Annotated in this window: 36 protein-coding genes and 1 riboswitch (1 of these 37 running past the window's edge); of the genes, 21 read left to right on the forward strand and 15 right to left on the reverse strand. The window is 70.3% G+C overall.

The window, feature by feature from the left end:
* Nucleotides 1-78: 78 nt before the first annotated feature.
* Together ACTOWY_RS41495 and ACTOWY_RS41500 are read right to left on the reverse strand one after the other, a co-directional pair.
* Nucleotides 79-570 carry an extracellular solute-binding protein gene (locus ACTOWY_RS41495; RefSeq protein ID WP_441315079.1) on the reverse strand — a complete coding sequence of 164 codons (492 nt, stop codon included), beginning with the start codon at nucleotides 568-570 and terminating at the stop codon, nucleotides 79-81.
* Between the two features lie 22 nt (nucleotides 571-592).
* Nucleotides 593-1630 (reverse strand): carbohydrate kinase family protein, encoded by a 1038-nt coding sequence (locus ACTOWY_RS41500; protein WP_247763969.1) that lies wholly within the window; start codon nucleotides 1628-1630, stop codon nucleotides 593-595.
* A 616-nt stretch (nucleotides 1631-2246) separates the two neighbouring features.
* On the opposite strand from ACTOWY_RS41500, the gene ACTOWY_RS41505 reads away from it, so the two are divergent.
* The 3 genes from ACTOWY_RS41505 (at nucleotide 2247) to ACTOWY_RS41515 (ending at nucleotide 6353) form a co-directional block, all read left to right on the forward strand.
* A complete protein-coding gene (locus ACTOWY_RS41505) occupies nucleotides 2247-3557 on the forward strand; it encodes a 6-phospho-beta-glucosidase (RefSeq protein WP_441315080.1) in 1311 nt (436 codons plus the stop codon).
* A 1509-nt stretch (nucleotides 3558-5066) separates the two neighbouring features.
* On the forward strand, nucleotides 5067-5411 hold the full coding sequence (locus ACTOWY_RS41510; protein ID WP_441315081.1) for a hypothetical protein: 345 nt from the start codon (nucleotides 5067-5069) through the stop codon (nucleotides 5409-5411).
* 33 nt (nucleotides 5412-5444) lie between these two features.
* Nucleotides 5445-6353 (forward strand): Gfo/Idh/MocA family protein, encoded by a 909-nt coding sequence (locus ACTOWY_RS41515; RefSeq protein WP_441315082.1) that lies wholly within the window; start codon nucleotides 5445-5447, stop codon nucleotides 6351-6353.
* A 25-nt stretch (nucleotides 6354-6378) separates the two neighbouring features.
* Here ACTOWY_RS41515 and ACTOWY_RS41520 read toward each other — a convergent pair whose 3' ends face one another.
* On the reverse strand, nucleotides 6379-7065 hold the full coding sequence (locus ACTOWY_RS41520; RefSeq protein ID WP_441315083.1) for an MBL fold metallo-hydrolase: 687 nt from the start codon (nucleotides 7063-7065) through the stop codon (nucleotides 6379-6381).
* A gap of 48 nt (nucleotides 7066-7113) precedes the next feature.
* Here ACTOWY_RS41520 and ACTOWY_RS41525 point away from each other — a divergent pair, with 48 nt between their 5' ends.
* Nucleotides 7114-7512, forward strand: a complete 399-nt coding sequence (locus tag ACTOWY_RS41525; RefSeq protein WP_441315084.1) for an MmcQ/YjbR family DNA-binding protein — start codon at nucleotides 7114-7116, stop codon at nucleotides 7510-7512.
* Here the strand turns inward: ACTOWY_RS41525 and ACTOWY_RS41530 are convergent.
* From ACTOWY_RS41530 to ACTOWY_RS41540, 3 genes are all read right to left on the reverse strand, one after another.
* The gene (locus ACTOWY_RS41530; protein ID WP_441315085.1) at nucleotides 7487-8305 is read right to left on the reverse strand and encodes a M55 family metallopeptidase; all 819 of its coding nucleotides are present in this window, start codon (nucleotides 8303-8305) and stop codon (nucleotides 7487-7489) included. The genes ACTOWY_RS41525 and ACTOWY_RS41530 overlap by 26 nt on opposite strands.
* Before the next feature lie 72 nt (nucleotides 8306-8377).
* Nucleotides 8378-10417: a S8 family serine peptidase gene (locus ACTOWY_RS41535; RefSeq protein WP_441315086.1), complete on the reverse strand. Its 2040-nt coding sequence runs from the start codon at nucleotides 10415-10417 to the stop codon at nucleotides 8378-8380.
* Between the two features lie 272 nt (nucleotides 10418-10689).
* Nucleotides 10690-12774: a transglycosylase domain-containing protein gene (locus tag ACTOWY_RS41540; protein ID WP_441315087.1), complete on the reverse strand. Its 2085-nt coding sequence runs from the start codon at nucleotides 12772-12774 to the stop codon at nucleotides 10690-10692.
* Nucleotides 12775-13131: 357 nt separating this feature from the next.
* On the opposite strand from ACTOWY_RS41540, the gene ACTOWY_RS41545 reads away from it, so the two are divergent.
* The 3 genes from ACTOWY_RS41545 to ACTOWY_RS41555 are packed head-to-tail and all read left to right on the forward strand — an operon-like array spanning nucleotide 13132 to nucleotide 17992.
* On the forward strand, nucleotides 13132-15609 hold the full coding sequence (locus ACTOWY_RS41545; RefSeq protein ID WP_441315088.1) for a glycoside hydrolase family 31 protein: 2478 nt from the start codon (nucleotides 13132-13134) through the stop codon (nucleotides 15607-15609).
* A gap of 14 nt (nucleotides 15610-15623) precedes the next feature.
* Nucleotides 15624-16805 (forward strand): glycoside hydrolase family 88/105 protein, encoded by a 1182-nt coding sequence (locus tag ACTOWY_RS41550; protein ID WP_441315089.1) that lies wholly within the window; start codon nucleotides 15624-15626, stop codon nucleotides 16803-16805.
* An 8-nt stretch (nucleotides 16806-16813) separates the two neighbouring features.
* Nucleotides 16814-17992, forward strand: coding sequence for a glycoside hydrolase family 88/105 protein (locus ACTOWY_RS41555; protein WP_441315090.1), 1179 nt, complete (start codon nucleotides 16814-16816; stop codon nucleotides 17990-17992).
* Between the two features lie 145 nt (nucleotides 17993-18137).
* On the opposite strand, the gene idi is transcribed toward ACTOWY_RS41555, so the two are convergent.
* Together idi and metE are read right to left on the reverse strand one after the other, a co-directional pair.
* On the reverse strand, nucleotides 18138-18674 hold the full coding sequence (gene idi / locus ACTOWY_RS41560) for an isopentenyl-diphosphate Delta-isomerase (protein ID WP_247763991.1): 537 nt from the start codon (nucleotides 18672-18674) through the stop codon (nucleotides 18138-18140).
* 146 nt (nucleotides 18675-18820) lie between these two features.
* The gene (gene metE / locus ACTOWY_RS41565) at nucleotides 18821-21109 is read right to left on the reverse strand and encodes a 5-methyltetrahydropteroyltriglutamate--homocysteine S-methyltransferase (RefSeq protein WP_441315091.1); all 2289 of its coding nucleotides are present in this window, start codon (nucleotides 21107-21109) and stop codon (nucleotides 18821-18823) included.
* A gap of 151 nt (nucleotides 21110-21260) precedes the next feature.
* Nucleotides 21261-21456: riboswitch (cobalamin riboswitch) on the reverse strand.
* A gap of 55 nt (nucleotides 21457-21511) precedes the next feature.
* Here metE and ACTOWY_RS41570 point away from each other — a divergent pair.
* From ACTOWY_RS41570 to ACTOWY_RS41580, 3 genes are read left to right on the forward strand one after another with little or no spacing between them, the layout of a single operon-like run.
* Nucleotides 21512-25147: an NACHT domain-containing protein gene (locus tag ACTOWY_RS41570; protein ID WP_441315092.1), complete on the forward strand. Its 3636-nt coding sequence runs from the start codon at nucleotides 21512-21514 to the stop codon at nucleotides 25145-25147.
* A gap of 31 nt (nucleotides 25148-25178) precedes the next feature.
* Entirely contained in the window at nucleotides 25179-28865 is a 3687-nt protein-coding gene (locus ACTOWY_RS41575; RefSeq protein ID WP_441315093.1) for an NACHT domain-containing protein, read from the forward strand.
* 13 nt (nucleotides 28866-28878) lie between these two features.
* Complete coding sequence (locus ACTOWY_RS41580) at nucleotides 28879-29262, forward strand: RidA family protein (protein WP_441315094.1); 384 nt, start codon at nucleotides 28879-28881, stop codon at nucleotides 29260-29262.
* On the opposite strand, the gene ACTOWY_RS41585 is transcribed toward ACTOWY_RS41580, so the two are convergent.
* A complete protein-coding gene (locus ACTOWY_RS41585; protein ID WP_441315095.1) occupies nucleotides 29234-30202 on the reverse strand; it encodes a helix-turn-helix transcriptional regulator in 969 nt (322 codons plus the stop codon). The genes ACTOWY_RS41580 and ACTOWY_RS41585 overlap by 29 nt on opposite strands.
* 106 nt (nucleotides 30203-30308) lie before the next feature.
* Here ACTOWY_RS41585 and ilvD point away from each other — a divergent pair, with 106 nt between their 5' ends.
* On the forward strand, nucleotides 30309-31997 hold the full coding sequence (gene ilvD, locus ACTOWY_RS41590) for a dihydroxy-acid dehydratase (RefSeq protein ID WP_441315096.1): 1689 nt from the start codon (nucleotides 30309-30311) through the stop codon (nucleotides 31995-31997).
* Nucleotides 31998-32512: 515 nt separating this feature from the next.
* On the opposite strand, the gene ACTOWY_RS41595 is transcribed toward ilvD, so the two are convergent.
* On the reverse strand, nucleotides 32513-33889 hold the full coding sequence (locus ACTOWY_RS41595) for a dihydrolipoyl dehydrogenase family protein (protein ID WP_441315097.1): 1377 nt from the start codon (nucleotides 33887-33889) through the stop codon (nucleotides 32513-32515).
* Between the two features lie 856 nt (nucleotides 33890-34745).
* Here ACTOWY_RS41595 and ACTOWY_RS41600 point away from each other — a divergent pair.
* The 6 genes from ACTOWY_RS41600 to ACTOWY_RS41625 are packed head-to-tail and all read left to right on the forward strand — an operon-like array spanning nucleotide 34746 to nucleotide 50273.
* Nucleotides 34746-41846, forward strand: coding sequence for an SDR family NAD(P)-dependent oxidoreductase (locus tag ACTOWY_RS41600; RefSeq protein ID WP_441315098.1), 7101 nt, complete (start codon nucleotides 34746-34748; stop codon nucleotides 41844-41846).
* Nucleotides 41847-41848: 2 nt separating this feature from the next.
* Nucleotides 41849-46120: a beta-ketoacyl synthase N-terminal-like domain-containing protein gene (locus ACTOWY_RS41605; protein ID WP_441315099.1), complete on the forward strand. Its 4272-nt coding sequence runs from the start codon at nucleotides 41849-41851 to the stop codon at nucleotides 46118-46120.
* A gap of 34 nt (nucleotides 46121-46154) precedes the next feature.
* A complete protein-coding gene (locus tag ACTOWY_RS41610) occupies nucleotides 46155-46454 on the forward strand; it encodes a phosphopantetheine-binding protein (protein ID WP_441315116.1) in 300 nt (99 codons plus the stop codon).
* A gap of 11 nt (nucleotides 46455-46465) precedes the next feature.
* The gene (locus ACTOWY_RS41615; protein ID WP_441315117.1) at nucleotides 46466-47260 is read left to right on the forward strand and encodes an alpha/beta fold hydrolase; all 795 of its coding nucleotides are present in this window, start codon (nucleotides 46466-46468) and stop codon (nucleotides 47258-47260) included.
* Nucleotides 47261-47271: 11 nt separating this feature from the next.
* Nucleotides 47272-48429: a glycosyltransferase gene (locus tag ACTOWY_RS41620; protein ID WP_441315100.1), complete on the forward strand. Its 1158-nt coding sequence runs from the start codon at nucleotides 47272-47274 to the stop codon at nucleotides 48427-48429.
* Entirely contained in the window at nucleotides 48426-50273 is a 1848-nt protein-coding gene (locus tag ACTOWY_RS41625) for a methyltransferase domain-containing protein (protein ID WP_441315101.1), read from the forward strand. The genes ACTOWY_RS41620 and ACTOWY_RS41625 overlap by 4 nt, the downstream gene beginning before the upstream one ends.
* 16 nt (nucleotides 50274-50289) lie before the next feature.
* Here ACTOWY_RS41625 and ACTOWY_RS41630 read toward each other — a convergent pair whose 3' ends face one another.
* The gene (locus ACTOWY_RS41630; RefSeq protein WP_441315102.1) at nucleotides 50290-50709 is read right to left on the reverse strand and encodes an ASCH domain-containing protein; all 420 of its coding nucleotides are present in this window, start codon (nucleotides 50707-50709) and stop codon (nucleotides 50290-50292) included.
* A gap of 125 nt (nucleotides 50710-50834) precedes the next feature.
* On the opposite strand from ACTOWY_RS41630, the gene ACTOWY_RS41635 reads away from it, so the two are divergent.
* The 4 genes from ACTOWY_RS41635 to ACTOWY_RS41650 are packed head-to-tail and all read left to right on the forward strand — an operon-like array spanning nucleotide 50835 to nucleotide 54306.
* On the forward strand, nucleotides 50835-51683 hold the full coding sequence (locus tag ACTOWY_RS41635) for an ABC transporter ATP-binding protein (protein WP_441315103.1): 849 nt from the start codon (nucleotides 50835-50837) through the stop codon (nucleotides 51681-51683).
* Nucleotides 51680-52507: an ABC transporter permease gene (locus ACTOWY_RS41640; RefSeq protein ID WP_441315104.1), complete on the forward strand. Its 828-nt coding sequence runs from the start codon at nucleotides 51680-51682 to the stop codon at nucleotides 52505-52507. The genes ACTOWY_RS41635 and ACTOWY_RS41640 overlap by 4 nt, the downstream gene beginning before the upstream one ends.
* 24 nt (nucleotides 52508-52531) lie before the next feature.
* Complete coding sequence (locus ACTOWY_RS41645; RefSeq protein WP_441315105.1) at nucleotides 52532-53680, forward strand: sensor histidine kinase; 1149 nt, start codon at nucleotides 52532-52534, stop codon at nucleotides 53678-53680.
* The gene (locus tag ACTOWY_RS41650; RefSeq protein WP_247764008.1) at nucleotides 53677-54306 is read left to right on the forward strand and encodes a response regulator; all 630 of its coding nucleotides are present in this window, start codon (nucleotides 53677-53679) and stop codon (nucleotides 54304-54306) included. Before ACTOWY_RS41645 ends, ACTOWY_RS41650 begins: the two co-directional genes overlap by 4 nt.
* Before the next feature lie 161 nt (nucleotides 54307-54467).
* Here ACTOWY_RS41650 and ACTOWY_RS41655 read toward each other — a convergent pair whose 3' ends face one another.
* The 4 genes from ACTOWY_RS41655 to ACTOWY_RS41670 all read right to left on the reverse strand — a co-directional run.
* On the reverse strand, nucleotides 54468-55607 hold the full coding sequence (locus tag ACTOWY_RS41655; RefSeq protein WP_441315106.1) for a serine hydrolase domain-containing protein: 1140 nt from the start codon (nucleotides 55605-55607) through the stop codon (nucleotides 54468-54470).
* A gap of 77 nt (nucleotides 55608-55684) precedes the next feature.
* Nucleotides 55685-56641 (reverse strand): hypothetical protein, encoded by a 957-nt coding sequence (locus ACTOWY_RS41660; RefSeq protein WP_441315107.1) that lies wholly within the window; start codon nucleotides 56639-56641, stop codon nucleotides 55685-55687.
* Between the two features lie 13 nt (nucleotides 56642-56654).
* Complete coding sequence (locus ACTOWY_RS41665) at nucleotides 56655-57260, reverse strand: CPBP family glutamic-type intramembrane protease (RefSeq protein ID WP_441315108.1); 606 nt, start codon at nucleotides 57258-57260, stop codon at nucleotides 56655-56657.
* A 2-nt stretch (nucleotides 57261-57262) separates the two neighbouring features.
* Nucleotides 57263-57671 carry the end of a SagB/ThcOx family dehydrogenase gene (locus ACTOWY_RS41670; RefSeq protein WP_441315109.1) on the reverse strand. Its footprint extends 416 nt past the window's final position, so only the last 409 of its 825 coding nucleotides appear in the window; its start codon lies off the right edge, out of view — the gene reads right to left on this strand; the stop codon is at nucleotides 57263-57265.

The raw sequence follows: 57671 nt of genomic DNA on the forward strand, positions 1-57671 counted from the left end.
CTGAAGGAGGCCTCGTCGGGTCGGTTGTGTGTGGTAACTCAATCCAACCCGACGGGGCTCTTCACGTTCGAGGGAAGGTCAACTCCCGCGAGTTACGGACACAACTTCTGGCAACCCGCTTAGCAGCAGCACGGTGGCGGGGAAACGCTGGTGCCAGCGGTAGACCTCGGCGTAGCCGTCCATCGGCAGCAGCAGCCCGGCCTTGACGTAGGCGCCCATGTCCTGCCTGCCGTTGTTGACCTGCACCACGTCGGGCGCCTGCACGCTGGTCAGGCCGAGCCTGGTGGTGTTGCGCAGGTCGTCGAAGGACCGCGGCACCCGGTTGATCCTGATGTTCGGGTACTTGCGCTGGAACTCCTCGTTCAGCGCGGTGATCTGCTTGTCCTGGCCGCCCCGCACCTCCTGGTCCCAGACGGTGAGGGTCACCTCGCCCATGGCCGCGACATCGGTCCTGATGTCCTTGGCCTGACGGTCGGTGGGCCGGGTGTCCGGCAGGTTGGAGCCGGGCACGCACGCGGCCAGCAGCGTCAGCGCGGTGAGCGTGACGGCCAGCCACCGGGAACGGATCATGCTCGTCCTCCCTCCGCCGCGCCTACGGCCTGCCTCGCAGTCCGATCGTGGCACTTGCCCGGCGCACCGTGGCACAGCCATGAGTGGGAAGAAGTTCGTCCAGGAAGTCGTATCCGCGCAATGATTCGTCCTCCCGGCGCCCCAGGTGCCGCCACCAGGCGGCGATATCGCACCAGCCGGGCGCGGACAGCGAGCCGCCGAAGTGCTGCACGGACAGCGCCGCACACAGGTTGGCGAAGCGCACCCGGTCGACCAGGGGCCAGCCGGCCAGGGTGCCGTAGGTGAACCCGGCGCCGAAGACATCGCCCGCGCCGGTGGGGTCCATGGCGGCCACGTTGATGCCGCACACGTCGGCCTCCTCGCCGGTGGCCGAGTCGATCGCGTACGCACCGCCGCCTGCCCTGGTGACCACCACGGTCGGCACCACCTCGGCCAGCGCCCTGGCCGCGGTCTTCACGTCATCCTTGCGGGTGTAGCGGACGGCCTCGACCGAGTTGGGCAGGAAGACGTCGTAGCCCTCCAGCTGCTGGATCAGTTCCGGTCGCCACTGGTCGGTGGGGTCCCAGCCGACGTCGGCGAACAGCAGCGCGCCATTGTCCTTGGCGGTGCGCACCCACTTGTCGCTCTCGTGGTCGACATGCACGAAACAGGCCCGCACCCGGGGTGGGTCGGTGAGCAGCTCGTCCGCGGTGACCGGGGAGGGGTGTCCGTGGGTGACCATGCTGCGGTCCCGGTTGATGGCCAGTGAGACGGTGACCGGGGAGTGCCAGCCGTAGAAGCGGCGCGAGTGGCTGAGGTCGACCTGCTCCTGGTTGGCCAGGGTGTCCCAGCAGAAATCGCCGTACATGTCCTCGCCGAAGGCCGAGGCCAGGGTGGTGCGCAGTTGCAGGCGGGCCAGCGCGACCGCGAGGTTGGCGATGCCGCCAGGGCTGGAGCCCAGGCCGGTGGCCCACACCTCGGTGCCGTTCTCCGGCAGCTGCGGCAGTCCGGTGAAGATCAGGTCGAGGAACACCGGACCGGACAAGAGGACGTCGAACTCGGTAGGCGGCTGGCTCGACACCGTGTTTCCTTCCCGCTGCGCGCCGGCAGTGCTGCGACCGGCCTGTTGCTCGCGCTGGCTTGTGTTCACGCTGGCTCATGTTTCGCGCTGACCAGTTCCGGCCAGGCGCAGAGTCTCCCTCTCCCAGCCGACAGTGACAACCACTCCCGAGCACGGCGTGTTCCAGACTGTCGATTTCCCTGCCCCCACCGACCACCCGGTCGGCAACCGCGCCCCCACCAACCGCCCGGTCGGCAACCGCGCCCCCACCAACCGCCCGGTCGGCAACCGCACGCCCACCTACCACTCGGTCGGCAACCGCGCCTCCACCAACCACTCGGTCGGGAACCGCGCCTCCACCGACCGCACAGTCGGGAACCGCGCCTCTGCCAACCGCCCGGTCGGGAACCGCACACCACCTACCGCTCGGTCGGGAACTGCGCCTCCGCCTACCGCCCGGTCGGGAACCGCACGCCCACCTACCACTCGGTCGAGAACCGCCCCTCCACCAACCGCTCGGTCGGGAGCGGCACGCCCCACCCCACCTCGCCCCCTCCCACTCCCCGCCTCGATCCGCCCCTCCCTGCCCCGGCGAGCCCGTGCCAGATCCACCACCCACGGCCTAGAGTCGGTCCGCGTGAGACTGGTGATCCTCGGCGGCGGCGGTTTCCGCGTTCCCCTGGTGCACGGCCGGTTGCTGGCCGACCCCGACCGATTGGTAGACGAGCTGGTCCTGCACGACGTGGACCAGGACCGCCTTACCGCGGTCACCGCGGTCCTGGACGCCCAGGCAGCCAACGCCCCCTGGCGCCCCAAGCTGAGCAGCACGTCAAACCTGGACGAGGCCCTGCGCGGCGCCGACGTGATCTTCTCCGCCATCCGGGTCGGCGGCCTCACCGGCAGGAGCGCCGACGAGCGCCATGCCATCAACGCGGGCCTGCTCGGCCAGGAAACAGTCGGCGCGGGCGGCATCAGCTACGCCCTGCGCACCGTCCCCGTCGCGGTCGACATCGCCGAACGCATCGCCCGCTACGCCCCCGACGCCTGGACCATCAACTTCACCAACCCGGCGGGCACCGTCACCGAAGCGATGTCCGCCGTCCTGGGCGACCGCGTGATCGGCATCTGCGACTCTCCCATCGGCCTCTGCCGACGGGTAGCCGCCGCCCTGGAAATCCCGGTCGAAACGGCCTGGTTCGACTACGCGGGCCTCAACCACCTGGGCTGGCTCCGAGCGGTCCTGGTCAACGGCCGAGACCGCCTCCCCGAACTCCTGGCCAACGAACAAAAACTCCAATCCTTCGAAGAAGGCCGCCTCTTCGAACCAGACTGGCTCCGAGCCCTGGGCGCCATCCCCAACGAATACCTCCACTACTACTATTACACCCGCGAAACCACCCAGGAAATAGCCGCCAACCCCGCCCCCCGCGGCCAATTCCTACACACCCAACAATCCACCTTCTACCAACAAGCCCTAGCCACCCCCGAATCAGCCCTGACCCTCTGGCAAGAAACCCGATCCGAACGCGAACGCACCTACCTGGCCGAAGCTCGCCAGATCGCGGACGCGGGCGAACGCACAACCTGCGACACAGACGGCGGCGGCTACGAGCAGGTAGCACTGGACCTGATGGCGGCGATCACCGCCAACCGAGCCGCGACAATGATCCTGAACGTCCGGAACCGGGGCGCGCTGCCCGGGTTGGACGCGGACGCGGTGGTGGAGCTGCCGTGTCTGGTGGATGCGAACGGGGCACGGCCGATAGCGGTGGATCCGCTGGACGGCCCGGCGTTGAGTCTGGTGCAGCAGGTGAAGGCGGTGGAACGGGAAACGATCGCGGCCGCGCGCACGGGCAGCCGGGAGAAGGCGTTGCGAGCGCTTGCCGGGCATCCGCTGGTGGACTCGGTTCGGGCTGCTCGGGCAGTTTTGGGGGTCACGGAGTGGTGAAAACTGGAGGTCGGGGTTACTGGGGGTGATTGGTTCTGGGGTTCGAGGCTGGGTTGCGAGAGGCAGGCCACGGGGGTTGGGTTGCCAGGGTCGGGTTGCTGGGTTTAAGTGGGGGCTTGGAAGAGAGGGCCCGGCTCACCAGGATTGAGCGGGACTTGGCGGGACTCACGGATGGGTGATGTCCGGACGGGTGACGGGCTGAATCAACCAAAACAGGATGGCAACCTAAACCGGGGTTTCTGCGTTCCGCAGAGGAAGGCGGCGGCGCGGGCGGGGCGTTGAACGCGGCGGGCTCACCAACGGCCCCGAGGACAAGAGGAGAGGCCAAGCCCGGCCCCCAGCGCCTCCCTCGAAGACAGCTGATGATCGTGCCGGCCGGCGTGATGTCGGCGACCGTGGTGATGTCGGCGACCGGGGGTTCCGCGGTGATGACGGTGTTCCCGAGACTGCGCGGCCGAGCCGACGTTGCCGGGGTTGCGGCGGTGTCACGTCTGCGGGAGTTGCGGCCGGGCCAACCGGCGGCCGGATTGCGGCCATGCCACGTCCGCCGGATTGCGGCCGTGTCGCTTCTGCGGGATTGCGGCGGCGTTGGGGCCCGCGGGGAGTTGCGGTGGAGTTGGTTCGGGCCTCGCCGCCGAGCCGAGCCGGGTCGGGTCGGGTCGGGTCTTCTGGCTACCGTCTTTCGGATGATCAGATGTGGCTGATGAACCAGTCAGGCTTGGGCATCGTCGTGAGGGCATGTCTTTGTTCGCGGTGAGTGGTCGGCTGGGTGGGTTGCGGGCTCGGGTGGGGCTGCAGGTGGGGCAGTTGCTCGGCGGGTTGCTGGCTCGGGGGACGGCGGAGCTGGTTCGGGACTTCGCGGAGCCGGTGGCGGCGGCCGTGGTCATGGAGCTGGCGCGGGTGCCGGGGCAGGATCGGGCGGATTTCCAGCGGTGGGTGCGGGACGCCAGTGGGATCGAGGGGGCGGTGACGCCGCGGGTCTGGGCGGAACTGGACGGGTATCTGGCTGAGTTGTCCGCGCATCGGGACCCGCCTGCCCACCAAGAGCTGCCCACGCATCTCGAGCCGCCTGCGCTCCGGGACCTGCCAGCGCATCGGGAGCTGCCCATGCACAGCGACCTGCCAGCGCACCGGGACCTGCCAGCGCACCGGGACATGTCCACACATCGGGACACGTTGTCCACCGAGCGGGAGGACCTGGGCGGGGACCGGGACGAGTCGGATTCTCGCCAGGACGAGACGACTCGACGGCAGAGCGAGACGGTGTCAGACCGGGGCGGAGCGGCTGCGGGCCGAGGTAGGGCAGCGGCGGACCGGGGAACAGCGGCGGACCGGGGAACAGCGACGGGCCGAGGTGGGGCTGCGGCGGACCGGGGTGGGGCTGCGGCGGATCGAGGTGAGGCTGCGGACCGAGGTGAGACAGCGTCAGATCGAGGTGGGGCTGCGGCGGACCGGGGCGGGAGGATTGCGGGCTGGGGTGGAGCGGTGGCGGGGCGCGAGGGTGGTCGGGTGTCGGCGGTGGAGGTGGTGGCGGGGCATGTGCGGATCGTGGACCTCATCTCCGACGCGCTACTGACCCTGCTGGGCTGTCCGGAGCAGTTGGCCGTGTTGCGGCGGGACTCCCAGGTCCTCGCCGCGGTGATCCGGGAGGTGTTGCGGGGCGATGCGGATGCCAGGGATCTGGGGCTCGCGGGAGTTGTCGCGGAGGCGGCGGTCCGGGCGGTGCTGGGGTGTGATGTGCTGTTGGCCGGGGATGAGGAGGAGTTGCGCTGGCGGGCCCGGTTGGGGATCCGGGAGTTGCGCAGCATTCCGGTCACCCTGGAACGGCGTCCGGTGGTGGGCGGCGGTCGTTAGGTGGCGAACGAGTGGCGAACGAGTGGAGGTCGGGTGGCGGACCGGGTGGCGGTGATCGGGTTGGGGGACATCGCGCGGAAGGCGTATCTGCCGACGATCACCGCTCGGGCGGGGCTGGATCTGCACCTGCTGACGCGGAACGCGGAGCGGTTGGCGGAGATCGCGGATCAGTACCGGGTTCCGGCGCGGCGGCGGTTCACCGGGCTGGATGAGTTGCTGGAGCACGGGATCGACGCCGCGTTCGTGCATGTGCCGACCAGTGCGCACGCGGCGACCGTGGGCCGGTTGCTGGATGCCGGGGTACCGACCTATGTGGACAAACCCCTCGATGACAGCCTTGCGGGGGCTCGGGAACTGGTGGAGCGGGCCGAGCGGCTCGGGGTGCCGTTGATGGTGGGGTTTAACCGCCGGTACGTGCCCGCCTACGTCGAGGCGGGCCGGGGTGCGCGGGATCTGGTGGTGTTGCAGAAGAACCAGGACAGTGGCGGCGGTGGGGTGCGGGAGGTGGTGTTCGACGACTTCATCCATGTCGTGGACACGGTGCGGTTCCTGGCTCCTGGGCCGGTGGAGCGGGTGCTGGTGTCGGGGGTGGTGACCGGCGGGGTGCTGGAGCAGGTGGGGTTGACGTTGGCGGGCAACGGGTTCACCGCGATCGGGTTGATGCACCGGCGGGCCGGGGCGAAGCAGGAGCGGCTGGAGGTGTCCGGGGGTGGGGTGAAGGTCGAGGTGGCGGATCTTGGGCGGGTCACTCGGCATGAGGGTGGCCGGGTGACGCTGATGCCGGAGGACGGGTGGGCGCCGGTGGCCTGGCGGCGGGGGATCGAGCAGGTGTGCGACGCGTTCCTGGACGGGGTGCGGGGCGGCGGTGGGCTGCCTGATCTTCGGGACGCGTTGCGAACGCACGAGTTGTGTGAACAGGTGGTCGCGGAGCTGACGGGGTAGCCGGTGGCGCCGGGGTCGCGGCGGGCTAGACGGACAGGGTGGACGCCAGTTCGCGGAAGCGGGTGGACGCACCGGTGCGCAGCGCCGGGCCGTGGCCGAAGCACGCGGTCTCGAAGTCGAGTTCGCTCAACCGCGCGAACGACTTCCTGGCCAGCCCACTGTCCACATTGAACACTCCCACGCTCAGCCCCGTCACGTTCACCACCGCGTCCCCCAGGAACAGCACCCCCGACGGCAGCCACACCGCGATGCTGCCCGGCGTGTGACCCGGCGCCCCGACCACCCGGGCCCCGCCGCCGAAGGCCAGCACCTCGCCGTCCCCGACCTCCCGGTCCACCCGGCACGGCGGGTGCTCAGGCACCCCGGGAGAGATCTGCCCGTGCAGCTCCCGTTCCCAGTCCGCCTCGAACACCGGGGGCAGTCCGACCGCCTCGCCGCGGATCATCGGGGCGTCCGCGTGGTGGGCGATCACCTCCGCGTCGCTCCAGGCCACGATTTCCGCGGCGGCGCCGGTGTGGTCGGCGTGCCAGTGGGTCAGCACGATCCGGCGCAGCGGGACGCCGAGACCGGCCACCGCCTCGCGTACTTGGTCCCCGTACCCGGGCAGGCCGGTGTCGATCAGCGTTGCCTCGGTGGCGTCGCGCCACAGGTAGGCCTGGCCCACCGGGAAGGTGAGCTGGGTCAGGTTCGGCAGCAGGGGCGTGGTGTCCATGGTTGTCAGCCTGGCAGTGGCGGGGAGGTCCGGATACCGTGTTCGCCCATGGCCGAGCAGGGTTCTCCCAGGGCGGACGACGAGCTGCGGGCACGCCTGGAGCGGCTCGCGGGCGGGCTGCCGGAGGTGATGGTCGAGGCGGGGCAGCACAGTGCGTTCCGGGTGCGGAACAAGACGTTCGGGTACTACCTGGACGATCATCACGGGGATGGGATCGTCGCGTTGTGCGTCAAGGCCGCGCCGGGAGCGCAGCAGGCGCTGGTCGGCGCGCAACCCGAGCGGTACCTGGTGCCCGCCTACCTCGGCGCCAAGGGCTGGGTGTCGTTGCGGCTGGACCTGGGCGAACCGGACTGGGCCGAGATCGAGGAGCTGCTGCTGGAGGGCTACCGGCTGGTCGCGCCCAAGACCCTCGCCGCCAAGATCACTGGCGGCCCAGCAGGGCGATGAGCTGGATGACGCGGTAGGCGGTCGGGAAGTCCTCGGCCTCATAGGACAGGGTGCGTTCGCCGATCAACTCCATGCCGGGCACCAGCAGGGCGTTCTCCGCCATCGCGGGGCTCAGCACGTCCACCTCGACGTCGACCTCGCCCGCGAAGCGCAGCGGGCGGACCCGGCTGCTGCGGCGCAACGCCTGGGGCACCGCGGCCCGGATCCGGGCGCAGGCCTCCTCCGGGTGCAGGTTCTCCGCCGCGCGCATGCCGAGGGCCCGTTTGACCACCACCGACCAGATCCCGCGGGCCACCCCGGTCGCCTCGGTGGCCACTGTCTCGTCCCCGGCGACCAGGATCGGCACCGCGCCGTGCGCCGCGGCCAGGGCGGCGTTGAGGCCGAGTTCGCCCAGGCTGCGGTCGTTGCAGCGGACGTCGGCGATCACCGCGCCGCTGATGGTGTGCGAGAGCACCGAATGGGCAAGGCCTGCCCGGCCGTGGTAGCCGACGAAGATCACCGCGTGCACGTCCTCGGCGATGCCGGCCATCATGCCGAAGGGCTTGGGTTTGCCGCGCAACAGCGTGGCGCGGCGGTCCAGCTGCTCCGGTAACAGGTTGCGGAACTGGGCGTGCGCGTCGGAGACCAGCACCTCCGCGTCCGGTTCGGCGTCATAGACCCCGCGCACCGCGGCGTTGGCCTCGGCGGTCATCAGCGCCCGGTTGCGCTCGTACTCCCGTTCCCCCGGACGGACGTCCTCGCCGTCGACGATCCCGGCGATCCCCTCCATGTCCACCGACACGAGCACCCGCATACACGCCCCTTAACCCCGAAAGCAAAGCTGGCGGCGACCCCGCAGGGTCACCGCCAGCTTTCCCCATCCGGGTTACTTCGTCACAACCAGGGCGTAGTCAGCATCGGTCTCCGGGGTTTCCGGGTGACCGTCCGCGTTGACCTGGTCGGCCACGACCTCCACCTTCCAGGTGCCCTTGGCCGCCTTCTCCAAGATCACGTTCTCCACGGTGTCGACGCTGTTCGCGGCGCCACCGGGGGTGGAGAAGTTGCCGACGTTGAGGCCGTTGTTGCCCCAGTACACGGTGCCGTCGGGCGCGGTGACCTTCAGCGTCAGGTCGTTGACCCGCGACAGCGCCGCGGTCGGCGAACCGGCCGGGTCGGTGTAGGCCAGGGTCGCCTTGAACGGCGTGCTGCCGTCCGCCTCGACCGTGTAAGCCTTGGCCTGACCGGCCTTGAGCAGGTCGGTCTCGTTCACCAGCACCGGCAGCTTCCAGGCGTTGCCCTTGGCCTGGTTGTACAGGTTGCCCACACTCGCGGTGCCCCAGCCCTGGTGCGTCCGGGTCAGGTCGTGGGTGGCGCCGGAGAAGGTGTACTGGTTCGCGGTGTTGACCAGCAGCGCCTTCACCGTGGCGGCGTGCGGCCGGGAGGCGAAGACGTCCCGCTTCTTGCCGGGCGCGCCGTCGAAGACCCCGTCCGCCCACATCTGGAACACCAGGCCGGCGTTGCCGCAGGTGATCGGGGTGGCACCGCTGGTGCCGCCGAAGCTGGGCGTGTACGCGGTGTCGTTGGTCGAGGTGGTGGTGTCGATGCCGTCGTAGTAGTTGGAGATCTCCGGCTTGATCCGGCCGTCGGCGGCCGGGCCGATGCTCGCGCCGCGGTTCCACTGGTCATCGGTGCGGGCCAGCGTGTTCTTGTGGTACTGGGCGCCCACCGAGAGCACGTTCTTCGCCCACGCCTCCGGCCGCGACTGCTGCGAACCGGCGTTGCTCTGGGACTGGCAGATGAACAGGTCCAGATCGAAGACGATCTTGTCCATGGCCGCGGAGATCGTGGTGTAGGAGGTGGTCAGCGCGTTGCCCCAGCTGTTGGTCTGGAACACCGCCTTGTACTTGCCGTTGGGGTCGACCAGCTCCTTGGAGTGGGCGTACCGGTCGGGCACGTTGTAGCCGGAGTGGATGCCCTGGCCCTCGGGCAGCAGCCCGCGGTGCTTGGGGCTGACGCCGGTGGCGAAGATCTGGCCGTAGGTGGAGGTGCCGTGGCTGGGGCTGGTGCCCGCGGCGCCGTGCTGGATCGGCGGCTTGGCCCGGAACTCCTGGTGGGTGGTGCGCAGGCCGGAGTCCATGACCTCGCCGACCACGCCCTGGCCCTTGTAGCCGCCGGCGGACTCGATGACGTTGGCGCCGCCGTCGATGCGCGCGTTGTCCATGTCGGTCTCCGGCCCGGAGGCCGCGTCCACCGCGAGGACCTGGTCCAGGTGCGCGGTGGCGCGCAGCTGGGCCGGGCTGAGGGTGACCTCCAGGTGCTGGGTGCTGGCCGAGGCCACGTGCACCTGCCCGCCCGCGCGGGTGATCGCCTGGGCGGCGGTCTGCTGCTCGGCGGCGTTCGCCTCGACCAGGGTCACCACGTAGCGGGCGGTCTTGGTCTCCTTGAGCGCGGCCGGGGCCAGCTTGTCGCCGGGCTGGTAGGCGCCGACCCAGCGGACGAAGCCGAGCTTGGCGACCCGCTCCTTGGTGGCCGGGCTCATCCGCACCACGTAGGCGTAGTCGGGGATGAACGCGCCCAGGCGGGCGCCGAGCCGGGCCAGCTCACGGCGCTGGGCGTCCAGCGGCGCGGCCTTGAACTGCACCAGGTAGGCCCCGCCCTCGCGGACCCGCAGTTCCTCGGGGGTGGCGCCCTCGGCCTGCGCGGAGGTGGGGTCGAAGCTGCGGTTGGCCAGCCGGATCTGGCTGGCCTGGGGCAGCTCGCGGCTCCAGGTGTGGCCGCCGTCGAGGCTGATGGTGAACTTGTCCGCGCCGACCAGTCGGATCTGTTCGGCGTCCGTGCCCGCGCCGCTGGCGCTTGTCGCGCCGGCGCTGAACACGAGCGAACTGGCGGTGATCGCCACCAGGAAAACGCGACTCCTTCGCCGCATCGACTACCTCCAGCGCAATTACAGGGGTGGCCCGGACAGGCGTGATCCGGCCGTAATCCGGACAGTAACGACGGTTTACCAACCCATCACCCGACAGAAGTTGGTTTACGTCCATACCTTCGTCGTATCCGGTCTGATCAGCGAGGATGGCGCGAAAGCGCAGACAGGGAAAGTCGCCGCGACCCAGCGTACTCCAGCGAATACGGGCCGCGACGACTTATTTGGATAATTTACCTGTTTGACCTAATACGGCGAGAAGTACGGCCGTTTGGTCACTGGTACTGCGATCCGGCCACTGGTAGGGACTTGGTTTCCGCGCCCTGGTGAATGGACTTCATCGCCTCGAACCAGGTCCGGGCCGGCACCTTGCCGCCGTAGATGTTGCCGTTGCCGCACAGCCGGGGCTGGGCGCCGTCGCAGATCGGCTTGGGGGTCGGGCTGTCGGAGAAGGTCAGCACCGCGCCGGAGAAGTTCGGGGTGGCGCCGACGAACCCGGCGGACTGGTGGTTCTGGGTGGTGCCGGTCTTGCCGATCATCGGCCGGGTCCAGTTCGCCTGGCGGGCGGCCTGCGCCGCGGTGCCCTCGGTGGTGTCCTTGCTCAGCCCCTGGGCCAGCGCGCCGGCCAGACCGGCGTCGATGGCCTGCTCACAGGCGGCTTCCTTGAGTTCGACCGGCTTGCCGTTGCGGTCGGTCATCTGCTCGATCGGGGTGGGCGGGCACCAGGTGCCGCCGCTGGTGATGGTGGCCCCGACGTTGGCCAGTTCGAGCACGCTGACCACGGTCACGCCCAGGGTGAACGAGCCGACCTTGTTGTCCTTGACCCACTTGTCCTGGGCGATGCGCAGCGAGGCGTCCTTGGCATCCGGGTTGATCTTGGAGCCGCCGCGGTTGACCGACTGCATGCTGTCCCGCAGCCCCATCCGCACCGACATGTCGACCACGTTGTTCAGCCCGGCCTGCTCCTCCAGGATGACGAACCCGGTGTTGGGCGAGTGCGCCAGTGCGCTCTGCAGGGACATCGTGGTGTCGCCGCCCTCGCCGGCGTTCTTCACCGTGTAGGCCTTGCCGCCGTTCTTGTAGACCGGGGAGGTGTAGGTGTTGGGCACGTTGACCGAGCGGTTGACGCCGGTCTTGCCCTCCTCCATGGCCGCGGCCGCGGTGAAGATCTTGAAGATCGACCCGGCGCCGAACCGGCTGACGTCGGCTGGCAGGTTGAACGAGGTCTGGTTCTTGTTCTTGTCGTTGCCGTAGTCCCGGTTGGCGCCCAGCGCGCGCACCCGGTGCTTGTCCTTGCCCGGCTCGACCACGGCCATCGCGTTGGCGACGCCGTCGGTGTTCTTGCTGACCTCGCCCTCGGCCGCGGCCTTGACCGCGTCGTTGGCGCCCTGGTCCAGGGTGGTCTTGATGGTGTAGCCGCCGCGCTTGAGCTTGTCCTTGGAAAAGCCCAGTTTGGCCAGGTAGTCCACCACGTAGTCGCAGAAGTAGCCGTTGGTCTGGCCGTTCTCCGCGCTCACGCAGTCATTGGGGCGGCGCTTGGCGTTGGCGAAGTTGAGCGGCTCCTCCTGGAACTGCTTGTACAGCGCCTGCGCCTGGGTGGGGTCCTTGGCCAGCGCGCCGGTGTCGGCCATCCGCCGGAGCACGTGGTCGCGCCGCTTCTTGGCCTCCTCCGGGTTCTCCGTGCCCAGCCGGGAGGGCTTGTTGACCAGACCGGCCAGGTAGGCGGCCTCCGGGACGCTGAGGTCCTTGGGCAGCTTGTCGAAGAAGTGCCGGGCGGCGGACTTGATGCCGTAGATCTGGCCGCCGAAGGGCACCACGTTGAGGTAGCGGGTGAGGATCTCGTCCTTGCTCAGCGTGCGTTCCAGCTGCAGCGCGATGCGCACCTCGCGCAGCTTGCGGGCCGCGGTGACCTCGCTGGCCTTCTCCCGCTCCACGTCGGTCTTGGCCACGACGTAGGCGAGGTAGTTCTTCACGTACTGCTGGGTGATGGAGGAGCCGCCCTCGACCCGCTGGCCGAGCACGCCCTTGACCACCGCGCGCAGGGTGCCCTTCCAGTCCACGCCGTTGTGTTCCTCGAAGCGGTGGTCCTCGATGGCGACCATGGCCGCCTTCATGTTCTGCGAGATCCCCGCGCTGTCGACCAGTTCCCGGTCCTGGTCGTAGAGGTAGGCGATGGGCTTGCCCTTGCTGTCGGTGATCGTGGTGAGCAGCGGCGGGTCGGCCTGGGCCAGTTCGGCGGAGAACTGGTCGACCGTCTCACTGGCCCGGTTCGACAGCAGCCCCGCCCCGCCCACGACGGGGAAGGCGATCGCGGCGACCACCAGACCGGCCACCACGCACAGCCCTATGAGTTTCAACATCCCCGTCGCTCGTGCGACCAACACGGTCCGCACTCCCCTCTCCACACCACAGTCACCCGTTCAGTGCACTGTCTACCCGTAAGGGCGCATGAACCCGCACCGAGGTTGCATCCGATTCACCGTGATCTTCGACAGTTTGTCGGAGCAAGCGACCGGTCCCGGTTCAGCCATGTGAAAACATCGGGTCACCCGGCCGCCGAACAGCCCACATCACTGGCATGGAGTCTACTTCTGGCCGTCTTGACCGGCAGACATCGGAGGATAGAGTGTGTCCGCCCCCACACCGCCCCGGACCGCCATTCGGAGGGAAAACGCTTTCCAACTGAGGTGCACCGTGTGGTGCGTTGAGGAGCTTCGATGGCATCGAGACGGCGGGGTTTCCGACGACTGACCGTGTTCGGCGCGGCGCTGGCGGTCACGCTGGCCAGTACCGGCGCGGCGGGCGCGGAGTCGCCTCCCAGCCTGCCCGTCCCCGACTCCCCCGGCCCCGAAGCGCAGGCGGCGCCGAGCTGGCGGGCCGAGCCGAGCCCGTTCCGGCTGAGCTTCCGGCAGGGCCACCGGCAGCTGACCGCCCAGCTCGCTGACCCGACCGCTCGGATGGTTTACCAGCTGGCCGACGGCAGCACGCACCACCTCACCGACCTCCGCGGCCGGCAGGACACCCCGGGCGGCACGAGCTACGTGGTGGCCACCACCGAACCCGGCCGCACCGCCACGGTGGCCGTCGCGCGCACTCCGCGCGGGCTGCGGGTGGACTGGACCTTCAGCCCGGCCACCGGGGTGACCAGGGTGTCCGAGACGCTCACCGGGTCGACGGCGGAGCACTTCCTCGGTGGCGGCGCGCACACCATGTTCACCGATCTGCGCGGCAAGGTGCTGCTGAACAAGGCGGTCTTCGTCGGGGCGAGCAACTTCGGCAAGTGCAACAAGAACGGCGCGCCGACTCCGTTCTTCCTCAGCTCGCACGGCTACGCGGTCTACCCGGACACCGTCGCGATCGGCCGGATCGCCTTCCCCGGCGCGCAGGCGGACACCCACTGCGAGGACAAGCCCGCGCCCTGCCCGGTCGCCTATGGCCAGCAGGACCGGATCCAGTTGTGCTTCAAGGACGACCACCTCTCCTACGAGGTCTACGGCGGCTCGCCCGAGCGGGTCACCCGCTCCTACTTCCAGCGTGTCGGGCTGCCCACGCTGCCGCCGCCGCGGCAGTTCGCGCTGATGAAGTGGCGGGACAAGTACAACACCCAGGCCGAGGTGATCGAGGACGCCGTCCAGTTCCAGGCGCACGACCTGCCCCTGGACACGGTGTGGATCGACAACCCGTGGGAGCAGGGCCCCGAGGGCGCGCGGCCGACCTACGCCTGCATCGGCGCGCTCAGCTTCGACAAGCAGGTCTTCCCGGACGCCCAGGGCATGATCGACGATCTGAAGCGGCGCGGGGTGAACCTGGGCGTGTGGGTGGCGCCGTTCCTGGCCAAGCAGTCCGACGGCAAACCGTGCCCGCACGACTACCCGCCGAACTCCTTCGTGCAGTCCGATCGCACCAACGTGCTCGACCTGGACCTGACCAACCCGGCCACCCGCGCGCACTACGAGGCCAAGCTGGAGAAGGTCTTCCGGATGGGCGTGAACATGGTCAAGGGCGACCGCGGCGAGGAGCACAACTTCGAGGAGTCCACCTTCGCCGGCGGGCCCGGCCGGCTGCTGCACAACAGGTATCCGTTGCTCTACGCCGAATCCGTGGCCCGCGCGCTGCGCAAGGCGCACGGGGACAACTACACGATGCTGTTCCGGGCAGGCTACGACGGCATGCCGGCCATCCTGCGCGGGGCCTGGATGGCCGATGCGGACATGAGTTTCGACGGGTTGCGGCTGACCCTGCGACGCGGGGTCAACAACGGGATGACCGGGCATCCGGTGTGGGGTTCGGACACCGGCGGCTACCGCCGGATCGCACCCGATTCGCCCTCGCCGAGCCTGTTCACCCGGTGGGCGCAGCTGTCCGCGGTCTCGCCGGTGTTCCAGGTCGGCGGGCCGGGCCGCAACGGCACCCCGTGGGTTTATGACGCGGACACCCTGCGCCGGTTCCGGGACGCGGCGAAGCTGCACTACGAGCTGTTCCCCTACCTGTTCGAGCAGGCCCGGCTGGCCGCGGCGACCGGTGTGCCGATCACCCGGCCGATGCCCTTCGAGCACCCCAGGGAGGAGGCGGCCTGGACGGCGGATCAGCAGTTCATGGTCGGTCCGGACCTGCTGGCCGCGCCGGTGACCGAGGACCGCGCCGAGGCCGACGGGGCGGCCGGGAAGCCCACGCCGGTGCGGGTGTGGCTGCCCAAGGGCGACTGGATCGACCTGCACAGCGGACAGACCGTGGCCGGTGACCGGACCATCGTCCGGGAGTCCACTGTGGACGAGTTCCCGCTGTACCTGCGGGCGGGCGCGGCGATCGGGTTCAACCAGCGCGGGCCGCAGGTGTGGGCCAAGGCGTGGGGCACCAACGATCTGGACCGCAAGGACCGCGCGGGCTGGCTGGTCTCCGCCGACGGCGGCGCGCGTGCGGAGAACCCCTACGGCGGCAAGCTGACCAGTCACCGGGTCGGCAAGCACCTGGTGATCACCCTGCGCGACGCGCCTGCCGAGACCCAGCTGACCCTGCCCGGCCTCAGCGGTCTGCGCGCCGCCTACCTCGACGGCCGCCCCGCCGGTAAGTCCACTGTGGACGAACTGCGCGGCAGGGCCAGCGGCTGGACCACGACCACCGGCGCCTTCGGCGGCACCGTGGTGAAACTCCGGCCGCACAACGGGATCAGCCAGGTCGTGCTGACCCTCCCCTGAGCGAAAGGCCCACCATGTCCACCCGAGCAGTCCGCGCCGCCAGGCGACTGGTCACCACCTTCGCCGTCGTCGGCGCCCTCCTGGCCGGCGGCGTGAGCGCCGCGACGCCCGCACCAGCCGCCGCTGATTCCACAGTGGACTGGTCGCGGGCCGTCGTGGACGCCACCCTGACCCGCTTCCCCACGCCCGCCTCCTTCGGCGAGTGGAGCCACACCCGCGGGTTGTTCCTCTACGGCGTGTACCAGGTGTACCGCCGCACCGGGGAAAAACGGTACCTGGACTACGTGCGCGGCTGGGCCGACCTGACCGTAGACGCCGAGGGCAGGCTCAACACCCCACTGGTACAACAGAATCCGATGCTGCCGGGCAGCCTGCTGATCGCCCTGCACGCCGAGACCGGCGACCTCCGCTACCGCAAGGCCGCGGACGTGATCCGGGCCCGGATCGCCGAGTACCCCAGGACCTCCGACGGCGGCATGTGGTACTCCAGCCTCACCCCCGGCGAGCTGTGGGCGGACAGTGTCTACATGGCGCAGCCCTTCCTGGCCCGCTACGGAAAAGCCTACGGCGACGGGAAGTACGCCTACGACGAGGCGGCCCGCAACCTCCTCGTCACGTTCAAGCACCTGGTGGCGCCCAACGGTTTGCTCTTCCACGCCTACGATGAGAACGGCGACGCGAGCTGGGGTCCGGACCCGGTCACGCGCACCTCCGCGGTGCACTGGGTGCGCACCATCGGCTGGCATTCGATGGCCCTGGTCGAGGTGCTGGAAGTGTTGCCGCGCAACCATCCTGACCGGCCGAAGCTGATCGCCAACCTGAACGTCCTGGCCCGCGCCTTCGCCCGGTTCCAGGAACCCCGCACCGGCCGCTGGTTCCAGGTGGTCGACCGCGGTGACGATCCGGACAACTGGACCGAGACCTCCGGCTCGGCCATGTACACCTACACCCTCGGCAAGGCCGTCCGGCTCGGCCTGCTGCCGCGGTACTACGACACCGTTGCCCGCACAGGACATCGCGGGGTGCTGGCCAAGGTGGTCAAGGGCGCCGACGGCCTGGCCAACGTGCTCGACACCTCCGAGGGCACCCACCCCAGCGACTACCAGACCTACCTGTCCCGCCGCCGGATGACCAACGACCTCCACGGACTCGCCGCGTTCGTGGTGATGAACGAGCAGTTGACCCAACGGATGTAGGAGGATCGGTGAACAGAGGCAGGACCCTCCGCTCGCGTGTGTTCCGGGTGGCCACCGCCGTGGCCGCCGCGGCCGCGCTCGCGCTGTCGGTGACCGCGCCGGTGGCCACGGCGGCCCCGCCGGCCACCGACTGGTCCAAGGCGGTGATCGACTCGACCATCGCGCGCAACCCTGATCCGCAGACCATCGGCGGCTGGGGCTACACCCGCGGGTTGTTCCTCTACGGGGTGTACAAGGTCTACCAGCGGTTGAAGGACCCGAAGTACCTGGCCTACATCAAGAAGTGGGCCGACTACCACGTCGACGCCGCCGGGCACGTCAACCACAGCTTCAACAACCTGGACGCGATGCAGCCCGGCAACGTGCTGATCTTCCTGCACAAGGAGACCGGCGACCCCAGGTACAAGGCCGCCGCCGACCAGATCCGCACCCGGATCACCACCTATCCGCGCACGCCCGACGGCGGGATGTGGCACGCCACCAGCAAGACCAACGAGCTGTGGGCGGACGGGGTGTTCATGGCCCAGCCGTTCCTGATGCGCTATGGCCAGGCCTACGGCGACGAGCAGTACGCCACCGACGAGGTGCTGCGGAACCTGGAGACCTACTTCAACCGGCTCAAGGCCGACAACGGCCTGATGTGGCACGCCTACGACGGCGACCGGGACGCCCCGTGGGACCCCAAACCCAAGCCGGACACCGGAACCACCAGTTTCTTCTGGGCCCGCGCCTTCGGCTGGTCCGCGATCACCTACATCGAGATCCTGGACATGCTGCCCAAGAATCACCCGAAGCGGCAGCAGCTCATCGGCTACGTGCAACACCTGGCCAAGGGCCTGGCCCGCTACCAGGACCGGCAGACCGGGCGCTGGTTCCAGGTGGTCGACCGCGGTGACGACCCGGACAACTGGACCGAGACCTCGGCCTCCTCCATGTACACCACGATGCTCGACGCGGCGGTGCAACGCGGCTACATCCCACGCTCGTACCAGCGGGTGGCCGACCGGGGTTACCGCGGCGTGCTGGCCAAGGTCCGCAACGGCGCCGACGGCCTGACCAACATCTACGACATCTCCGAGGGCACCAACGTCGGCGACCTCAACTACTACTACGCCCGCAAACGCAACACCAACGACCTACACGGCCTCGGCGCCTTCCTCCTCATGCAAGAACAACTCCGCCGCTGACCACAACGGCCAACACACCGTCCCATTCCGGCCAACACACCGTCCACAACGGCCAACACTCCGGGGAGGTTGCCCATCCCCGGAGTGTTGGCCGTTCTCGTACGGTGTGTTTGCCGTTGTGGTACGGCGGGTTGGCCGTGCCGGGTCAGCTGGTGGCGCGGGCCGCTTCGATCAGGCGGACCACGCCGGGGACCCACGGCGCGTAGTTCTGCGGGTTGGCGGCGTGGTCGGCCACCAGTTCGCTGTACTGAACCCACTTGAGCTGCTCGATCTCGCCCGGCTCCGGCTTGGCCGTGAGGTGGGCGTCCGCGCCGATCTTGCCGATCAGCACGTGGTCGAACTCGTGCTCGGCCGCCCCGTGCCCGTCCAGCGCCTGGTAGGTGAAGGCGCCGACCTCGCGCAGCTCCTCGATCTTGAGGTGCAGTTCCTCGTCGACCCGCTTGATCGCCGAGAGCGCGATGTCCTCACCGGCCAGCGGGTGCGAGCAGCAGGTGTTCGCCCACAGCTCCGGGAACCGGTTCTTGACCTTCGCCCGCTGCTGCAGCAGCACCCGGTCGTCCTCGTCGAAAAGCATCACCGAGAACGCGCGGTGCAACCGGCCGGGCGGCGTGTGCGCCTCTTCGACCGAGGTCTCCCCGATCGTGTTCCCGTCCGGATCGACGAGTTCGACGATCCTGCGCACGACAGCCATCCTGACCCCTTTGTATCCCGTGTGGCCTGGTCGGGAGCCACCGTAATGAGGCAAGCCCGCCGGGGTCCATGCACCGGCAGAGTGGACCCGGACCGCATCACGGTACTTCTTCCAGTGCGGGTCCACTCCGGACGGACTCAGCCGGTGATCTCCGCGCGGACCGTGCGCGCGGCCTCGACCATCACCCGCAGCGCCGGCCTGACCTCGGCGTAGCCGCGGGTCTTGAGCCCGCAGTCCGGGTTCACCCAGACCCGCTCGGCGGGCAGCCAGCGCAGGGCGCGGCGCAGCTGGGCGGCCTGTTCGGCGACCTCGGGCACCACCGGCGAGTGCACGTCGAACACGCCGGGACCGACGCCGCTGGTGAGTGCGCCGACGGCCGCGGCCGCCCCGCCGGAGCGGGCTGATTCGATGCTGATCACGTCCACGTCCAGTGCGCGGACGGCCTCGACCACGGTGGCCAGTTCGGCGTAGCAGACGTGCGTGTGCACCTGGGTCGCCGCCTGCGCGCCCGCGGTGGCCAGCCGGAACGCCCGCACCGACCACTGGAGGTAGTCGGCGCGGTGCTCGGCCCGCAGTGGCACGCCTTCCAGCAGACCGGGTTCGTCCACCTGGATCACCCGCAGGCCGGCGGCCTCCAGGTCGGCGACCTCGTCCCGCAGGGCCAGCGCGACCTGGTCAGCGGTGTCCGCGCGCGGCTGGTCGGTCCGCACGAAAGCCCACTGCAGCAGGGTGACCGGGCCGGTGAGCATGCCCTTGACCGGGCGGGTGGTGCGGGACTGGGCGTAGGCGGCGTACTCCACCGTCATCGGCGCGGGCCGGGTGACGTCACTGTGCACGATCGGCGGGCGGGCGCAGCGGGTGCCGTAGGACTGCACCCAGCCGAGCTTGGTGACGGCGAACCCGTCCAGTCTCTCGGCGAAGTACTCGACCATGTCGGTGCGCTCGGGCTCGCCGTGCACGAGCACGTCCAGGTCGAGTTCCTCCTGCAGCGCAACGACTTTGTCCACTTCGGCGCGCAGCACCGCGTGGTAGTCGTGCTCGCTCAGCTCGCCCTTGCGGTGCCCGGCACGGGCCTTGCGTAGTTCGGCGGTCTGCGGGAACGAGCCGATCGTGGTGGTGGGCAACTGTGGCAGCCCGAGTTCCTTGCGCTGCAACGCGAATCGCTCCTCGGCGGGCGCGGGTCGCAGTTCGTCCTGTTCGGACAGTCCGGCGATCCGGGCGCGCAACGCGGCGTCCTGGCGCACCGGGGTGCGGTGCAGCAGATCGCTGGCGGAGAGCTGTTCGGCGATCGCCGGGGTGCCTTCGCGCAGACCGCGGGCGATGGCCACCACCTCGGCCACCTTCTGCTTGGCGAAGGCCAGCCGCCGCACCAGTTCCGCGGGGAGTTCGTCCTCCACGGCCAGGTCGACCGGCACGTGCAGCAGCGGACTGCCCGCGGTCACCACGACCTCGGCGGCCATCCCGGCGAGCACGGTCGCGGTGGCCAGCGCCCGGCGCAGGTCGGTGCGCCACACGTTGCGCCCGTCGACCAGCCCCGCGGCCAGCCGCTTGCCGCGCAGACCGGCCTCGCCGACCGCCGCGGGCAGGTCCTCGGCGGCCGCGCCGGAGAAGTCCAGGCCCACGGTGTGCACCGGCAGCCCGGCCAGGGTGGTCAGCGCGGCGGGCGCGGGGAACCCGTAGTAGGTCTGCACCCACAGCTCAGGCCGCGCGGGCGATTCGGCCAGGTAGGCGTAAGCACTGGTGAACGCGTCGAGCTGGGCCTGGGTGAGGTCGGTGACCAGTGACGGCTCGTCGAGCTGGACGTGCCCGGCCCCGGCCGCTGCCAGCTGACCGAGCAGCTCGCGGTAGGCCGCCAGCACGTCATCGAGCCGGTCCAGTGGGTCGAACCCGGCGGGCGCGTCCGCGGCCGCGGCGGACAGCAGCAGGAAGGTCACCGGTCCGAGCAGCACCGGCCGACCCGGAATGCCCAGGTCCACGGCCTCCCGATACTGCCGCACCGGCTTGTCGCCACGCAGCGCGATGGGTGTGTCCGGCCCGATCTCGGGCACCAGGTAGTGGTAGTTGGTGCCGAACCACTTGGTCATCTCCAGCGCCGGGGCCTCGGGCCGCCCGCGCGCCATCGCGAAGTAGGTGTCCAGGGGGTCCTCGCCTGCGCGCAGGTGCCGCGGCGGCACCGCGCCGAGCAGCACGGCGGTGTCCAGCACGTGGTCGTAGCGGGATTGGGTGCCGGTGGGCACCTCGTCCAGCCCGGCCCGGTGCAGTTCGGTGAGCGTGTCCAGCCGCAGCCTGGTGGTGGTCTCGTCCAGGTCGGCGGCGCTGACCCGACCGGCCCAGTAGCCCTCGATGACCCGCTTCAACTCGCGGTTCGGCCCGATCCGCGGGTAGTCCAGGATGGTCGCGGACACGGTCGCTCGATCAGTGGTCATGCTGAGACGTCCTTCTTCCCTCGAGAACGACATTCCGGTCCGGGAAAGGGATTCGAACGCGCGGCAACCAGTCCGTGCGCGACGGCTGGGCGCCCCACGGCCATCCCTCGTGGCCGAACCGGGAACGTGCCTGCCCAGGTGGCTGGCACGGCCGATGGCAGGTCTTCGGACTCGCGGGCAGGCCTGGGCTCAGGCTCCTACTGGCCGTCGCTTCCCAGACGCGGTGTGCGTCCAGTGCGATGACGGCGGTCGTTCCCGCTAACCGCTGCGGGGCAGTCCCGGACTTCCACCGGGTTCCCTCTTACGACGCCACAAACCCCGTTTCGGGACCCGTGGCGAACCATCAGCGCTTCCGACCCTACCCGCGGTAACTCTTCGGCGGCAGCCCGCGACACTGTTCGCATGGGGCAGGACATCGTGACCGCGATCACCTTCCAGCAGGTCCAGAAGGTGGTGAAACAGGGCCGCGTCCAGGACAGCAAACTCATTGAGGCGGTGGACAAACTGGCCGGGGTGATCCTGCTGGTCTCCGGCGTCACCATCGCCAGGGAGACCCTGTCCTTGCTGGGCGCAAAAAACGAAATCACCAAACTCGGCCAGGCAGCTGCCAAGAAACTCCTCAACCGCGACGCTGGCGATTTCCTGGACCGCTCCCGCCGCATGGCCGCCGCCCACTGCCTCCTCACCTACACCGCCTTCTTCACTGCCCTGGACCGCCACGCGCCGGACCTCATGGCCGCGTTCGCGCTGACCGACGCGGAAAAGATCCACATGCTCCCCGACCGGGCGTTGATCGACAGCCCGGTCGTGCTGCCCCATCCGGTGCACAGCGAGACCACGCACCGGCGGACCCTCTACCTCGCCCTGGCCAGTCGATTCCAGCTCTTCGCCGCGGGCCTCAACTACCAGTTCCGGGAACGCGATCTGACCGAGGCCGTCGAGTCCGCAGGCAGGGCGGCCGAGGAGGTCTACCAGGCTCAATATCTCGAACTGCTGCGCGACAGCCCCGATTTCACCGCCTGGGTAGGCCGCCAGGACCAGCACCGCATCGACCGCGGCCTCCAGGACCTCGCGGACCGGATCGCCGAACTGCACCCCGGCGCACAGAGCGACGCCACCGCCGCTGATCTGTCCACTGTGTACGGTCACCGCCTCGCCGACCCGGTCTTCGGCGACCACGCCCAGGCCGACGGCCTGGTGTTCCCGGCCAAGCAGGACGCCTTCATCCCCCAGGCGTTCAAGGTGATCCGCAACCTGTCCGCGGAGGCCAACCTCGAACACGAGCCCCGCTGGACCGACCTCCCGATCAGGGAAGACCTCGGCGATTTCCTGCTGGAGTTCCTGCATTCCCCCTACAGCACCCAAACCCCACTGCTCGTACTTGGTCACCCCGGCTCAGGCAAGTCCCTACTGACCGAGGTGCTCGCCGCCCGACTGGCCGCCCCCGCCTTCACCGCCGTCCGGATCGAACTCCGGGACATCAACCCGGAAACCGACTTCCAGGACCAACTCGAAACCCAGATCAAACGAGACACCGGCCGCGTTGTCAACTGGTCGGAGTTCGCCAAGTCCCGCGCGGACAGTCCACCCCTGATCATCCTGGACGGCTACGATGAACTGTTGCAGGCCAACGGGAAAGTCTTCGCCGACTACCTGATGCGGGCCGCCAACTTCCAATCCCGCGAGGCCATGCTCGGCCGCCCGGTCCGCATCCTGATCACCAGCCGCATCACCCTGATCGACAAGGCCACCCTCCCCGCCGACACCACGGTCATCCGCCTCCTGGAATTCGACCGCCCCCGCCAAGAACTCTGGGCCGACACCTGGAACACGCACAACGCCCGCCCTTTCACCGTTCCGGAGTCGCATGCCCTGCTGGAACTGGCTGAGCAACCCCTGCTGCTACTCATGCTCGCCATCTACGACGCCACGGTGAAACCCTTGGCAGACGCGGAAAATCTGGAACGCACCGAGCTGTACCACAGCCTGCTCACCGAGTTCATCCGCCGCGAACGCCGCAAAGATGCCACCGACCCTGCCCCCAATGTCACCGCCGAGCTGAATCGCCTTGGCGTGGCAGCGATCGGCATGTTCAACCGCCAGGCCGTGCACATCCTGAGCACCGAACTGGACGCCGATCTCGCCTACTTCACCAAGGCCCGCGCTCCGGAAGGCCCCGGTCGCCGACTGACCCAGGCCGAGCTGCTGGTGGGCAGCTTCTTCTTCATCCACGAATCCCGCGGCCAGGTCAACGACGCCAAGGCATACGAGTTCCTGCACAACACCTTCGGCGAGTTCCTGGTCGCGGACTTCCTGCTCCGCCAAGTGATCCGCGAGACCACCACGGTTGCCAAGCTCTCCGGCGACGAAGCCCTGCGCGGTGCCCTGGACGCACACCTGGCAACCCTGTCCCCGCAGTGGTTCGCCTGCCTGAAACACGTCCCCCTGCACAGCCGCCCGCAAATGGTCCGCCTGCTACGGGAATGGGCCCGCGGCCGCGTAGACGCCGAAGCCCTGGACCGCATCCTGCACCACCAGCTGCGCGCGATCGTCTACAGCCCGGACGCCCTCGCCTACACCGCCCGGCACGACGGCGATCCCTATCCCCGCAACGCCCTGCTGGCCCAGCAGGCCACCTACAGCCTGAACCTGGTGGTTCTCCGCGCCGCGCTCGCGGACGACCACTATGAACTGCACGAGCAGCGGATCGGGCCGCCCGACCTCTACCACGGCACCTGGGATCGCCTGACCCACCTGTGGCGTGCCTGGTTCTCCCTGGAAGCCCTGGGCATGCTCGCCTCGCTGCTCACCGCCATCCGGTTCGACTCGACGGTGACCCTGTCCCTGTGGCCGGTGGCAGGCAACGACATCGCCGACCATCGACTGGACCTGGTGCTCCGGAGCGCGGAGGCGCTGGCCGACCACCTGACCATCGGCCTGGCCGGAAAGGCGATCCTGGGGCCAACCGGCCTGGAGTACGCGGAGTCGAATCTCGCCGTGGCCGGAGTCGCCCTGCCACAGGAGTTCGCCGTGCTGCGTGGCCGCCGCGATCCGGCCGAACTGCACAACGCCGACTGGCTCCCGGATCGAATCGGTTTGCCTTCGGAACACGTTTATGCGGCCATCGATATCCTGCAACGCACTCCGGGCCTGTTTATCACCCCACGCCACCAGATCCACCCTGAGCAGCTCACCAACATGTCCCGTGCCCAGGCGGCGACGATCATCGATTTCCTGGTCCGCTTCGACCCCAGCTGGCTGGCCGTCATCACCGACTCCGCCGTCGGGCTGGACCCGCTGGTGCTCGAAGCCAGCCCGATGGTCGCGCCACTGCTCAACGCCTACGCCCGCCACGGCGACCAGGAAGTCAGCTTCCTGGCCGAGCAGGTGGCAGCCGGATTCGGCAACGTCGGCGACCTCGATGCCGAAACCGCGGTGGCCTTCGCGGCCTTCGCCGACGCGGGCGGGCAACCAGACCTCCGCCGATCCGCGCTGACCACGCTGGTGGACGACCGTGCCTCGGACGAACCACTACTGGCCCTCCCCCAGTCCGCACTCGACGAGCTGGTCCGCCTGCTCGTCACCGGCGGCCACGCCGATCTGGCCGAACTCCGGCCCGCGATCACCGACCGGCTCGCCCGCGAAACCGCCTACCTCGACAAGCTCACCAAGGCCAACCCACCCGAGATCCTGCTCCGGCTCAGTCAGGCCGCCCGCATCGCCGACCCCCATCATGGGTTCACCGGGATCCTGTTCCAGAAGATCACCGCTCGGGTGCACTGGCGTCAGCCTTGGCCGGGCAGCCGGTACCTGCTGCGCGCCGTCCGGGAGCAGCACCAGCACGAGGACATCCTGCGACAGCTGTGCTCGCGGGACACCCCGGTCCTGCTGGGCGTCGGGCTCTCACCCTTGCACCGGTACCGGGACGAGCTGACCTTCCAGGACATCGACGACCTGCTCTGGGCCGCGCCCAGGATCGGCGGCAAGGTCGCGCACGAGCAGTTGCTGGCCGAACTCCGGAAGCATGGCCTGAAGTAACCATTCGACCACGTTCCGCGACACCCCTGCCATGGGGCAGGACAGTGCTACCGCGATCACCTTCGCCCAGGTCCAGAAGCTGGTGAAACGGGGTGGGGACAGCAAGCTGGTGGCGGCGGTCGATCGGCTGGCCGGGGTAGGGTTGCTGGTGTTCGGGGTGGCGGTCGACCCGGGCGCGTTGTCGCTGCTCGGGGCGAAGAACGAGGTCAGCAAGCTTGGACAGGGTGTGGCGCGCAAGCTGCTCGGCCGGGGTGACGGGGGCTTCCTGGAGCGGGCCCGGCGGATGGCCGCGGCGAACTACCTGATCACCTTCACCGCCTTCTTCGACGCACTGGAAGCCCAGCTCCCCGGCTTTCTCGCCGAGGTCGCGCTCACCGACGCGGAGAAGATCGTGCTGGTCAACACGGCCGCGACGGAGCGGTTCGCGGTGCCGTTGCCGCATCCGGCCGATCCGGCGCCGTCCTGGAACGAGCGGTGCATCTTCCACAACCTGCTGGGCGGGCAGTTCCGGTTGTTCGCCCAGGCCCTGCTGGTGGACTCGCGGGTGCCCGGGGCGCGGGAGCGGGAACTGGCCGCGGGCATCCAGCGGGCCACGGTGGCGGCCGAGGAGGTGTACCAGGCGCAGTTGCTGCACTTGATGGTGGACAGTCCGGAGTTCTGCGCGTGGACGGTGCGGCGGGATCAGGCGCGCACCGAGTTGATCGACCTGGGGTTGCGGGCGCTGGCGGCCACCGTCGAGGCGATGACGCCGGTGGCGCGCGGGCACCGGGTGGCGGCGGCGTTGTCCGCGGAGTACGCCGACAAGCTCAGCGCACCGGTCTTCGGCGACGGCGCGCGGGACGGGCTGACCTACCCGGCGAAGGCGGATTCCTTTGTGCCGCAGGCATTCAAGGTGCTGTGCGGCGGGAACGGGACCCGGCTGGAACACGAACCGTCCTGGGCGTCGGCGCCGGCGCGGCAGGACCTCGGCGAGTTCCTGTTGCGCTACCTGGCCGCCCCGCACTCCACGGAACGGCCGCTGCTGGTGCTCGGGCACCCGGGTTCCGGCAAGTCCCTGCTGACCGAGGTGCTCGCCGCCCGGCTGGCCGCGCCCGCGTTCACCGTGGTCCGGGTGGAACTGCGCGACATAGACCCGGAACGCGATCTCCAGGACCAGTTGGAGATCCAGCTCAAACGGGACACCGGACTGACTCAGCCGTGGGCGGAGTTCGCCGAGTCCAGAGTGGACAGTCCGCCGCTGGTGATCCTGGACGGTTACGACGAACTGTTGCAGGCCAACGGGAAGGTCTTCGCCGACTACCTTTCCCGGGTACACCGGTTCCAGGAACGCGAGGCGCGGCACGGCCGCCCGGTGCGGGTGCTGGTGACCAGCCGGATCACCCTGATCGACAAGGCCGCGGTGCCGCCGGAGGCCACCGTGCTGCGCCTGCTGGAGTTCGACGCGCCACGCCGGGCGGCCTGGACCCGGGTGTGGAACGAGCACAACGCCCGCCCGTTCACCCTGCCCGACTCCCCCGCGCTGCTCGAACTCGCCGAACAGCCACTGCTGCTGCTCATGCTCGCCATCTACGACGCCACCGTGCAACCCCTGGCCGACGCGACGGGGCTGGACCGAACGCAGCTGTACCACAGCATCATCACCGAGTTCGTCCGCCGGGAACGCGCCAAGGACCCGGCCGACCGGTGCGCCGAGGATCTGTCCACAATGGTCGATGACGATGTGCGCTGCCTGGGCGTGGCGGCGATCGGCATGGCCAACCGGCACGCGGTGCACATCGCGGCCGGCGACCTGGACGCGGATCTGGCCTACTTCAAGCGATCCAGGACTATTCCCGGCGGCCCAGGCCGTCGATTGTCCCAGTCGGAGTTGCTGGTGGGCAGCTTCTTCTTCATCCACGAGTCGCGCGGCCGGGTCGAGGATGCCAAGGCGTATGAGTTCCTGCACAACACCTTCGGCGAGTTCCTGGCCGCGGACTTCCTGCTGGACCAGGTGATCCGGGAGACCGCCACGGTCCGCTCGCTGGGCGGCGACCTCAACCGGGTGCGCCTGTCCGCCGACTGGTTCACCTGTCTCAGCCACGCGCCTCTGCACACCCGCCCGATGTTGTTGCAGCTACTCAGGGAATGGGCCCGCCACCGGATCACCCCGGCCGAGATCGAGGCCCTGGACGCGATCGTGCACCACCAGCTGCACGGAGTCCTGTTCAGCCCGGACCCGTTCCTGCCCACACCGGACGGCTCCCCGCTGCCCCGCAAACCGCTGATGGAACACCTCGCGCTGTACAGCCTCAACCTGGTGCTGCTGCGCGCGGTGCTCTCCGACGGCGAATACACCTTGCGCGAGAACGAGATCGGCCCACCCGACTCCTGCTACCGCTCCTGGGACCGGCTGACCGGCCTGTGGCGTTCGTGGTTCTCCTGGGAGACGCTGAGCGCGATCGCGGGGATCCAGATCGCCACCAGGGATGGTGCGACGATCACGTTGCGGTTGCAGGAGGAGTTCCGCACGCCGCCGAGCCTGGACCGCCTGCACACGGTGTACAACGCCGCCAGCGCCCTGGCAGACCACGTGACCGTTGGCCTGGCTGGGATTCCCATCGTCGAGGCCGACCCGGAACGCCGCCTGCTGGACTACACCGAGGAGAGCCTGAAGAAGGAGGGCATCGACCTCAGCGGGCGGTTCACGGTGATGCGCGCCCGCAGCGAGCCGGATCTGCTGACCGCATCGGACTGGTTCGGCAACGAGATCAGCTACGGGATCCGGCGCCCGCCCGAGCACGTCTACGCCGCATTGCCGCTGCTGCGCGAAACCCACGAGGCATTCCCCAGCAGCAGCGTGCACATCCTGACCGAGTCCATCCTCTCGGTCAGTCGCCCCGAAGCGGCGGCCATCATCGACTTCTGCACCTGGGCGGATCCGGCCTCGCTGGACTGGCTGGTCGAACACTACGGCGCCGACAGCATCGCCAGATCAATCCTCGCTGGAAAGCCCTACGCGGCACCATTGCTGCACGCCTATGCCGCGCGGGCCACCACGCGCAAGTACATCGAGGTGCTCAAGCGCCTCGCCACCCTGTCCGGACAGGTTCCTCGAACACTGGACACCAAAACCGCCGTGGCGCTGGCCCGGTTCGCCGACGCGGGACAGGCGACGGAATTGTGCCACTGGGCGTTGACGGATCTGCCCGGACCACTGTTCACCTTGCCCCTGGACGACATCAGTGAACTCGCGCGACTACTGGTCGATCGTGTTCTTCGCTCGATGACCGGGATCCGGGCGACGATCGCGAACCGCTTCGCCGCCGAGTGGACCGACCTCCACGCGCTGTCCGGATACAATCCGGAAACGCTGCCGAGGCTGGCCCAGATCGCTCGGATCACCGGCCCCGGCCACGGTTGCACCGAGCAGCTGCTCCAGCAGGTCGCCGCACTGCTGCGCGGGCACCAGCGCGGCCGACGCCCGTGGCAGCTCAACCTGCTGGTGCTGCGGGCGGTACGCGAGAACACCAGGGTGCCCGGTGCCCGCCAGGTACTGACCTCGCTGCTGCCGGACAGTGGTGAACTGTTCGCCCAACTCGGCCTACTACCCTTCCACCTGCACCAGGACGAACTGAGCCTGCGCGAGATCCGCGATCTGGTGTGGGTCGCCACTGCCCGTGATGACCAGGCCGCGCAGGAGATCCTGGTGAAATCGCTGCAAGGATACGGGTTGCGGTGACAGGCTGGTCGGTATGAGGAATGCCGTCAACGCTCCCGGGGCCGTGGCTGTCGGGCCGTACTCGCACGCCGTGGACGCCGATCCGTTCGTCCACCTCTCCGGCCAGACCCCGGTCGGACCGGACGGGAAGCTCGTCCAGGGTTCGGTCGGCGACCAGACTCGGCAGTGTTTCGCCAACCTGTTCGCCGTGCTCGAAGCCGCCGGGCTGACCCCGGACGACGTGGTGAAGTGCACCGTGTTCCTGACCGACATGGCCGATTTCGCGGCGATGAACGCGGTCTACGCCGAGCAGTTCGCCCAGCCGTTCCCGGCGCGCACCACGATCGGTGTGGCCGGGTTGCCGTTGGGGGCCAACGTGGAGATCGAACTCATCGCTCGCCGCCCCGGTACATCCTGATCATCTCGGCGGCGGCGCCGACGATGGACTCGCGTAGTTCCGGCGGGTCCAGGACCTCCAATTCGGGGCCGTAGCGCAGGAAATCGGACTGGGCGATCACGTGGTTCTCGATCGGGACCACCACCTCGCGCCAGCCGTCGGGGCCCGGTTCGGGGGCGCGGATCTTCGCCGCCACCACCGGGCCCGAGGTGAAGATCCCGCCCATTGCCTTGGGAGACACCCGGATCCGGGCCTCACCTTTGTACACAGTGGACTGGAACTCGGCGGACCAGCGCTGCCAGTACGCGGCCAGGTCAAAATCGGGCGGCCTCGGGAAAGCGTTATCCTGGATCTCCACCGCGCTGATCCGGTTGGCCCGGTAGGTGCGGGTGCGGTCGGCCTCGGCGACCAGATACCAGGTGCCCGCCTTGAGGACCAGGCCGAGTGGGAGCACCACGGATTCGCGGTCGGGCTGGCGGTAGCGGCGGTAGGTGATCCGGATCGGGCGCGCCTCCCAGACCGCGGTGGCCAGTGCGGGCAGCTGTGCCGGGCGGTCGGCGTCGGCGAACCAGCCGGGGGCGTCCAGGTGGAAGCGGTCGCGGACGTGGTGCGCGCCCTCGCGCAGGCTGGGCGGCAGCGCGGCGTCGAGTTTGAGCCGGGCGGCGGCCAGCACGGTGCCCAGGCCCAGTTCGGCGGCCTGGTCCGGCAGGCCCACCAGTGCGAGCGCGCCGGCTTCGGTGCTGGTCAGGCCGGTGAGGCGGGTTCGGTAGCCATCCAGGAGCTGGTAGCCGCCGGTGGGGCCGCGGTCGGCGTAGACCGGCACGCCTGCGCTGCTCAGCGAGTCGACGTCGCGGTAGACGGTGCGGACGGAGACGTCGAGTTCCTCGGCCAGTTCCTGCGCGGTGAGGCGGCCCCTGGTCTGGAGCAGCAGGAGCAGGGAGAGCAGTCGGGCGGCGCGCACCGCTCCAGTGTGCACCGGGTTCCTGCCGGAATCTGTCAGGTACCGGGTGCGGGCGGGCGAAATGAGGACGCGCGCGGGGTGGTGACCGCGAGTAGCGTCCCGGGGCATGGCCGATCTGAAACCGCGTAGCCGGGATGTCACCGATGGTCTGGAACGAACGGCCGCGCGCGGCATGTTGCGCGCCGTCGGTTTCTCCGATGAGGACTGGGAGAAGCCGCAGATCGGCGTCGCCTCCTCGTGGAACGAGATCACCCCGTGCAACCTGTCGCTGGACCGGCTGGCCTTGGCGGTCAAGGAGGGTGTGCACGCGGCGGAGGGTTTCCCACTGCAGTTCGGCACGATCTCGGTCTCCGACGGGATCTCGATGGGGCACGAGGGCATGCACTTCTCACTGGTGTCCCGGGAGGTGATCGCGGACTCGGTGGAAACGGTGATGGGCGCCGAGCGGCTGGACGGGTCGGTGCTGCTGGCCGGGTGCGACAAGTCGCTGCCCGGGATGCTGATGGCGGCCGCGCGGCTGGACCTGGCCGCGGTGTTCCTGTACGCGGGTTCGATCATGCCGGGCCGGGCGACCATGTCGGACGGGTCCGAGCGCGAGGTGACGCTGATCGACGCGTTCGAGGCGGTCGGCGCGTGCGCGCGGGGATTGATGAGCCGCGCGGACGTGGACGCGATCGAACGCGCGGTCTGCCCGACCGAGGGCGCCTGCGGCGGGATGTACACGGCCAACACCATGGCCAGCGCCGCCGAAGCCCTCGGCATGTCGCTGCCCGGCTCCGCCGCACCGCCCGCGGTGGACCGCCGCCGGGACGGCTACGCCCGCCGCTCCGGTGAAGCGGTGGTCGAGTTGCTCCGCCGCGGCATCACCGCCAGGGACATCATGACCAAGCCAGCCTTCGAGAACGCCATCGCGGTGGTCATGGCCCTGGGCGGCTCGACGAACGCGGTGCTGCACCTGCTGGCCATCGCCCACGAAGCCGAGGTCGACCTGACCCTGGCCGACTTCACCCGCATCGGCGCGAAAGTTCCGCACCTGGGCGACCTCAAGCCGTTCGGGCGACACGTGATGTACGACGTCGACCGCATCGGGGGCATCCCTGTGGTGCTGAAACTGTTGCTGGACGCGGACCTCCTGCACGGCGACACCCTCACCGTCACCGGCAAGACCATGGCCGAGAACCTGTCCACCCTCAACGCCCCCGCCCCCGACGGCGAAGTCATCCGGGCCCTGTCCAACCCCATCCACCCCACCGGCGGCATCACCATCCTGCACGGCACCCTGGCCCCGGACGGCGCGGTGGTGAAGTCCGCCGGCTTCGACGAGGCGGTCTTCGAGGGCACGGCAAGGGTTTTCGAAGGCGAACGAGCAGCCATGGACGCCCTGGAGAACGGCACGATCACCGCAGGGGATGTGGTGGTGATCCGGTACGAGGGGCCGAAGGGTGGGCCGGGGATGCGCGAGATGCTGGCGATCACGGGGGCGATCAAGGGCGCGGGGCTGGGCAAGGACGTGTTGTTGCTGACGGACGGGCGCTTCTCGGGCGGGACGACCGGGTTGTGCGTGGGGCATGTGGCGCCGGAGGCGGTGGACGGGGGGCCGATCGCGTTCGTTCGGGATGGGGATCGGATTCGGTTGGATGTGGTGGCGGGGGCGTTGGATCTGGGGGTTGGGGCGGCGGAGTTGGCGGGGCGGCGGGAGGGGTGGGTGCCGCGGGGGCATGGGTATTCGCGGGGGGTTTTGGCGAAGTACGCGAAGTTGGTGGGGTCGGCTAGCACGGGGGCGGTGTGCGGGTAGCGCGGTGTGCGGGTAGCGCGGTGTGCGGGTAGCGCGGTGTGCGGGTAGCGCGGTGTGCGGGTAGCGCGGTGTGCGGGTAGCGCGGCTCGCGGGCGGGGCGGCTCGCGGGTAGCGCGGTCTGCGGGTGGGCGGCGCATCGCGGCGCGGCAGGCGGTGGCTGGGCACGTCAGGGTCTGCGCGCCCAGCCGCGCGCCGGGTTGTGCGCCAGCGGGCGGGCTGCGGCAGGCGGGCTGCGCGTGCAGCCGTGGGCCGCGGAGGAGGGGCGGCTGGGTGCGGGCTGCTGGTACGTGGCGCTTGAGTGCGGGCTGGTCGGCCCGGTGGGCTGGTGTCGGTTAGCTGGGGTGGGGCTGGGCGGGGTGTCGGGGTGGGGCGGGGGGCGGTTGTGCGGTGGGCGCGCTTCCGATTGTTCACGCAACGCGGGGAGGGGCTATTTGGTTCCCAGCGTATCCACAGGCGCACCCCGAGGCCGGGGGCTATCCACAAAGTGCTGGTCAGGACCTCGGGGTGGGCGGGTGCTAGCCGAGGTCCTTGACGGCCTCGCTGATCGCCCGGTGGAAGGTGGGGTAGGCGCCGATGAACTGTTGGAGGGTTTCCAGGGGGATTTTGGCGTGGACTGCCATGGCCAGGGCGCCCAGGATTTCGCCGCCGGCGGGGCCCATCGCCGTGGCGCCCAGGAGGGTGTTGTGGTCTGTGTCGAGGATGAGTTTGATCAGGCCTCGGTTGCCTACCTTGTGGACGAAGCCTCGGGAGCTGTTCTCCAGGCGGGTGAGGCCGGTGCGGATGTTGTGTCCTTGAGCCCTGGCTTGTTTCTCGGTGAGGCCTACCGAACCCAGCTCTGGGTTGGTGAAGGTGACCCGGGGGATGGCGTGGTACTGGGCGGCGGGGCCGGGGCGGCCGAGGATCTCGCGGATGACGATGTCGGCCTGGTACATGGACATGTGGGTGAAGGCGCCGTGGCCGACGATGTCGCCTACTGCCCAGACACCCTCGGCGACCTTGAGGCGATCGTCCGTGGGGAGGGTTCTGGTGGTGGGGTCCAGGCCGAGGTTTCCGATGCCCAGGGCTTCGAAGTCGGTTGTGCGGCCGGTGGCTACCAGGAGGTGGGTGCCGGTGACGCGGGCGCCGTTGGTGAGGGTGAGGGTGAACTCGTTGGCCTGGTGGGTCACTGACTCGGCGCCCGCGCCGGTGTGCACGGTGATGCCTTCGTCGGCGAAGATCTCGGTGAGCAGGGCCGCGGCCTCGGGTTCTTCCAGGGCTGCGAGGTGGGTCTGGGGTTCGATGAGGTGGACTTCGGCGCCGAAGCGGGCGAAGAGCTGGGCGAACTCCAGGCCGATGGCGCCGCCGCCGAGGACCACCAGGGTGTCGGGGACGTACTCGGTGCGGACTGCTTCGCGGTTGGTCCAGAACGGGGTGCCCGCCAGGCCCGGGATCGGCGGGATGAGGGGTTCGGTGCCGGGGTTGAGCACGATGGCCTTGGTGGCGGTGACGGTGTGGGACTGGTTGTCCTCGTCGAGGACCTCTACCTGACCGGGGGCGGTGATCTTGCCGGTGCCACGGCGGAAGGTGGCGCCCGCGTCGGTGAGGCGGCGGACGGCGACGGAGTCGTCCCAGTTGTCGGTGGCCTCGCGGCGGATACGCTCCGCTACCGCCGACCAGTCGGGGAGCACGGTGGCCGAGCCCGCGAGTTCGGGCACGCGGCGGGCCTCGGCGACCACCTCGGCGGCGCGGACCATCATCTTGGTCGGGATGCAGCCGTAGTACGGGCACTCGCCGCCGACCAGCCTGCGCTCCACTCCCAGCACCCGCAGTCCGGCCCCGGCCAGCTCCGTGGCAACATGCTCACCACCGGGCCCGAGCCCGATCACGACGACGTCCACCTCATGGGCTGACATGGCTCTCCTTCGTTCGCCGGGACGACTGCATGCCGTACTGGCAAGTTACCTGTCAGTGTTAACCGGGGATTTCGGCGGGGCGCGGCGGTCGACTCGGTCGCCAACGTTTGTCCGGGCTGTCAGCATGTGCGCAGCGGGCCACTACCAGGTATCGAGATCCACTGCTACCTGGGTAGCTACCTCGCTGAACCGTGTCAGAACGGCCCTGGCGCGCTGGATTCAGTTACCTGCAAACGTCGTAGGCCGATTTCGGCAGCATTAACCCGCGCCATCCCCTGCGAATGGCGGGCAGAATGTACCTCGGGCGCCGGAGATTTCCGAATCAACTCGCCCAAAGATCACCCGGCATTGTTGCCGTTGATCGACAGCACCCTGGGTTCATGATCGCCTCCCGGACCACCCTGCCGGGGGACCCATGATCGCCGAGCGCGACCGGTCCGCCCGGCCTGCCCGCACGAGGGTGGTAACAAACCCGCACGTTGTGGCGATTACCCCCACGTGCAGCGGACGTATCCAGTGGATGAACACCGGGGACACGCGGGCCTGGACCCCAGGCCAGACGTCCACAGTGGACACACTGGGTGACCTCCCGGCCAGCGGTTTTGCCCGGTTGAGTGACTTCAGCCACACGGCATTTGTGCCGAATTGCTGAACAAGACACCGGGACCCGAGAGCCAAAGCGGGAGCACCGAATACTTGAGAGCCGCTCAATTTTCCCTTGAGGGCGACTCAAGACCCTATTTCAACCGTTGATGAATTACAGCCTGCACCGCTAGCTTCCCGTTTCGATTCAGCCTTTCGGGTCACTAGCTGGATCCTGCCCGTCCACAGGTTGTTGTTGATCAACGGAGGCTCCATGGCCGCGCAGTCGGAACGGCGTTGGGACGTCATCGGGGTTACCCCCTTCGGCGAGGCCAACGCACGTCTCGTCGCCGCGGTCCGCCAGTCCGGCGGACTCGGAGTTCTCGACCTCGGCACCGGCGCCCGGTCGACTCGGGAAGCACTAGTTCTCGCCCAGCGCTGGGCGTCCGGCACCTTCGGGGTGCGCGTCCCGGCTGGATGCGCGCTCAACCCCGCCGATCTCCCCACCGAAGTTGACACGGTCGTGTTGACCGGGGACAGCTCTTGGCAACTCGCTGACATCGCCGCCCGCTTCCAGGTGCTCGTGGAGATCACCTCCGTGGAGCAGGCGCGTGCCGCGGCCGCCGGTGGCGCGGCCGGGCTGATCGCCCGCGGCAACGAGGCCGGTGGCCTGATCGGCGAACTCAGCTCCTTCGTGCTGCTGCAGAAGCTCATGGCCACCCCGGACCTGGACCTGCCGATCTGGCTGGCCGGCGGCATCGGCACGCACACCGCCGCCGCGGCCGTGCTCGGCGGAGCCACCGGCGTGGTGCTGGACACCCAGCTCGCGCTGCTGGCCGAGTCCGAGCTGCCCGAGGCGACCGCCGCCCTGCTGCGCACCCTGGACGGCTCGGAGACCGCCGTGGTCGAGGGTCGCCGGGTACTGGCTCGCAAGGGACGCGCCCCCGCCCCGGCCCTGGAACTGGGGCAGGACATCTTCCTGGCCGCCCGCTTCGCCGAGCGCTACGGCACCGTCGGCCGGGTCGTGCGCGCCATCCGGGACGCCATCACCGCCGCGGTGACCGCCGAGAACCTGGACGCGGTGCTGCGCCCCGGCTCGGCCTTCGCCACCGCGATCGGCGTGCCACTGCCGATCGCGCAGGGCCCGATGACCCGGGTGTCCGACCAGGCCGGGTTCGCCGCCGAGGTCGCCACCGGCGGCGGACTGCCGTTCATCGCCCTCGCCCTGGCCGGCAAGGACCAGACCCGGCGGATGATGACCGAGACCGCCGCCGCACTGGGTGCGCGCCCGTGGGGCGTGGGCGTGCTCGGGTTCGCGCCGGAGGACACCAGGGCCGCGCAGCTGGAGATCATCCGCGAGCTGCGGCCCACGCACGCGATCATCGCCGGTGGCCGCCCCTCGCAGGCCGCCGCACTGGAGGAGGTCGGCATCACGACCTTCCTGCACGTGCCCTCCCCCGGGCTGCTCAAGCAGTTCGTGGAGGCGGGTGCGCGCCGGTTCATCTTCGAGGGCAGCGAATGCGGCGGGCACGTGGGGCCGAGGGCGAGCTTCGCGCTGTGGGAAGCGCAGATCTCGGTACTGCTGGACCACTTGGGCACCAAGGACGGCGCTGACCTTCAGGTGATCTTCGCCGGGGGTGTGCACGACGCGCGCTCGGCCGCCATGGTCGCCGCGATGGCCGCGCCACTGGCCGCCAAGGGCGTCGGGATCGGCGTGCTCATGGGCACCGCCTACCTGTTCACCCAGGAGGCGGTCAGCGCCGGGGCCGTGCAACCGCTGTTCCAGCAGCAGGTCCTCGCCGCCGAGGGCACCGAACTCCTGGAGACCGCACCCGGCCACGCCACCCGCTGCGTCACCAGCCCCTTCGCCGAGAACTTCCAGACCATCAAGGCCGAGCTGACCGCCCAGGGCGTGCCGGACCGGGAGATCTGGGAACACCTGGAAAGCCTCAACGTCGGCAGGCTGCGCATCGCCAGCAAGGGCGTGCGCCGCGACGGCGACAGCCTGGTCTCCGCCGACGAGACCGAGCAGCTCGCCGACGGCCTGTTCATGGCCGGACAGGTCGCGGTGCTGCGCGATGAGGTCACCACGGTCGCCGCCCTGCACGAGGCGGTCACCGGCGACGCGGCCGACTACCTTGGCGCGCAACGCGAACTCGTCCGCACCCGGCTCGGCATCCGCGCCCCCGCGCACACCGAACCGGTCGCGCCGCCGCCCCTGGACGTGGCCATCGTCGGCATGGCGTGTGTGTTCCCCGACTCCCCCGACCTGGCCACCTTCTGGGCCAACATCGTCGGCGGCGTGGACGCGGTCACCGAGGTCCCGGCCGAGCGCTGGGACGCCGACACCTACTACTCCCCCGACGCCACCGGCAAGAACATCAACGACCGCACCCCCTCGCGCTGGGGCGGATTCCTGCCGCGGATCCCGTTCGACCCGTTGAGCTACGGCATCCCGCCCGCCAGCCTGGCCAGCATCGAGCCGGTGCAGCTGCTCGCGCTGGAGGTGGCCCGCCGGGCGCTGCGGGACGCGGGTTACGACGGTGACCGGGACTTCGACCGCGCCCGCACCTCCGTGGTCTTCGGCGCCGAAGCCGGTTCCGACCTGTCCAACGCCACCACCCTGCGCGCGGTCCTGCCCGCCTACCTGGCCAACCTGCCCAAGGAACTCCTGGACCAGCTGCCGCCGCTGACCGAGGACTCCTTCCCCGGCATGCTGGCCAACGTCATCTCCGGCCGCATCGCCAACCGCCTCGACCTCGGCGGCGCCAACTACACCGTCGACGCCGCCTGCGCCTCCTCCCTGGCCGCCCTTGACGTGGCCTGCAAGGAACTGGTCAACGGCACCAGCGACCTGGTGCTCTGCGGTGGCGCGGACCTGCACAACGGCATCAACGACTACCTGCTCTTCGCCTCCGTGCACGCGCTGTCCGCCACCGGGCGCAGCCGCACCTTCGACAGCGGCGCCGACGGCATCGCCCTCGGTGAAGGCGTCGCCTGCGTTGCCCTGAAACGACTGTCGGACGCGCAGCGGGACGGGGACAAGATCTACGCGGTGGTCAAGGGCCTCGGCTCGGCCAGCGACGGCAAATCCCTCGGCCTGACCGCGCCGCGCCCAGAGGGCCAGCGGGCCGCGCTGGACCGGGCCTACGCCAACGCGCACCTCTCCCCCGCCTCGGTCGGCCTGGTGGAGGCGCACGGCACCGGCACCGTGGTCGGCGACCGCACCGAACTGGCCACCCTGACCAAGATGTTCGTCGAGGCCGGGGCTCAGCCGGGGACCTGCGCGATCGGCTCGGTGAAATCCCAGATCGGGCACACCAAGTGCGCGGCCGGACTGGCCGGGCTGATCAAGGCCGCCCTCGCCCTGCACACCGGGGTCAAGCCGCCCACGCTGCACGTGGAAACGCCGAACTCGGCCTGGGACAAGGACTCCAGCCCGTTCGTCTTCCACACCGCGGCCCGGCCCTGGGCCACCGAACCGGCCCATCGGGTCGCCGGGGTGAGCGCGTTCGGCTTCGGCGGCACCAACTTCCACACCGTGCTCGCCGCCGTCGACCAGCCCGCGCCGCGGCACAGCGTGGACGCCTGGCCCGCCGAGCTGTTCACCTTCCGCGGCAACGACTCGCGCGCGGCCACCAAGTCCATCGAGAAGCTCCTGGACCTGGCCGCGGCCAACGACACCGGCGGGCGGCCGTGGCGGCTGCGGGACCTGGCGCGCACCGCCGCCCGCACCGCCGACACCCGCACCGAACCCGTGCAGGTCGCGGTGGTCGCGGACAGCCTGGACGGCCTGGTCGGCCAACTCCGCCGCGCCGTCGCCGGGGAACACGACCCGGCTGCCGGGGTGTACCTGGCCGGGAACACCGCCCTGGGCACGGAATCCGGCAAGCTCGCCTTACTGTTCCCCGGGCAGGGCAGCCAGCGCACCGGCATGCTCGCCGAGCTGTTCGTGGCCTTCCCCGAGGTGCAGCACCTGTTGCAGCGCGGTCACCAGTGGGCCGACCTGCTGTTCCCGCCCGCCGCGTTCGACTCCGCGGTGGCCAAGGACAACGAGACCCGGCTGCGTGACACCAGGGTCGCCCAGCCCGCGCTCGGCATCGCCGGACTCGCCGTGCACCAGCTGCTTGACAAACTCGGTGTGCGGGCCGATCTCGTCGCCGGGCACAGCTATGGCGAACTCGTCGCGCTGGCCGCGGCGGGCGCGATCGACGCGGGCACCCTCCTCGATATCTCCGCGGCGCGGGCCGAGTCGATCCTGGCCGCCGCCGCGGACGTCGGTGGTGACCCTGGCAGCATGGCCGCCGCCTCCGGGCAGGCCGCCGCGGTCCTTGAGGTTCTGGAGCGGGCCGGACTGAGCGCGGAAGTGGTGCTGGCCAACCACAACTCGCCCAAGCAGGTGGTCGTCTCCGGCAGCACCGAGGGCGTGGCCAAGGCCGTCACCGAGCTGAAGGCGGCCGGGATCAGCGCCAAACCGATCCCGGTGGCCTGCGCCTTCCACAGCCCCATCGTCGCCGCCGGTGGCGACCGGTTCGCCACGGTTCTGTCCACTGTGGACATTCATAAGCCGGAGATCCCGGTGTGGTCCAACCGCACCGCGAGCGTCTACGGCGCGGACATCCGCGCCGAGCTGGCCGCGCAGATCGGTTCGCCGGTGCGCTTCGTCGAGCAGATCGAGGCCATGTACGCCGACGGCGCCCGGGTCTTCGTCGAGGCCGGGCCCGGCAAGGTGCTTTCCCGGCTGGTCAAGGACATCCTCGGCGACCGGCCGCACGTCACCGTGACCATCGAGCCCAGCGCGGACAGCGGTCTGCGCGGCTTCCTCGGCGCGCTCGCCGCACTCGCCACCGCCGGGGTGTCCCTGCGCACCGGGTGGCTGTTCCAGGGCCGTGATGCCCGCGACGTCTCGGCCACCCCCCTGCCCAAGCGCGCCGGCTGGACCATCGACGGTCACGTCGTGCGCACCGCCGACGGCGGCTACCTCACCGGCGGCCTCGCCCCGGCCCGTCGCGTCCACCTGGAGACCACCATGAGCCAGCCGCAGCCCCAGCCAGCGGGCGGCAACGAAGCCCTGGTCAGCGAGTTCCTCCGGACCAGCCGGGAAATCCTGGCCGCCCAGCGCGATGTCATGCTCACCTACTTCGGCAGCAACCCCGGCGTGCAGCACACGGCGCCGCAGGTGCTCCAGCAGCTCCCAGCCGTCGTGCAGGCACCGGTCGCACCGGTGGTCCAGCCGATCGCCGCACCCGCGCCGGTGGTGGCCGCACCGGCGCCCACACCGTCCACTGTGGACGTTCTGGCCACCGTGCTGCAGATCATCAGCGACCGCACCGGATACCCGATCGACATGATCGAGCCCGATCTGGACCTTGAAGCCGACCTGTCCATCGACTCGATCAAGCGCACCGAGATCGCCGGTGAGCTGGCCACCCAGCTGGGTGGCGGTCTGGACGCGGCCAGCCTGACCGACGCCGAGCTGGAGGATCTGGCCAAGGCCCGCACGGCCGCGGCGATTTCCGCCTGGCTGGGCGCGAAGGTCGGCGACACCGCACCGGCCGCGGTCCCCGCGCCGATCGCGGCCAGTGGCCCCAGTGAGGCCGACATCCTGGCCACCGTGCTGCAGATCATCAGCGACCGCACCGGATACCCGATCGACATGATCGAACCGGACCTGGACCTGGAAGCCGACCTGTCCATCGACTCCATCAAGCGCACCGAGATCGCGGGCGAGCTGGCCACCCAGCTCGGGGACGGCCTGGACGCGGCCAGCCTCGGCGACGCCGAACTGGAAGACCTGGCCAAGGCCCGCACCGCGGCCTCGATCGCGGGCTGGCTGGCCGCCAAATCCGGGGCCCCGGCCCTGCCCGCACCGGTCGCGCCGCTGGCCTTGACGGCCGCGCCGGTCGCCCCGGAGCCGGTGTCTGCCTCGGGCGGGATCGCGCCCAAGCGGTACCTGCTCACCCCGGTCGACATCTCCGGCATCGCCCCCGTCGGGGTGGAAGCCTTGGCGGGCAAGCGGTTCGTGCTCTTCGGCGCCACCGGCGCGAGCGAACTCGCCGCGCTGCTCCTGGAGAACGGCGCGCAGGCCAGGGTCGAATCCCTGGCCCGGCCGCTGACCGAGGCCGACGGGCAGATCGACGGCGTGGTGTTCCTCGACGCCCTGGTCGACGGCGACCTGCCGGTGCTGCCGGAGACCTTCCCCGCCTTCCAGTCCGCGCTCGTCCGCGGCGTCAGCTGGCTCCTGGCAGCCGCACCGGGTCAGCTCGGCCGGGCGGCCGGACTGCGCGGGCTGTTCCGCACCATCGCCCGCGAATACCCGGACACGCACGCCAGCCTGGTCGAGACCGACGCCGACCCGGCCGCCGCGCTCTTCGCCGAAATCCTCGCCGGAGACCGCCACCCGGTCGTCCTGCGCCGCGAAGGCGGACGGCAGGCCCTGGACCTGGTGGCCACCCCGCTCGGCGCGCTCGGCCTGGGCGCCGGACCCGCAGGCGATGGCTCCACCGAGGCCAACGCCATTGGCCTGAACCGCGATTCGGTGGTCCTCCTCGTCGGCGGCGCCCGCGGGATCACCGCCCAGTTCGCGGCCACCCTGGCCGGGGCCAGCGGCTGCCGGATCGAACTCGTCGGCCGCACCGCCGTGGCCACCGAGGACGAACACCCCGCCACCAAAGCGGCTACCGACAAAACCCAGTTGCGGGCCGCGCTGATCCAGCAGGGCCTGCGCAACCCGGCCGAGATCGAACGCACCGCCAGCCGCATCCTGGCCCAGCGCGAAGTCCAGTCCACTGTGGACGAGATCGCCGCACTCGGCAGCCAGGTCCGCTACCACTCCGTCGACGTCCGCGACCACGACGCGCTGCGCGGCCTGGTCAAGGAGATCCACGCCGAACACGGCCGCATCGACGGCGTGGTCTACGCGGCCGGCGTGATCGAGGACAAGTTGCTGGCGGAGAAGGACATCGAGTCCTTCCGGCGGGTCTTCGGCACCAAGGTCGACGGCGCCCGCCAGCTCCTGGAAGCCGTCTCCGACCTCGGCGAGACCGGGCCCCGGTTCGCGGTGCTCTTCGGCAGCATCGCCGCCGCACTGGGCAACCGCGGCCAGGTCGACTACGCCGCCGCCAACGACGCCCTGGAATCCCTCGGCATCACCTGGTCCCAGCGCACCGGCGCCCGCGGCCTGACTGTCCACTGGGGACCGTGGGCGCCCTCGGCCAAGCACGGCGGCATGGTCACCCCCGAACTCATGCAGTCCTACACTCGCCGCGGCATCGAGCTGATCGACCCCGAAGAGGGCACCCTGGCCCTGCTGCGCGAACTCGCCTGGGGCGGCGACGCGGTCCGCTCGGTCGTCTACTCCGCCTCGGGCTGGTGAGCATGACGCAGCCAACCCCGGTCGCGATCGTCGGGATGGCCGTGCTGCTGCCCGGCGCCCGCGACCTGGAGTCCTACTGGCACAACCTGGTCAACGGGGTCGACGCCATCACCGAGGTGCCCGCCGACCGGTGGGACGCCGACTTCTACCACCCCGGCTCGGCCAGCGGACCGGCCAAGGCCGAGGAGGTCTACTGCCGGCGCGGCGGCTTCGTCGAGGCGAACTTCGACCCGGTGAGCTTCGGCATCATGCCGAACTCGGTGTCCGGGGCCGAACCCGACCAGCTGATCGCGCTGCGGGTGGCCGCGGCCGCCATCGCCGACGCCGGCGGCCAGCAGAAACTGCCCGCGGCGGACCGGATCGGTGTGGTGCTCGGCCGCGGCGGCTACCTCACCCCCGGCCTGGTCCGCCTGGACCAGCGGGTGCGGACCGCGCACCAGCTCACCAAGACCCTCGGCGACCTGCTGCCCGACCTCGGCGCCGACCAGCTCGCCGCGGTCCGGGAAGCCTTCGTCGACAAGCTCGGCCCGGCCGCGCCGGAAGCCGCGATCGGCCTGGTGCCCAACCTGGCCGCCTCCCGCATCGCCAACCGCCTGGACCTGCGTGGCCCCGCCTACACCGTGGACGCCGCCTGCGCCTCCAGCCTGGTCGCGGTCGACCAGGCCGTCACCGAACTGGCCGCCGGACGCTGCGACGTGATGCTGGCCGGTGGCGTGCACCACTGCCACGACGTCACCTTCTGGAGTGTGTTCTCCCAGCTGCGGGCGCTGTCCAAGGACCAGCAGATCCGGCCGTTCGACCGGCGCGCCGACGGCATCCTGATCGGCGAGGGCACTGGCGTCGTCGTGCTCAAGCGCCTGGAAGACGCCCAACGGGACGGGGACCGGGTGTACGCGGTGATCCGCGGCACCGGCGTGGCCAGCGACGGCCGCAGCGCCAGCCTGTTCAACCCCGAACCCGACGGCCAGGTCCTCGCCCTGCGCCGCGCCTGGCACGCCGCCGGACTCGACCCCGCCGCCCCCGGCTCGGTCGGCCTCCTGGAAGCCCACGGCACCGCGACCCCCGCCGGTGACGGCGCGGAACTCGCCACCCTGCAACGGGTTTTCGGCTCCGACGGGCCCAGTGCGGTGATCGGCTCGGTCAAGTCGATGATCGGCCACACCATGCCAGCAGCGGGCATCGCCAGCCTGGTCAAGGCCGCCCTCGCGCTGCACCGCCAGGTCCTGCTGCCCACCCTGCACTGCGAACAACCCCACGCCGTCCTCGCCCAGACCCGGTTCCGGCCCCTGGACACCGCCCAGCCCTGGGAACTCGGCGAAGGCCAGGAGGTGCGGCGGGCCGCGGTCAACGCCTTCGGCTTCGGCGGCATCAACGCGCACGTGGTCCTGGAAGAAGCACCCTCCACAGTGGACCGGCCGAAGGTCACCGTGACCGAGCCGGAGCGGGTGCTGACCATCAGCGCCCCCACCCCGGCCCGGCTGGCCGAACTCCTCGACCTGCCCGACCACGAGATCCGCGGCACCGCACCGTCCACAGAGGACGGATGCAGGCTCGGCATCGTCGCCCCCACCGCGAAACGGCTCGGCATCGCGCGCAAGGTGGTCGGCAAGCAGGTCGCCTGGCGCGGCCGCAACGACGTCTGGTTCAGCCCGGAACCGTTGCTGGCCAAGGGCGGCCAGGTCGCCTTCGTCTTCCCCGGCCTGGAAGCCGACTTCGAACCCAGGGTCGACGACGTGGCCGCGCACTTCGGGCTCACCGTGCCCGGCCTGGACACCGGCAACGTGGGCGCGCACGGCGCGGGCGTGGTCGGTGTCGGCCGTTTACTCGACACCGTGTTGCGCAAACTCGGCGTGCAGCCCGACCACATCGCCGGGCACAGCGTCGGCGAGTGGACCGCGATGATCACCAGCGGCATCTACGACCAGGACCAGATCGACGAGTTCCTGGCCGGGTTCGACCCGTCCTCGCTCAGCGTGCCAGGGGTGGTCTTCGCCGCCTTCGGCGCAGGCGCGGACCGGGTCACCGAGGTCATGGCCGGCAGGCACGGCGTGGTGCTCTCGCACGACAACGCGCCCAACCAGTCCATTGTCTGCGGCCTGGAACCCGTGGTGAACGCACTCGTCCTGGAACTGCGGGCACGCAACGTGCTCGGCCAGGTGCTGCCGTTCCGCTCCGGCTTCCACACCCCCATGCTCGCCCCCTACCTGGACCCGATCCGGGAAGCCGCCGCCGGATTCCGGCTGCACCAGCCAACTGTGCCGATGTGGTCGGCCACCACCGCCTCGCCCTACCCGCCGCAAGAGCAGGCCGTGCGCGAACTGTTCGTCCGGCACCTCCTGGAACCAGTGCGGTTCCGGCCCCTGGTGCAGGCCATGCACGCCGCGGGCGTGCGGGCGTTCATCCAGGTCGGCACCGGCGCGCTGAGCACCCTGGTCAGCGACTCCCTTGCCGGGCAGGAGCACCTGTCCATCTCCGCGAACAGCCCCAAACTCAGCGGCATGGCCCAGCTCCGTCGGGTGCTGACCGGGCTGTGGGCCGAAGGCGCGCCCACCCACCCGGACCGGCTCGACCCGGCCCCCGCCAAGGTCCGCGCGGGCAAGGAACTGCCCCTGGACCTGTCCGCGACCACGGTCCGGCTCGGCGGCGACCTGCCCGGCGCCATCAAGGCCGCGCTCACCAGCACCCCCAGCCCGGTCCGGACCGCTGCCCCGGCAGGCGAACTCGGTGCGGCCTTCGCACAACTCGACCGGCTCGCCGCCCGATTCCCCCTCGCGGCCGAACTCGGCGGGTTGTTGAAGGACACCGCCGACACCGCCGCGAGCGTGCTCGGCGCCGCCCAGCAGGGCACCGTGACCGCCGCACCCGCCCCGGCCGGACCACTGCGCACCCTGCTGCGGATGTCCACCGAGACCATGCCCTACCTGCGCGACCACGCCTTCTACCGCACCCCGGCGGGCTGGCCGGACGACACCGACGGCTTCCCGGTGGTGCCGGCCACCACGATGATCAAGCACATGATGGACGCCGCCGAACAGTCCGCGCCGGGACAGCGGGCCATCACCGTGCACAACGTGAAACTGTTCCGCTGGCTCGTGGTCGCGCCCCCGGTCGAGGTCGAACTCACCGTCACCCCACTGGCCCCGAACCGGGTCAAGGTGACGCTCGGCCAGAACGCCGAGGCCGAGATCGAACTCGCCGCCGCCTACCCGGCCGCGGACCTGCCGGTGTGGACCTTCGACGAGCCCGGCCAGGCCCCGAAAATCACCGCCCGCCAGCTCTACGACGAGCGGTTCATGTTCCACGGCCCGCTCTACCAGGGCGTCACCTCCCTGGATGCCATTGGCGCGCACCACATCCGCGGCGTGATCACCGTGCCCGGCGGGCCCGGCGCGCTGCTGGACAACGTCGGCCAGGTCTTCGGGTACTGGATCATGGAGAACGTCACCGACAAGCGCGTGGTGTTCCCGATGTCCATGGACCGCATCCGTTTCTTCGGCCCCGAACCCGAACCCGGCACCCCACTGGACTGCCTGGTCAAGATCACCCAGCTGGACGAGACCTTCTTCGGCGGGGCCATGCAGCTGGTGCACGCCGGCCAGGTGTGGTGCGAGATCGACACCTGGATCGACCGTCGCTTCGCCAGCAACGAGAACACCAAGAAGATGGAGCGTTTCCCCGAGCACAGCAGGCTTTCCGAACGCCGGGACGCGGGTTTCCTGGTGGTGTGGGAACGCTGGCCCGATGTGGCCTCGCGGGACCTGATGATGCGGATCTACCTCAACGCCGCCGAACGCGCCGAGTACGACACCACCTCGCCGCGGGTGCGGCGGCAGTGGCTGCTCGGCCGGATGGCGATCAAGGACGCCGTGCGCCAGCAGCTGTGGGACGACGGCGCCGGACCGATGTTCCCGGTGGAGCTGACCGTGACCGGCGAGGCCACGGTACGCGGCCGCAACCCGTTGCCGCCGTTGACGGTCTCCACCGCGCAGGTTGGCCAGGTGGGCGTCGCCCACGTGCGGGACGGCGAGGTCCCCACGGGTATCGACGTACGCAAGGTGCAGGACAGCCCTGGCACCACCGCCTTCGCCGCCGCGCTGGCCGCGGCCGCGCGGGCACACGGTGGCGGCGCGGAACAGTACGAGGTTGTCGGCGCGGAAGGTGACACGCTCACTGTCCGCGGCGCGACCGGCAACACCCCGGTGACGTGGACCGTCATCACCGACCCTGACGGTGAGATCGCAGGCGAGTACGTGGTCGCCTGGACCAAGGACTAAAGGAGACACTGCGGTGGAACTCGCGGAAGCGCCCCTGACGCTCGCCCGGATGACGCACGAGGCCGTGCTGTCCGACATCGGCGTCATGCTGCACAAGGTCCTCGGCGAATACGGCCTGGACGAGGTCGAGGTCACCATGGACTCCACCTTCCACGACGACCTGGAACTGGAGAGCATCGACCTGGTCGCGCTCGCCGGTCAGCTGGAGGAGCGCTACGGCGCCCGGGTCAACTTCGCCGAGTTCATCGCCGAACTCGAACTCGATGAGATCATCGCGCTGACCGTGGGCCAGCTCGTCGACTACGTGGTCGGCGCGCTGGACGGGGGGAACTGACCTTGGCGGTCGTGCAGGCCAACGGCATCCGGATGCACGTGCAGCGGATGGCGGCCCGCAACACCACGGCGGCGAACCCGCCGACCGTGGTGTTCATCCACGGCATCGGCACCGACAGCCTGGCCAGCTTCTACTTCACCCTGGCCGGGCCGGTGGCCGCCGCCGGGCACCAGGTCGTGGCCTACGACCTGCGCGGGCACGGCCGCAGCGAACGCACCGAGCACGGCTACCGGGTCTCGGACTCGGTGGCCGACCTGGCCGCGCTCCTGGATGAACTGGAGATCACCGGACCGGTGCATCTGGTCGGGAACTCCTTTGGTGGCACAGTGTCCTTCAGCTTCGCCGCCACCTATCCCGAGCGGGTGGCCAGCCTGGTGGTGATCGAATCCGAGCCGACCAGCGCGGAGTGGTCGGCCAAGATGGGTGAGCTGCTCGGGCGGGCGCGGGCACAGTTGCAGCACGCCGAAGCCCTCGAATGGATCACCGAGAACCGGGGCGGGCACACCTCCAAACTCGCCAAGGCGGCCGGCCGGATGTTGCACGCCACCGCGATCGCCGACGAACTGCCCACCGGGCCGATCCTGACCGCCGAACAGGTCGGTGGGATCGGGGCGCCGGTGCTCGCGGTCTTCGGCAGTGAATCCGATCTGGTCGCGCAGGCGCCGATCCTGGAGGCCGCGCTGCCCTCCTGTCGCACGGTGATCGTGCCGGGGCAGGAGCACTCGGTGCTGGTCGAGGCGCCCAAGGTGATGCGCGAGCTACTCCTGGACTGGCTTACCGAACACGGCGCGAAGGTCGCGGTGTGAAGGTACTTTGTGTGGTCCCGCCACTGTTCGGGCACGTCAACCCGACCATCGGGCTCGGCGCGGCGCTCACCGCGCGCGGGCATCAGGTGGCCTGGGCGGGGCACCGCGAGTTCGTCCGGCAGCTCACCGGACCGGACGCGCTGATCTATGACTGCGCCGTCCCGGCCGAGGTCGAGGAGCGGCCCGCGGACCTGCGCGGGCCGGGGGCGCTGAAGTTCCTGTGGGAGAAGTTCCTGGTCCCGCTCACCGAGTCGATGCTGCCCGATGTCGAGGCCGCCATCGGCGAGTTCCGGCCGGATCTCCTGGTCGTGGACCAGCAGGCGATGGCCGGGGCACTCGCGGCGTTGCGGCTCGGCCTGCCCTGGGCGACCTCGGCCACCACCTCCGCGGAGTTCACCGATCCGTTGCGGGGCATGCCGAAGGTCGTCGACTGGGTGCGGGAGACGATGGCCGGGATGCGGGCGCGGGCGGCGGTGGCCGCCGAGACCGACCTGCGCTACTCCCCCCAGCTCACCCTCGCCTTCACCACCCGGGAACTGGTGGGAGCACTGGATTCCGCGTTCGACCAGGTCGCCTTCGTCGGGCCATCGATCACCGAACGCCCTGACCGCACACCGTTTCCGTGGGAACGCCTCGATGACCGGGCGAGGGTGCTGATCAGCCTGGGCACCGCCAACGCCGACGCGGGCACCCGGTTCCTCACCGAGGCCGCCGCCGGGATGGGCGAGCTGGCCGACCGGGTGCAGGCCGTGCTGGTCGACCCCGGTGACACCGTGAAATCCGCGCCGGACAACGTGATCGTGCTGCCCCGGGTGCCCCAGCTCGCCCTGCTGCCCCACCTGAGCGCCGTCGTCTGCCACGCCGGGCACAACACCGTCTGCGAGACACTCAGCCACGGCCTGCCCCTGGTGGTGGCCCCGATCCGGGACGACCAGCCGGTGATCGCCCAGCAGGTCACCGACGCCGGGGCCGGGATCCGGCTGCGCTTCACCAGGTCGACCGCCGGGCACATCCGGGACGCCGTCGCCACCGTTCTCGACGAGCCGGGCCACCGCGAGGCCGCCCGGAGCATCGCCGACTCCTTCACCGCCGCCGGAGGCTCCCAGGCCGCCGCGCTGCGCCTGGAGGAACTCGCAGCACCCATCGCCATCGGGAGGATCTCCGAGTGAGCCCGCGTTCCACTGCCCGGACCTGGCTGCGCCGTGGCATCCAGGCCGCGCTCCTGGCCGGACTGGTGCTCGACACCGCCGCCCTGCGCCGCCGCGTCGCCGCGTTGCGCACCCTGCCGGAACGCCCCGCCCCCGGCGACGACCGGTACCGCCTGCTGCACGCCGACGGCGTCACCGTGGACGGTCCCACCCTCAACGCCGCCCGCGCGCACGCCAAAGCCGAGGGCCTGTGCGCCCTCGAACTCGTGCCCCGTGACCTGCCCACCGCGCAGGCCCTGGACCTGCTGCGCACCGTGGACCCGGCCACCTACCGCACCGACCGGCAGGCCAAGGGCGCCGGGGCCTGGCACGCGGTGCTCGCCGACGACGGCGTGCTGCGCGCCGTGGGCTATCCGGCCGAGCACGTCAGCCGGGACGCCGCCGAACTCGGGCAGGCCGCGGCGAAACTGAAGCTGCACGCCCCCGACGGCACCGACCTGGTGGTCAGCCCCCGGCTCACCAGCGCCCCGGAGATCGTCGAGGACGACGCCCGCATCCTGGCCCGGCTGCTCGGCCGCAAGACCGGCGGCGAACTCGGCCCCCGGCTGGGCTGGCTGGCCATCCTGGCCGGCAGTTCGGTGCTCGGCCCCGGCTGGGCCGCCGCGCTGCTGGCCGCCTGGTCCGCGCAACCGGCCGTGGTCTTCGCGGGCAGCCGCAGCCTCAAGCCGGTCGACCTGTTCTCCTACAGTCTGCGCCGAGTGGTGGCCGAGCCGAAACGGTTGCTGGCCGCCATGTCCGAGGCCCGGCTGTCCACATCGGACGATCTGGACCCGGTGACCCGGCTGCGCCCGGACTACCTGGCCGAACTCGCCGACGGGGTGCAGAGGTTCTTCGAGCCGCGCCGCCGGGACTGCCCGTGGTGCGGCAGCGCCAACCTGGTCACCCACCTGAAACTGCCGGATCTGTTGCAGCACAAGCCCGGCGAGTTCACCCTGGACCGCTGCCGGGCCTGCACGCACATCTTCCAGAACCCGCGGCTGACCATCGCCGGACTGGACTTCTACTACCGCGACTTCTACGACGGTCTCGGCGAGGACAAGCTGGACAAGCTCTTCGCCGCCCGCGGCATCGCCTACCGCCCGCGCGCGGAAATGCTCAAACCCTTCGCCGAACCCGAATCCTGGCTCGACGTCGGCACCGGGCACGGGCACTTCTGCAACGCCGCCCGCGAGGTGTGGCCGCAAACCACCTTCGACGGCCTGGACATCACCGAGGGCGTGGAACTCGCCGAGCACCGCGGCTGGGTCGACCGCGGCTACCGCGGCCTGTTCCCGGAACTGGCCGCGGACATCCACGAAAGCTACGACGTGGTCAGCATGTACCACTACCTGGAGCACAGCCGCGACCCGCGCCAGGAACTGGAGGCCGCGCTCAAGGTGCTCAAGGCAGGCGGGCACCTGATGATCGAGGTCCCGGACCCGGAATCCCGCTGGGGCAAGCTGCTCGGCAAGTGGTGGCTGCCCTGGCTGCAACCGCAGCACCTGCACTTCGTGCCGATCGGCAACCTGCGCGAAGCCCTGTCCGAGATGGGTTTCACCGTGGTCGCCGAACAACGCGGCGAACCGCACGAGCCCATCGACCTGGTCGGCGCGGCCTGGAACGCGGTCAACCACTTCGCCCCGCGCGACGACGTGCCGTGGTCGCCGCAACCGCCGACCGCCGGGGCCAAGGCGGGCCGGGCGGCGACGATGATCGCGGCCGCGCCCGCGCTGCTGACCGCGGCACTGACCGACCGGGTGCTGTCCCCACTGTCCAAGCGCTACGGCGGTTCCAGCGCCTACCGGCTGCTCGCCCGCAAGGACTGACCCGCGCGTGCTGGCCTCAGACCGGGGTCAGCACGCGGAAGCGCTGGGCGAGCACCAGGGTGTCGTCGTCCACGGTGAACTCCGGATCGCCCAGTTCGGCCCGCACTTCCGGGCTGTGCCAGAACTCCTCGTGCCCCGCCCGCCACTGCGCCACGGACTCGTCGCCCTCGCCCTCGTCCAGGGCATGCCGGAGGTCGACCTCGGCCAGCCGCAGCACCCGCACCTCGGTCAGCTCGATCACCGCGACCGGGCGGTCGGCCGAGTCGACCACCACCTCCCGCTGCCCCGCCTCGGGCAGCGGCTCGCCTGCGGCCTCATAGCTGAGCACCAGGGCCGAGGTGGTGGTTTTCGCGCCGCCGAGGATGGCCGCCACCAGGCGGTCCCGTAGCGGTCCCGGGAAGCCGAACTCGGCCTTGGGCAGCCCGTCAAGATCCATGCCGGGCACCCTACGGACACCCGGCCGGAGAGCAAGCCGATATCGGGGCATCCACCGAACGGTGGGTCGATCCGACCATCGCCCGATGCTGCCGCGACCGGGCTCGCCGGCGACAGACTTCCGGTATGGCTGGAGACCCGGCGGTCCGGATCCGCGGACTGCGCAAGACCTACCAACGGACCCCGGCGGTCCAGGACGTCGACCTGGACATCGAGCACGGCGAGATCTTCGCCCTGCTCGGCCCGAACGGGGCAGGCAAGACCACCACCATCGAGATCCTGGAGGGCTACCGGGACCGCGACGGCGGCACCGTCTCCGTGCTCGGCGCCGACCCGGCCAAAGCAGGCCTGGGCTGGCGCAGGCGGATCGGCGTGGTGCTACAGGAGAACGGGGACTTCCCCGAACTCACCGTCGGCGAAGTCCTCAACCACTTCGCCTACTACTACCCCGACGCCCGCGACCCGGACGAACTCCTCGAAGCGGTGGGCCTGACCGACAAACGCGACTCCCGGGTGCACCGGCTCTCCGGCGGTCAGCGGCGCAGGCTCGACGTGGCCCTGGGCATCATCGGCAACCCGCGACTGCTCTTCCTGGACGAGCCCACCACCGGCTTCGACCCGGCGGTGCGACGGCAGTTCTGGGAGCTGATCAGCGGTCTGCGCGCCGCCGACACCACCATCCTGCTCACCACCCACTACCTCGACGAGGCCGAGTACCTGGCCGACCGGGTCGCGGTCATCGCCGCCGGGACACTCGTGGACGTGGCCACCCCGCGCCAGCTCGGCGGCCGGGACCGGGAACAGGCCACCGTGGCCTGGACCGACGCCGAGGGCACGCACGAACTGCGCACCGACAACCCCACCCGCACCGTCGGCGAACTCGCCGCCCGCTACCACGGCGACGTGCCCGAACTGAGCGTGCGCAGACCCAGCCTGGAGGACACCTACCTGCGACTGATCGGCGGTGCGCGATGACCACCACCACCTCGGCCCGCGACACCCGCCGGGCCACCGCGCTGGGCATCGGCCTGCGCCGCGGTGTGCTGGAGCTGAAACAGTTCCTGCGGCAGAAGGACACCGTGATCTTCACGTTCTCCTTCCCGCTGCTGATGACCGTGCTCTTCGGCGCGATCTTCCAGCGCAAACTGCCCGGCACCGACGTCGACTTCACCCAGTACTTCCTGGCAGGCATGGTCGCCACCGGCGTCATGGGCACCACGTTCGTGCTACTGGCCGTGGGCATCGCCCTGGAACGCGACGACGGCACGCTGAAACGATTGCGCGCCATGCCGATGCCGCTGAGCGCCTACTTCATCGGCAAGACCGTGCTGGTGCTGGTCGCCTCGATCGCGCAGACCGTGCTGCTGCTGGTCTTCGGCTCCCTGTTCTTCGGCCTGACCATGCCCGCCACCGCCGGGAAATGGCTCACCCTCGGCTGGGTGCTGCTGCTCGGCGTGATCGCCTGCACCCTGCTCGGGGTGGCGATGAGCGCGGTGCCGCGCAGTGGACGCAGCGCCGCCGCGGTGGTGATGCCGATCTTCGTGGTGCTGCAGTTCATCTCCGGGGTGTTCTTCGTCTTCACCGAACTGCCGGGGCCGGTGCAGGCCGTGGGCGGGGTGTTCCCGTTGAAGTGGCTCAGCCAGGGGCTGCGCTCGGTGTTCCTGCCCGAGGAGCTGCAACGGATGGAACCCGCCGGATCGTGGGACCACCCTGGCATCGCGATCGTGTTGGCACTCTGGATCGTGGCCGGTCTCGTACTCTCGGTGGCGACGTTCCGCTGGCAGCGCGCGCGGAGCTGACCGCGGCAGGACAGGGAGGGACCGATGGCCGCCCCAGGGGAACAGGCCTGGCAGTGGCACGCCGTGCAGGCGCTCGTGCTGCTGCTGACCGCGGGCCTGTTCCCGGTGGTGGAAGCGCCCTGGTGGGGTTATCCGCTGCTGGCCGCGGCCTGGCTCTGGTACCTGGTGCTCGGCGCGCCCGCGGTGCGCACCGGCCCCGTGTCAGCCATCGGCAGCCTGGTCTACCTGCTCGGCGCCATCCCACTACAGGCCGCGCTGGTGCTGGCCTCCCCCATCGCGCTGGTCCTGCTACCCGACCTGTTCGCCCAGGTGTTCTGGCTGGTCAGGCAGTTGTGGCTGGCGAATCTGGCGGTCGCGGTGACCACCGTGCTCAGCGGCTTCGCGGTCGCCGAGCACTTCGGCTGGAGCCAGCTCTCGATCCTGGGTTCGCTGCTGGGGGTGGCGGGCTGCCTGCCCGCCACCATCGGGCTCGGCGTGCTGTCCCGGCGGCTGATCGAGGCGGCCGAGGCCAGGGAACGGCTCAACCGGGAGCTGCGCCAGGTCCGTTCGGAGCTGCACACCGCCTACCACCGCGAGGGCGAACGCGCCGAACGGGAACGGCTCGCACACGACATCCACGACACCCTGGCGCAGGGCTTCACCAGCCTGGTGATGCTCATCCAGACCGCGGACGCCCTGGTCACCGCCGACCCGGACCGGGCGCGGGACCAGTTGCGGCTGGCCGAACGCACCGCCAGGCAGAACCTGGCCGAGGCGCGGGCACTGGTCACCGACCTGATGCCGGCCGCACTGCGCGACTCCACGCTCAGCGAGGTGATCTGCCGCCTGGTCCGCCAGCTCGCCGAGGAACTGGGCGTGCCGCACGAGGTCACCGTGCACGGCGGGCCACCGGATCTGCCGCCGGCCACCGAGGCGGTGCTGGTGCGCACCGCCCAGGAAGCCCTGGCCAACATCGCCAAACACGCCGCACCCGGCCGGGTGACGGCCAGACTGACCTTCACCGCGGACGGCAGCACCCTGGAGATCATCGACGACGGGCGCGGTTTCGACCCGGCCGAGGCCACCGGCTTCGGCCTGCCGGGCATGCGGGCCAGACTGGAACGGATCGGGGGCAGCGTGCACATCCACAGCGACCACGGGCAGGGCACCACCGTGCGGATCACCGCGCCATGACCGGGCGAGCGATCCGGGTGCTGCTCGCCGACGATCACCCGGTGGTGCGCGAGGGGCTGCGCGGGATGCTGTCCCTGGCCGGGGACATCGACGTGGTCGGCGAGGCCGCCGGTGGCGCGGAGGCCATCGAGCTGGCCGGCCGGCTACGCCCGGACGTGGTGCTGATGGACCTGCGCATGCCCGATCTGGACGGGGCCACCGCCACCTCGCGGATCACCGCCGAACTGCCAGGGGTCCGGGTGCTGATCCTGACCACCTACGACGCCGACCGGGACATCGTGCACGCGGTGGAGGCCGGCGCCGCGGGCTACCTGCTCAAGGACACGCCCCGGGCCGAGCTGACCGACGCGGTGCGCGCCGCCGCCCGCGGCGAGACCGTGCTGACCCCGACGGTGGCCACCAAACTGCTCAGCCACCTGCGCGCCCCCGCGGCCGGAACACTGACCGCGCGGGAGGTGCAGGTGCTGCGGCTGGTCGCCCAGGGCTGCACCAACGCCGAGATCGGCCGCCAGCTCACCATCGGCGAGGCCACCGTCAAAAGCCACCTGATCAAAATCTTCGGCAAACTCGGCGTAGACGACCGCACCGCCGCCGTCACCACCGCCATGTCCCGCGGCATCCTCTAACCGTGTTGGCCGTTCCGGACGGTGTGTTGGCCGTTGTGGACGGCGAGTTGGCCCAACTGGTACGCCGGGTTGGCCGAAGTGGGCGTACCAGTTGGCCCAAGTGGTACGAGTTCGGCCAAGACTGGGTACGACAACGGCCAACACGTCGGCGAGCGGCCTGCTTAGCGGGTCGCGCGGGCGGCTGTGACGCAGGCGCGGAGCAGGTCGGTGTTCTCCGGCGCCGCGCCGCCGGGGTAGGCGTAGCGGCGGCGGTTGTAGCCGTAGGCCAGGCCGCTGCGTGGATCGGCGAGGGCCAGGCAACCCGCTGCGCCGCTGTGCCCGAACGCGCCCTGTCCGAGGAACGGGTAGAACTCGGTCACAACGCTGAAGCCCAGTCCGAAAGCCTTGTGCACGCGGGAGACCACGTCCTGCCCGATCGACTGGATCTGCGCGAACTCCGCCACGGTGTCCGGTTTCAGCAGCGGTGGCCTGCCGCCGTGGCCCGTGGTGGCCGCCGCGTACAGGGCGGCCAGGCCCCGCGCCGAGGCGACCCCGCCCGCGGAGGTCTGGCCCTGTGCCCTGGCGATCCGCTGGTTCGGGAAGTCCCACAGTTCGGGTGCGTCGGCCCGATGGGTGTTGAACGCGATCGCGGCCAGGCTCTCGGGCCCGCTGTCGTCCGCGTCGATCTCGGCCTGCTGTTCCGGGGTCGGCAGCATCGGCAACGTGGTCACGAACCGCGGCTCCAGCTCCGCCGGCAGCCCAAGGTAGAAGTCGAGACCGTACGGCGCCCGGATCCGTTCCTCGAACAGTTCCTGGATGCTCTGTCCGGTCACCCGCCGCACCACCTCGCCGGCCAGCGCGCCGATCACCCACGCGTGGTAGCCGTACGCGGTGCCCGGCCGCCAGTACGGTCGCTGGCCCACCAGCCGCGCCGCGATCAGCCGGTCGTCGGACAGTTCCGCCAGGCTGAACCCGGCATCCGCGCCGACCACTCCCGCGCGGTGCGCGAGCACCTCCCGCAGGGTGATGTCCTGCTTGCCTTCCGCGGCGAATTCCGGCCAGTAGTGGCTGACCCGCTGGTCGGGATCCAGCACGCCGTCCTGCACCAGCAGGGCCACCACGAGCGACATCGCCCCCTTGGTGGCGGAGAACACCCCGGTCAGCGTGTCGGCGGTGAACCCGGGACCCGTGCACAGGTCCACGACCTTCTCGCCACGCACGTAGGCGACCAGCTGGCCCGCGTAGTCCGCGCGTTCCGCGGCGACCACCTTCGCGAACTCCGCGCGCACGCCCTCGTACCCCGCCGCGACCGTGCCCTGCATGTGGTTCCTCCTCCGACCGGTGACTCGCGGTCAAGATAACCCGGCGGGCCCACCATTTCCGGCCGAATCGCACCCTCTCACCTGCGAGTTTGCTCCGAGAGCAATTCGGGCAGCGGGCCGTAGCGGCGTTCGTCGGCGTGCAGCAGCGCCAGGGCGAGCCTGCGGGAGACCGGGGTGGGCAGCAGGGCGACCAGGCGAGGCAGCAGGTGCGCGCCCGCGGTGTCCACGGCGAGCATGGCGACCAGTAGCGCGCCCAGGGTGTGGCGGTCGGCGGTGGTGATCAGCGCGGCGGCCGGGCCGGTGATGGCCGCCCGGAGTTCGCGCACCGCGGCGGCCGCGCGGGCCGGGCCGTGCGCGCGAACCTGCAGGCGCAGCAGGTTGAACGCGTTGTCGGCGCGGTCACGCTGGTAGGACAGCTGGTCGTGGCCGATTTCCAGCAACGCCAGCCAGTGCCGCAGCAACGCGGTCAGTTCCGGTGCGGGCTGGGTGCCGCGGATCCGGTGCAGCACCGCCCACAGGAGGTGGATGTCGCTGGAGCGGTCGTAGGTCAGGCGCAACAGGTTCTCCGCGTCCGGTTCGGTCTCGCCGAGCAGCAGCCGGGATTCGGCGCGGAAATACCCCGCCAACACGGCCACGGCCGCGTCGGTGTCCGGGCCGGACAGCCCGTGTTCGGCCAGTGCGATCTCGATGCCTTCGCGCCAGGCCGGATCGACCTCCGTGTCACCGGCGCGCTGGGCGGCCTCGAAGGCCAGGTCTCCTTGGTAGACCATGGTTTCCAGGCGGATCAGCAGTGGCCGCACGGCTTCGGTGGCGGCCCGGTCGTACCCGGCGAGCCGGACCAGGAACTCCGACATGGCCACGATCCCGGCCGCCTTCTCGATTTCCCGGCCCCGTCCCGGCTCGCCCGGTGGCACCGGCCGGGTGGCCCGGCCGCGCCGGACCTGCCGCACCCGGCTCACCGTGGACAGTGCCAGCGGCACCAGCACCGGCGCGCCCGCCAGTCCGACCAGCACGACTATTCTCTTGCCCCACATGGGTTCTCCCCCTCTAATCCCAGTCACTGACGGCGGGTAGGGCCCTGGCCGCCGGGGCGGGTGGGCGCCGCGGCACGGCGGTGGCCAGGGTCAGGTTGTGCGCGAGATGGCAGGCGATGGCCGCGGCCAGCCCGCCGGTGGCCGCCGCCGCGGTGAACACGGCACCGGACACCAGGTGGTACGGCAACCGGCGCGGGCCACCACCGGGCAGGTGCAGCAGCGCGAATCCGGCCAGCGCGAGCCCGGTGGCGGCCGGGGCGGGCAGGCCGAGCCGGGTGAGCAGTTCCGGTGCCCCGGCCCGCCACAGCAGTTCCTCGGCCGCCGCGCACAACGTCAGCCGCAGCAGCTCTCCGGCGGGCACTCCCTTGCGCGCCAACGACAACGGCCTGCCCGCCAGCCTGGCCGCGGACAGTGGCATCGCCACCCCGGCCAGTGCGCCCACGGCGGTCCAGCACAGCCCCTGTCCAGTCCACTGTGGACTTACCAGGGCCAGCACCGGCAGCGCGCACAGCACGGTGCCCCAGTCGTAGACCGCCGCGGTGTGCCTGCCCAGCACCCGCCCGGTCACCAGGAGCAGCCACGGCAACCCGAGATGGCCGAGCACCCCGGCCAGCAACATCGTTAGCCCGCCGGGGGTGTGCCGATCAGCACCACGTACACCGGCGCGTCGTCCACCCCGTTGTGATCGGGCAGCAGCGCGGTCAGCGGATCGTCGTCGAAGCCGCCGATGAGCCTGCTCGGCAGCCCGTAGCCGGTGGCGACCAGCAGCAGATTCTGTGCCAGGTGCCCGGATTCCATCAGCACGAACCGCAGTGAGCGCTGCCCGTATTTGAACCGGGACCGCCAGAAGCTGGCGGAGAGGATCAGGCCGAAGGCGGCTTGCCCGGACATCTCCGCCTGGTTGCCGCAGCCGTCGAAGGCGTCCAGGTCGATCTCACCCAGGTCGGCGAGCACGCCGCGGAACGGGTCGAAGTGGTAGAGCCCCGGCCGCAGTCCGGTGACCCGCCGGGCCACCACGTACAGGTCCAGT

This window comes from Crossiella sp. CA198, from assembly GCF_052078295.1.
Classification (GTDB): domain Bacteria; phylum Actinomycetota; class Actinomycetes; order Mycobacteriales; family Pseudonocardiaceae; genus Crossiella.

Excerpts from the sequence above, each read along its gene's own strand:
- ACTOWY_RS41495 (WP_441315079.1), bottom strand. The coding sequence starts at position 570 with ATGATCCGTTCCCGGTGGCTGGCCGTCACGCTCACCGCGCTGACGCTG.
- ACTOWY_RS41520 (WP_441315083.1), bottom strand. The coding sequence starts at position 7,065 with ATGGACACCACGCCCCTGCTGCCGAACCTGACCCAGCTCACCTTCCCG.
- ACTOWY_RS41525 (WP_441315084.1), top strand. The coding sequence starts at position 7,114 with ATGGCCGAGCAGGGTTCTCCCAGGGCGGACGACGAGCTGCGGGCACGC.
- ACTOWY_RS41530 (WP_441315085.1), bottom strand. The coding sequence starts at position 8,305 with ATGCGGGTGCTCGTGTCGGTGGACATGGAGGGGATCGCCGGGATCGTC.
- ACTOWY_RS41535 (WP_441315086.1), bottom strand. The coding sequence starts at position 10,417 with ATGCGGCGAAGGAGTCGCGTTTTCCTGGTGGCGATCACCGCCAGTTCG.
- ACTOWY_RS41540 (WP_441315087.1), bottom strand. The coding sequence starts at position 12,774 with ATGTTGAAACTCATAGGGCTGTGCGTGGTGGCCGGTCTGGTGGTCGCC.
- ACTOWY_RS41545 (WP_441315088.1), top strand. The coding sequence starts at position 13,132 with ATGGCATCGAGACGGCGGGGTTTCCGACGACTGACCGTGTTCGGCGCG.
- ACTOWY_RS41550 (WP_441315089.1), top strand. The coding sequence starts at position 15,624 with ATGTCCACCCGAGCAGTCCGCGCCGCCAGGCGACTGGTCACCACCTTC.
- metE (WP_441315091.1), bottom strand. The coding sequence starts at position 21,109 with ATGACCACTGATCGAGCGACCGTGTCCGCGACCATCCTGGACTACCCG.
- ACTOWY_RS41570 (WP_441315092.1), top strand. The coding sequence starts at position 21,512 with ATGGGGCAGGACATCGTGACCGCGATCACCTTCCAGCAGGTCCAGAAG.
- ACTOWY_RS41575 (WP_441315093.1), top strand. The coding sequence starts at position 25,179 with ATGGGGCAGGACAGTGCTACCGCGATCACCTTCGCCCAGGTCCAGAAG.
- ACTOWY_RS41580 (WP_441315094.1), top strand. The coding sequence starts at position 28,879 with ATGAGGAATGCCGTCAACGCTCCCGGGGCCGTGGCTGTCGGGCCGTAC.
- ilvD (WP_441315096.1), top strand. The coding sequence starts at position 30,309 with ATGGCCGATCTGAAACCGCGTAGCCGGGATGTCACCGATGGTCTGGAA.
- ACTOWY_RS41595 (WP_441315097.1), bottom strand. The coding sequence starts at position 33,889 with ATGTCAGCCCATGAGGTGGACGTCGTCGTGATCGGGCTCGGGCCCGGT.
- ACTOWY_RS41600 (WP_441315098.1), top strand. The coding sequence starts at position 34,746 with ATGGCCGCGCAGTCGGAACGGCGTTGGGACGTCATCGGGGTTACCCCC.
- ACTOWY_RS41605 (WP_441315099.1), top strand. The coding sequence starts at position 41,849 with ATGACGCAGCCAACCCCGGTCGCGATCGTCGGGATGGCCGTGCTGCTG.
- ACTOWY_RS41630 (WP_441315102.1), bottom strand. The coding sequence starts at position 50,709 with ATGGATCTTGACGGGCTGCCCAAGGCCGAGTTCGGCTTCCCGGGACCG.
- ACTOWY_RS41635 (WP_441315103.1), top strand. The coding sequence starts at position 50,835 with ATGGCTGGAGACCCGGCGGTCCGGATCCGCGGACTGCGCAAGACCTAC.
- ACTOWY_RS41640 (WP_441315104.1), top strand. The coding sequence starts at position 51,680 with ATGACCACCACCACCTCGGCCCGCGACACCCGCCGGGCCACCGCGCTG.
- ACTOWY_RS41645 (WP_441315105.1), top strand. The coding sequence starts at position 52,532 with ATGGCCGCCCCAGGGGAACAGGCCTGGCAGTGGCACGCCGTGCAGGCG.
- ACTOWY_RS41650 (WP_247764008.1), top strand. The coding sequence starts at position 53,677 with ATGACCGGGCGAGCGATCCGGGTGCTGCTCGCCGACGATCACCCGGTG.
- ACTOWY_RS41655 (WP_441315106.1), bottom strand. The coding sequence starts at position 55,607 with ATGCAGGGCACGGTCGCGGCGGGGTACGAGGGCGTGCGCGCGGAGTTC.
- ACTOWY_RS41660 (WP_441315107.1), bottom strand. The coding sequence starts at position 56,641 with ATGTGGGGCAAGAGAATAGTCGTGCTGGTCGGACTGGCGGGCGCGCCG.
- ACTOWY_RS41665 (WP_441315108.1), bottom strand. The coding sequence starts at position 57,260 with ATGTTGCTGGCCGGGGTGCTCGGCCATCTCGGGTTGCCGTGGCTGCTC.